The 57481-nt window shown below is 75.0% G+C and carries 59 protein-coding genes and 1 riboswitch (2 of these 60 only partly in view); of the genes, 25 read left to right on the top strand and 34 right to left on the bottom strand.

Features of this window, described 5'->3' with window-relative positions; translation table 11 throughout:
* The 4 genes in view from BJ968_RS13860 to BJ968_RS13845 are tightly spaced (at most 24 nt apart) and all read right to left on the bottom strand, a layout consistent with a single transcriptional unit that may run on beyond the window.
* Window positions 1-161: the beginning of a carbohydrate ABC transporter permease gene (locus tag BJ968_RS13860; RefSeq protein ID WP_179752757.1), read on the bottom strand. Its footprint begins 763 nt before the window's first position; 161 of the gene's 924 nt are visible here — the first part of the coding sequence; it begins with the start codon at window positions 159-161; the stop codon falls past the left edge of the window.
* A gap of 4 nt (window positions 162-165) precedes the next feature.
* Complete coding sequence (locus tag BJ968_RS13855; protein WP_179752755.1) at window positions 166-1080, bottom strand: ABC transporter permease subunit; 915 nt, start codon at window positions 1078-1080, stop codon at window positions 166-168.
* Complete coding sequence (locus tag BJ968_RS13850; RefSeq protein ID WP_179752753.1) at window positions 1077-2390, bottom strand: ABC transporter substrate-binding protein; 1314 nt, start codon at window positions 2388-2390, stop codon at window positions 1077-1079. The genes BJ968_RS13855 and BJ968_RS13850 overlap by 4 nt, the downstream gene beginning before the upstream one ends.
* Window positions 2391-2414: 24 nt before the next feature.
* Window positions 2415-4358: a glycoside hydrolase family 127 protein gene (locus tag BJ968_RS13845; protein ID WP_179752752.1), complete on the bottom strand. Its 1944-nt coding sequence runs from the start codon at window positions 4356-4358 to the stop codon at window positions 2415-2417.
* 133 nt (window positions 4359-4491) lie between these two features.
* Between BJ968_RS13845 and BJ968_RS13840 the strand changes: the two genes are divergently transcribed.
* Window positions 4492-5487: a LacI family DNA-binding transcriptional regulator gene (locus BJ968_RS13840; RefSeq protein WP_343078021.1), complete on the top strand. Its 996-nt coding sequence runs from the start codon at window positions 4492-4494 to the stop codon at window positions 5485-5487.
* Between the two features lie 79 nt (window positions 5488-5566).
* Here the strand turns inward: BJ968_RS13840 and BJ968_RS13835 are convergent, their stop codons facing one another.
* Window positions 5567-7246, bottom strand: coding sequence for a carboxylesterase family protein (locus BJ968_RS13835; RefSeq protein WP_179752748.1), 1680 nt, complete (start codon window positions 7244-7246; stop codon window positions 5567-5569).
* A 79-nt stretch (window positions 7247-7325) separates the two neighbouring features.
* Between BJ968_RS13835 and BJ968_RS13830 the strand changes: the two genes are divergently transcribed.
* Window positions 7326-8150, top strand: coding sequence for a PhzF family phenazine biosynthesis protein (locus tag BJ968_RS13830; RefSeq protein ID WP_343078020.1), 825 nt, complete (start codon window positions 7326-7328; stop codon window positions 8148-8150).
* 99 nt (window positions 8151-8249) lie between these two features.
* Here BJ968_RS13830 and BJ968_RS26695 read toward each other — a convergent pair whose 3' ends face one another.
* Both BJ968_RS26695 and dprE1 read right to left on the bottom strand, forming a co-directional pair.
* Window positions 8250-9818, bottom strand: coding sequence for a diguanylate cyclase (locus BJ968_RS26695; protein ID WP_179752746.1), 1569 nt, complete (start codon window positions 9816-9818; stop codon window positions 8250-8252).
* An 83-nt stretch (window positions 9819-9901) separates the two neighbouring features.
* Window positions 9902-11296, bottom strand: a complete 1395-nt coding sequence (dprE1, locus tag BJ968_RS13820) for a decaprenylphosphoryl-beta-D-ribose oxidase (RefSeq protein WP_179756689.1) — start codon at window positions 11294-11296, stop codon at window positions 9902-9904.
* A 141-nt stretch (window positions 11297-11437) separates the two neighbouring features.
* On the opposite strand from dprE1, the gene BJ968_RS26690 reads away from it, so the two are divergent.
* The 4 genes from BJ968_RS26690 (at window position 11438) to BJ968_RS13800 (ending at window position 16811) form a co-directional block, all read left to right on the top strand.
* Window positions 11438-12898: a diguanylate cyclase domain-containing protein gene (locus BJ968_RS26690; RefSeq protein ID WP_179752744.1), complete on the top strand. Its 1461-nt coding sequence runs from the start codon at window positions 11438-11440 to the stop codon at window positions 12896-12898.
* A 94-nt stretch (window positions 12899-12992) separates the two neighbouring features.
* Window positions 12993-15317 (top strand): EAL domain-containing protein, encoded by a 2325-nt coding sequence (locus BJ968_RS13810; protein WP_179752742.1) that lies wholly within the window; start codon window positions 12993-12995, stop codon window positions 15315-15317.
* Window positions 15318-15352: 35 nt separating this feature from the next.
* Window positions 15353-16015: a deoxyribose-phosphate aldolase gene (gene deoC, locus BJ968_RS13805; protein ID WP_179752739.1), complete on the top strand. Its 663-nt coding sequence runs from the start codon at window positions 15353-15355 to the stop codon at window positions 16013-16015.
* Window positions 16016-16031: 16 nt separating this feature from the next.
* Window positions 16032-16811, top strand: a complete 780-nt coding sequence (locus BJ968_RS13800) for an HAD-IIA family hydrolase (RefSeq protein ID WP_179752737.1) — start codon at window positions 16032-16034, stop codon at window positions 16809-16811.
* A 22-nt stretch (window positions 16812-16833) separates the two neighbouring features.
* Here the strand turns inward: BJ968_RS13800 and BJ968_RS13795 are convergent, their stop codons facing one another.
* The 6 genes from BJ968_RS13795 to BJ968_RS13770 all read right to left on the bottom strand — a co-directional run bounded on the left by BJ968_RS13795 (window position 16834) and on the right by BJ968_RS13770 (window position 21237).
* Window positions 16834-17151 carry a tetratricopeptide repeat protein gene (locus tag BJ968_RS13795; RefSeq protein WP_179752735.1) on the bottom strand — a complete coding sequence of 106 codons (318 nt, stop codon included), beginning with the start codon at window positions 17149-17151 and terminating at the stop codon, window positions 16834-16836.
* Window positions 17152-17273: 122 nt separating this feature from the next.
* The gene (locus tag BJ968_RS13790) at window positions 17274-17630 is read right to left on the bottom strand and encodes a metallopeptidase family protein (RefSeq protein ID WP_179752734.1); all 357 of its coding nucleotides are present in this window, start codon (window positions 17628-17630) and stop codon (window positions 17274-17276) included.
* A gap of 4 nt (window positions 17631-17634) precedes the next feature.
* Window positions 17635-17928 carry a hypothetical protein gene (locus tag BJ968_RS13785; protein WP_179752733.1) on the bottom strand — a complete coding sequence of 98 codons (294 nt, stop codon included), beginning with the start codon at window positions 17926-17928 and terminating at the stop codon, window positions 17635-17637.
* A 101-nt stretch (window positions 17929-18029) separates the two neighbouring features.
* Complete coding sequence (locus tag BJ968_RS13780; protein WP_179752732.1) at window positions 18030-18218, bottom strand: CstA-like transporter-associated (seleno)protein; 189 nt, start codon at window positions 18216-18218, stop codon at window positions 18030-18032.
* Window positions 18215-20380, bottom strand: coding sequence for a carbon starvation CstA family protein (locus BJ968_RS13775; protein WP_343078019.1), 2166 nt, complete (start codon window positions 20378-20380; stop codon window positions 18215-18217). The genes BJ968_RS13780 and BJ968_RS13775 overlap by 4 nt, the downstream gene beginning before the upstream one ends.
* Window positions 20381-20442: 62 nt before the next feature.
* Entirely contained in the window at window positions 20443-21237 is a 795-nt protein-coding gene (locus BJ968_RS13770; RefSeq protein WP_179752731.1) for a nitrilase-related carbon-nitrogen hydrolase, read from the bottom strand.
* A gap of 62 nt (window positions 21238-21299) precedes the next feature.
* Here BJ968_RS13770 and BJ968_RS13765 point away from each other — a divergent pair, with 62 nt between their 5' ends.
* From BJ968_RS13765 to BJ968_RS25740, 3 genes are all read left to right on the top strand, one after another.
* Window positions 21300-23591 carry an SDR family oxidoreductase gene (locus tag BJ968_RS13765; RefSeq protein ID WP_179752730.1) on the top strand — a complete coding sequence of 764 codons (2292 nt, stop codon included), beginning with the start codon at window positions 21300-21302 and terminating at the stop codon, window positions 23589-23591.
* A 140-nt stretch (window positions 23592-23731) separates the two neighbouring features.
* On the top strand, window positions 23732-24481 hold the full coding sequence (locus BJ968_RS13760; protein WP_179752729.1) for a lysophospholipid acyltransferase family protein: 750 nt from the start codon (window positions 23732-23734) through the stop codon (window positions 24479-24481).
* Between the two features lie 160 nt (window positions 24482-24641).
* Window positions 24642-24812, top strand: a riboswitch (cyclic di-AMP (ydaO/yuaA leader).
* Window positions 24810-25535 carry a LysM peptidoglycan-binding domain-containing protein gene (locus BJ968_RS25740; RefSeq protein ID WP_179752727.1) on the top strand — a complete coding sequence of 242 codons (726 nt, stop codon included), beginning with the start codon at window positions 24810-24812 and terminating at the stop codon, window positions 25533-25535. It overlaps the preceding riboswitch by 3 nt.
* A 187-nt stretch (window positions 25536-25722) precedes the next feature.
* On the opposite strand, the gene BJ968_RS13750 is transcribed toward BJ968_RS25740, so the two are convergent.
* From BJ968_RS13750 to BJ968_RS13715, 8 genes are all read right to left on the bottom strand, one after another.
* The gene (locus BJ968_RS13750) at window positions 25723-26349 is read right to left on the bottom strand and encodes a TrmH family RNA methyltransferase (RefSeq protein WP_179752725.1); all 627 of its coding nucleotides are present in this window, start codon (window positions 26347-26349) and stop codon (window positions 25723-25725) included.
* Window positions 26350-26368: 19 nt separating this feature from the next.
* Complete coding sequence (locus BJ968_RS13745) at window positions 26369-27544, bottom strand: ABC transporter permease (protein WP_179752723.1); 1176 nt, start codon at window positions 27542-27544, stop codon at window positions 26369-26371.
* Window positions 27541-28431: an ATP-binding cassette domain-containing protein gene (locus BJ968_RS26685; protein WP_179752721.1), complete on the bottom strand. Its 891-nt coding sequence runs from the start codon at window positions 28429-28431 to the stop codon at window positions 27541-27543. Before BJ968_RS26685 ends, BJ968_RS13745 begins: the two co-directional genes overlap by 4 nt.
* A gap of 64 nt (window positions 28432-28495) precedes the next feature.
* On the bottom strand, window positions 28496-29548 hold the full coding sequence (locus tag BJ968_RS13735) for a sulfate/molybdate ABC transporter ATP-binding protein (protein WP_179752719.1): 1053 nt from the start codon (window positions 29546-29548) through the stop codon (window positions 28496-28498).
* A complete protein-coding gene (locus BJ968_RS13730; protein WP_179752717.1) occupies window positions 29545-30345 on the bottom strand; it encodes an ABC transporter permease in 801 nt (266 codons plus the stop codon). Before BJ968_RS13730 ends, BJ968_RS13735 begins: the two co-directional genes overlap by 4 nt.
* Complete coding sequence (modA, locus tag BJ968_RS13725) at window positions 30342-31121, bottom strand: molybdate ABC transporter substrate-binding protein (RefSeq protein WP_343078016.1); 780 nt, start codon at window positions 31119-31121, stop codon at window positions 30342-30344. Before modA ends, BJ968_RS13730 begins: the two co-directional genes overlap by 4 nt.
* Window positions 31118-31528, bottom strand: a complete 411-nt coding sequence (locus BJ968_RS25725) for a TOBE domain-containing protein (RefSeq protein WP_179752716.1) — start codon at window positions 31526-31528, stop codon at window positions 31118-31120. The genes modA and BJ968_RS25725 overlap by 4 nt, the downstream gene beginning before the upstream one ends.
* 56 nt (window positions 31529-31584) lie before the next feature.
* The gene (locus BJ968_RS13715) at window positions 31585-31980 is read right to left on the bottom strand and encodes an ankyrin repeat domain-containing protein (protein WP_179752715.1); all 396 of its coding nucleotides are present in this window, start codon (window positions 31978-31980) and stop codon (window positions 31585-31587) included.
* A 214-nt stretch (window positions 31981-32194) separates the two neighbouring features.
* On the opposite strand from BJ968_RS13715, the gene BJ968_RS13710 reads away from it, so the two are divergent.
* The 4 genes from BJ968_RS13710 to BJ968_RS13695 are packed head-to-tail and all read left to right on the top strand — an operon-like array spanning window position 32195 to window position 34640.
* The gene (locus BJ968_RS13710) at window positions 32195-32926 is read left to right on the top strand and encodes a VTT domain-containing protein (RefSeq protein ID WP_179752714.1); all 732 of its coding nucleotides are present in this window, start codon (window positions 32195-32197) and stop codon (window positions 32924-32926) included.
* A gap of 23 nt (window positions 32927-32949) precedes the next feature.
* A complete protein-coding gene (locus BJ968_RS13705) occupies window positions 32950-33360 on the top strand; it encodes an acyl-CoA thioesterase (RefSeq protein ID WP_343078015.1) in 411 nt (136 codons plus the stop codon).
* Window positions 33361-33390: 30 nt separating this feature from the next.
* On the top strand, window positions 33391-34014 hold the full coding sequence (locus tag BJ968_RS13700) for a VTT domain-containing protein (protein ID WP_218885043.1): 624 nt from the start codon (window positions 33391-33393) through the stop codon (window positions 34012-34014).
* Window positions 34011-34640 (top strand): YigZ family protein, encoded by a 630-nt coding sequence (locus tag BJ968_RS13695; RefSeq protein ID WP_179752713.1) that lies wholly within the window; start codon window positions 34011-34013, stop codon window positions 34638-34640. Before BJ968_RS13700 ends, BJ968_RS13695 begins: the two co-directional genes overlap by 4 nt.
* 4 nt (window positions 34641-34644) lie before the next feature.
* Here BJ968_RS13695 and BJ968_RS13690 read toward each other — a convergent pair whose 3' ends face one another.
* From BJ968_RS13690 to pyrE, 3 genes are read right to left on the bottom strand one after another with little or no spacing between them, the layout of a single operon-like run.
* Window positions 34645-35421 carry a methyltransferase domain-containing protein gene (locus BJ968_RS13690; protein ID WP_218885042.1) on the bottom strand — a complete coding sequence of 259 codons (777 nt, stop codon included), beginning with the start codon at window positions 35419-35421 and terminating at the stop codon, window positions 34645-34647.
* Between the two features lie 38 nt (window positions 35422-35459).
* On the bottom strand, window positions 35460-35834 hold the full coding sequence (locus BJ968_RS13685; RefSeq protein WP_179752712.1) for a hypothetical protein: 375 nt from the start codon (window positions 35832-35834) through the stop codon (window positions 35460-35462).
* A complete protein-coding gene (pyrE, locus tag BJ968_RS13680; protein ID WP_179752711.1) occupies window positions 35834-36400 on the bottom strand; it encodes an orotate phosphoribosyltransferase in 567 nt (188 codons plus the stop codon). The genes BJ968_RS13685 and pyrE overlap by 1 nt, the downstream gene beginning before the upstream one ends.
* Before the next feature lie 59 nt (window positions 36401-36459).
* On the opposite strand from pyrE, the gene BJ968_RS13675 reads away from it, so the two are divergent.
* Together BJ968_RS13675 and BJ968_RS13670 are read left to right on the top strand one after the other, a co-directional pair.
* A complete protein-coding gene (locus BJ968_RS13675; protein WP_179752710.1) occupies window positions 36460-37260 on the top strand; it encodes an exodeoxyribonuclease III in 801 nt (266 codons plus the stop codon).
* Window positions 37261-37322: 62 nt separating this feature from the next.
* Complete coding sequence (locus tag BJ968_RS13670; RefSeq protein WP_179752708.1) at window positions 37323-37874, top strand: hypothetical protein; 552 nt, start codon at window positions 37323-37325, stop codon at window positions 37872-37874.
* 19 nt (window positions 37875-37893) lie between these two features.
* Here BJ968_RS13670 and BJ968_RS13665 read toward each other — a convergent pair whose 3' ends face one another.
* From BJ968_RS13665 to BJ968_RS13655, 3 genes are read right to left on the bottom strand one after another with little or no spacing between them, the layout of a single operon-like run.
* On the bottom strand, window positions 37894-38490 hold the full coding sequence (locus BJ968_RS13665) for a DUF1684 domain-containing protein (RefSeq protein WP_179752706.1): 597 nt from the start codon (window positions 38488-38490) through the stop codon (window positions 37894-37896).
* Entirely contained in the window at window positions 38487-38822 is a 336-nt protein-coding gene (locus BJ968_RS13660) for an STAS domain-containing protein (RefSeq protein ID WP_179752704.1), read from the bottom strand. Before BJ968_RS13660 ends, BJ968_RS13665 begins: the two co-directional genes overlap by 4 nt.
* Window positions 38823-38843: 21 nt before the next feature.
* The gene (locus tag BJ968_RS13655) at window positions 38844-39272 is read right to left on the bottom strand and encodes a DUF2000 family protein (RefSeq protein ID WP_425491572.1); all 429 of its coding nucleotides are present in this window, start codon (window positions 39270-39272) and stop codon (window positions 38844-38846) included.
* A 40-nt stretch (window positions 39273-39312) separates the two neighbouring features.
* On the opposite strand from BJ968_RS13655, the gene BJ968_RS13650 reads away from it, so the two are divergent.
* The 5 genes from BJ968_RS13650 (at window position 39313) to BJ968_RS13630 (ending at window position 44721) form a co-directional block, all read left to right on the top strand.
* Window positions 39313-40113, top strand: a complete 801-nt coding sequence (locus BJ968_RS13650; RefSeq protein ID WP_343078014.1) for a helix-turn-helix transcriptional regulator — start codon at window positions 39313-39315, stop codon at window positions 40111-40113.
* A gap of 174 nt (window positions 40114-40287) precedes the next feature.
* Entirely contained in the window at window positions 40288-41523 is a 1236-nt protein-coding gene (locus tag BJ968_RS26680; RefSeq protein WP_179752700.1) for a mannitol dehydrogenase family protein, read from the top strand.
* Window positions 41520-42497, top strand: coding sequence for an SDR family oxidoreductase (locus BJ968_RS13640; RefSeq protein WP_179752697.1), 978 nt, complete (start codon window positions 41520-41522; stop codon window positions 42495-42497). The genes BJ968_RS26680 and BJ968_RS13640 overlap by 4 nt, the downstream gene beginning before the upstream one ends.
* Window positions 42498-42502: 5 nt before the next feature.
* On the top strand, window positions 42503-43996 hold the full coding sequence (locus BJ968_RS13635) for a mannitol dehydrogenase family protein (protein ID WP_343078013.1): 1494 nt from the start codon (window positions 42503-42505) through the stop codon (window positions 43994-43996).
* Window positions 43993-44721: an HAD family hydrolase gene (locus tag BJ968_RS13630; protein ID WP_343078012.1), complete on the top strand. Its 729-nt coding sequence runs from the start codon at window positions 43993-43995 to the stop codon at window positions 44719-44721. The genes BJ968_RS13635 and BJ968_RS13630 overlap by 4 nt, the downstream gene beginning before the upstream one ends.
* A gap of 18 nt (window positions 44722-44739) precedes the next feature.
* On the opposite strand, the gene BJ968_RS13625 is transcribed toward BJ968_RS13630, so the two are convergent.
* Window positions 44740-46356 carry a peptide chain release factor 3 gene (locus tag BJ968_RS13625; RefSeq protein ID WP_179752693.1) on the bottom strand — a complete coding sequence of 539 codons (1617 nt, stop codon included), beginning with the start codon at window positions 46354-46356 and terminating at the stop codon, window positions 44740-44742.
* Between the two features lie 258 nt (window positions 46357-46614).
* Between BJ968_RS13625 and BJ968_RS13620 the strand changes: the two genes are divergently transcribed.
* A complete protein-coding gene (locus BJ968_RS13620) occupies window positions 46615-47346 on the top strand; it encodes an ANTAR domain-containing protein (protein ID WP_343078011.1) in 732 nt (243 codons plus the stop codon).
* Between the two features lie 28 nt (window positions 47347-47374).
* Window positions 47375-47821: an anthrone oxygenase family protein gene (locus BJ968_RS13615; RefSeq protein ID WP_179752691.1), complete on the top strand. Its 447-nt coding sequence runs from the start codon at window positions 47375-47377 to the stop codon at window positions 47819-47821.
* A 173-nt stretch (window positions 47822-47994) separates the two neighbouring features.
* Here the strand turns inward: BJ968_RS13615 and clpB are convergent, their stop codons facing one another.
* From clpB to BJ968_RS26675, 5 genes are all read right to left on the bottom strand, one after another.
* The gene (clpB, locus tag BJ968_RS13610; RefSeq protein WP_179752689.1) at window positions 47995-50631 is read right to left on the bottom strand and encodes an ATP-dependent chaperone ClpB; all 2637 of its coding nucleotides are present in this window, start codon (window positions 50629-50631) and stop codon (window positions 47995-47997) included.
* A 102-nt stretch (window positions 50632-50733) separates the two neighbouring features.
* Window positions 50734-51210, bottom strand: coding sequence for a hypothetical protein (locus tag BJ968_RS13605; RefSeq protein ID WP_179752687.1), 477 nt, complete (start codon window positions 51208-51210; stop codon window positions 50734-50736).
* Between the two features lie 230 nt (window positions 51211-51440).
* Entirely contained in the window at window positions 51441-52460 is a 1020-nt protein-coding gene (locus tag BJ968_RS13600; RefSeq protein WP_179752685.1) for a DUF2891 family protein, read from the bottom strand.
* Between the two features lies 1 nt (window position 52461).
* On the bottom strand, window positions 52462-53526 hold the full coding sequence (locus BJ968_RS13595; protein ID WP_179752683.1) for a 5-oxoproline transporter, DUF979 family subunit: 1065 nt from the start codon (window positions 53524-53526) through the stop codon (window positions 52462-52464).
* On the bottom strand, window positions 53523-54218 hold the full coding sequence (locus tag BJ968_RS26675) for a 5-oxoproline transporter, DUF969 family subunit (RefSeq protein WP_179752681.1): 696 nt from the start codon (window positions 54216-54218) through the stop codon (window positions 53523-53525). The genes BJ968_RS13595 and BJ968_RS26675 overlap by 4 nt, the downstream gene beginning before the upstream one ends.
* Window positions 54219-54357: 139 nt before the next feature.
* On the opposite strand from BJ968_RS26675, the gene BJ968_RS13585 reads away from it, so the two are divergent.
* Window positions 54358-55608, top strand: coding sequence for a hypothetical protein (locus BJ968_RS13585; RefSeq protein ID WP_179752679.1), 1251 nt, complete (start codon window positions 54358-54360; stop codon window positions 55606-55608).
* 38 nt (window positions 55609-55646) lie between these two features.
* Here the strand turns inward: BJ968_RS13585 and BJ968_RS13580 are convergent, their stop codons facing one another.
* Window positions 55647-56321, bottom strand: coding sequence for a GntR family transcriptional regulator (locus BJ968_RS13580; RefSeq protein ID WP_246314118.1), 675 nt, complete (start codon window positions 56319-56321; stop codon window positions 55647-55649).
* A gap of 96 nt (window positions 56322-56417) precedes the next feature.
* Between BJ968_RS13580 and BJ968_RS13575 the strand changes: the two genes are divergently transcribed.
* Together BJ968_RS13575 and BJ968_RS13570 are read left to right on the top strand one after the other, a co-directional pair.
* Complete coding sequence (locus BJ968_RS13575) at window positions 56418-57194, top strand: 5-oxoprolinase subunit PxpA (protein WP_179752676.1); 777 nt, start codon at window positions 56418-56420, stop codon at window positions 57192-57194.
* A protein-coding gene (locus tag BJ968_RS13570) for a 5-oxoprolinase subunit B/C family protein (RefSeq protein WP_343078010.1) crosses the window boundary here: on the top strand, window positions 57191-57481 show its 5' end (the start). The gene runs 1305 nt beyond the window's last position; the window shows 291 of its 1596 coding nt (coding positions 1-291); the start codon lies at window positions 57191-57193; its stop codon lies beyond the right edge, outside the window. The genes BJ968_RS13575 and BJ968_RS13570 overlap by 4 nt, the downstream gene beginning before the upstream one ends.

Here is a 57481-nt window from a genome sequence, read left to right as displayed (position 1 = left end):
GCCAGCGGCACCAGGAACACCAGCGCGGCGAGCGTGCCGCCGAGCCAGTACAGCGTCAGCTTCGTGCGGGTCTCGGCCCGGCCCGCGGCCGGTGCGCCGCCCGTCCCCGTCCGCCGCACCCGCAGGTCCTGCGGGCGGCCCGCCCTCGTCAACGTGGCCATCGGGTCACTCCTTCTCGCGCAGCAGCCGGAACTGGGCCGCGGTCACCAGGCCGATGACGACGACCAGGACGATGGACAGGGCGGACGCGGCGCCGAGCTGCAGCTGCACGAAACCGCGCTGGTAGACGTACATGACGACGGTCTGGGTGTCCGTGCCCGGGCCGCCGCGGGTGAGGACGTAGAACTGGGTGAAGGCCAGCAGGGATCCGATGACGGAGATGACCAGGCTCATCGCGATCGTGCGGCGCAGCATGGGGATCGTGATGCTGCGCTCGCGCTGCCACCACGAGGCCCCGTCCATCTCGGCGGACTCGTAGACGTCGCGCGGGATGCCCTGCATGCCGCCCATGAGCAGGACCATCGTCAGGCCCGAGACGGCCCACACGATCATCACGCAGATCAGGCCGGTGGCCAGCGGCCCGTCGGCCAGCCAGGCCGTCGTCCCGTCGGTGATCCCCAGCGTCTCCAGCACGACGTTGACCATGCCGGAGCCCGGCTGCGCCTCCAGCACCATGAGGAAGCTCAGCGTCGTCAGGCCCACGACGTAGGGGACGAAGAAGATCGTCCGGAACACCGTGGAGAAGCGCCGGTTGCTGCGCACGACCACGGCCAGGACGTACCCCAGGACGAGGATGGGCAGCGTGACGACCGCGGTGTAGACGAGCGTGTAGCCCACCGACTTCCAGAAGACCGGGTCGGAGGCGATGGCGGCGTAGTTGCCCAGGCCGATGAAGTCGTAGGAACCGATGAGCGGCCAGTTCGTCAGCGACATGTAGACCGCGAAGGCCAGCGGCACCAGGACGAAGACCGTGACGAACGCCAGCGCCGGCAGGGTCAGCAGGAGCCCGGTGCGGGCGGGGTGGGTGAGGGACCTGGGGTTGCGGTCGAGGGACGCCGGGTCACGGGTGAGGGTGCTCACAGTTGCGCCTGTTCCAGGATGCGGTCGAAGTCCTTCTGGCCCTGGGCCAGCGCCCCGTCCAGGTCCCCGTCGAAGACGGCCCGGCGGAACGCCGCGATCCACGGCGAGTCCTGCTGGTTGAACAGCAGGTTGTAGGCGAGCGTCGTGGGGGCGTAGGCCCCCGCGATCCCGTCCAGCGGCGCGACGGCCAGCGGGAACTCCTGCCGGTACTGCGGGGTCGCGGCGTCGGAGCGGACGGGGATGTACCCGCCGGCGGGCAGCTTCGTCTGCTGCGGCAGGTCGAGGGCGAACTTGGCGAACTGCCACGCGCCCGAGGCGTTCGCCGCCCCGCGCGGGATGCAGAGGTTGTCCCCGCCGGCGAAGGTCGCCCGGCCGCCGTCGGGGCCGGGCAGCAGCACGACCCCGGTCTTGGCCTGCATCTCCGGCGCGGCGTTGAGCACCGCGACGGAGAAGTTCGCCGGGATCATCCCGACCGTGCCGTCCCGGAAGTCCGCGCCCCAGCGCGAGCCGTCGCCGGCGAAGTTGTTCTTCGGCATCAGCTCCTCGGTCCACAGCGTCCGGTAGAACTCGAACGTGCGGCGCACGGCGTCGTTGCCGGCCATCGCCCCGCGCTGCTCCCCGACGTCGCCGACGATGTTCGGGGCCTTCGCCGCCCAGATGTGCGGCTGGACGACGAACCCGAGGATGCCCGCGGCGTTCGCGTCGACCGACCAGCCGTAGGTGCCGTCCCCGAGGGCGCCGATCGCCCGCGCGGCCTCCAGCAGCCCGTCGAGGTCCTGGGTCTGCTCCAGCGGGTCCAGACCGGCCCGCTCGAACAGCTCGGTGTTGTAGAACAGCGCCGAGTTGTCCGCGATGTAGGGGACGCCGTAGTGCTTGCCGTCCCGCGTCGCCAGGCCGAGCTGGCCGGGGTTGAGCTGCGCGGCGAAGTCGAGCTGCTGCACCAGCGGCGTCAGGTCGGTGAAGGAGTCGCGGTAGATGAACAGCATCGAGTTGATGTCGTCGATGTCGACGATGTCGGGCACGTTCCCGCCCCGGATCGCGGTGGCGAGCTTGGTGACGTACTGCCCGTCCAGGACGGGGGTGACCTCGACGGTCACCGCGTCCTGGGAGGCGTTGAACGCGTCGACGACCTGCCGGACCCCGACGACCGTCGCGGCCCGGCACCACAGCCGCACGGTCCCGGTGGCGTCCTGACCGAAACCGGCGGCGCTGACGTCCGCCTCGGGCAGGGCGGACGCGCACCCCGGCAGCAGCGCTGCCAGGGCGGCGAGCCCGCCCAGCCCGAGGACGTCCCTGCGGTGGAGCTCCATCGCACCTCCTCCAGAACCCGGGCCTCAGGCCCGCGGCAACCAGACGCGCATGGCCCCGAGGTCCCGGTTGGCCCACGCGTAGTAGGGGATGGCCGGGACGACCTGCGTCTCGGCCGCCGCCTGCGGAGCCGGGTCGTCCCCGGCCGGGCGGTACAGCGGGGTGGTGCCCGCCGCGAGCGCGGCGTGCACCGGCAGGTGCAGGACGGTGACGCCCTCGAGCAGGTCGGGGCGGTGCTCGGCCTGCGCGGTGCGCACCTCGGCGACCCGGACGCGCACGTCGTCGGCGGGCAGGCCGTCGGGCAGGTCGGCCTGCTCGACGGCGTACACCAGCGGGCCGCGCTCGACGACGACGCTGCCGCGGACGGCGTCGACGCGGGGGTCGGCCTCCACGACGCGCACGGTCATCGGCAGGACCAGTTCCACGACGTCGCCGGCGGCGAACTCCCGGCGCACCCGCAGGTACTCCCCCGGGGTCACGTCGAGCGCGGTCCCGGCCACGGTGGCCGAGGCGCCCTGCGCCCAGGCCGGCACGCGCAGGGCCAGCTCGAACTCCCCGGGGCTGCGCTCGACCTCGACGCGGACGGTCCCGTCCCACGGGTAGTCGGTGGTGACCCGCAGGCTCGCCCCGGCCGCCTCGATCGTGCCCGTCGTGTACTGGTGGACCTGCACGCCGGGCACCCCGCCGGTCTCCGAGCGCGTGGCGACGTAGGCGTCCAGCGAGGACAGCGTGCGCATGATGTTCGGCGGGCAGCAGGCGCAGTCGAACCACGGCCGCCGGCCGTTCGCGACGCTGCGCTCCTCCTCGGCGTGGGCGCCGTGGCGCAGCTGCAGGGCGTTGACGTAGAAGTACTCCGTCCCGGCCAGGGAGACCCCGGGCAGGAACGCGTTGTAGAGGGTGCGCTCGACGAGGTCGGCGTACCGGGCCTCCCCGGTGGCCAGCAGCAGCCGCCAGGTCCACTGGACGCTGCCGATGGCGGCGCACGTCTCGGCGTAGGCGCGGTCCGGCGGGAGTTCGTGGTGGTCGCCGAACTGCTCCCAGTCCCAGCGCGAGCCGATGCCGCCGGTGACGTACGTCTTGGAGGCGAGCATCCCCTCCCACTGCCGCACGAGGGCGTCGCGCAGCTCGGTGTCGCCGGTCTCGGCGGCCACGTCGGCGGCGCCGGCGGTGAAGTACACCGCCCGCACCGAGTGGCCCTCGGGGCTGGTCGCCTCGCGCACGGGGACGCGGTCGGAGAAGTACGTGGGGTCGGCGCCGTGCTCGGCCTGGATGCTGGCGTGGCCGCGGGCGTCGACGAACCAGCGGGCCAGGTCCAGGTACTCCTGCTTCCCGGTCTCGCGGTACAGCTCGACCAGGCCCATCTCGACGACGGGGTGCCCGTCGACCTCCTCGTTGCGGCCGGGCCCGAAGGTGGCGACGAGGTGGTCGGCCAGGCGCACGGCCACGTCGAGCAGCCCGGTCTCGCCGGTGCTGCGGTGGACCGCGACGGCGGCCTGGAACAGGTGCCCGGCGCAGTAGTGCTCGTGGCTCCAGTGCAGGCCGGTGTAGCGCTCGCCCTTCCCGCGGACCTGCTGCACGGAGTCGAGGTAGCCGTCGGGGGCCTGGGCGGCGGCGACGACGTCGGTGATCTCGCGGATCCAGCCGAGGACCTCCTCGTCGGCCTCGCGCCCGTACTCCCACCCGGCGGCCTCGAGCCACTTGTAGACGTCGGAGTCCATGAAGATCGGGCCCTTGACCTCGCCCTGCTCCCGGCCCGCGGCGATGCGCAGGTTGCGCAGGTTCCCGGCCGTCTCGAGCTTCTCGTAGCCGGTGCGCAGGGCCTGGCGGCGGTTGGCCTGCATGCGGTCGAACCAGAACCCGGCGGTGCTGCGCGAGGCGCCGAGGGGGACGGGGTGCAGCGCGACGGCGGCCGCGGCGGTCGGCGCGGCGGGGGCGTTGGTCACGGCGGGTCCAGCGGTCGTGCTGGTCATCAGCTCTCCATCGAGGTCGGGAAGCGGTGCCCGGAAAAGTCGGAACACGTTTTCTGCGATGACCGTAGGACTCGCTCCCGCCGCCGTCAAGACGCGGTAACCTGCTGCGAATCCCCGGACTTGGAGGTCGATGGTGACGGAAAGCGTCGTTCCGGCACGGATCGTGGACGTCGCGGCGCTGGCGGGCGTCTCGGCCGGCACCGCCTCCAAGGCCCTCAACGGCACCGGCCAGCTGCGCGCCGAGACGCGCGAGCGGGTGCGCCGCGCCGCCGAGCAGCTCGGCTTCACCCCCGACCCCCTCGGGCGCGGGCTGTCCTCCGGCCGCAGCTACACCGTCGGGCTCATCACCACCGACAGCTTCGGCCGCTTCTCCATCCCCGTCATGCTCGGCGCCGAGAACGCCCTCGGCGCCGGGGAGATGAGCGTCCTGCTGTGCGACAGCCGCGACGACCCGCTGCGCGAGCAGCACTACCTGCGCACCCTCCTGGCCCGGCGCGTGGACGGCATCATCGTCACCGGCCGCCGCACCGACCCCCGCCCCCGGCTGGCCGCGCCCGTCCCCGTCGTCTACGCCTTCACCCCCTCCCAGGACCCGCGCGACACCTCCCTCGTCGCCGACCAGGCCGGCGGGGCCACCGCCGCCGTCCAGCACGTCCTCGACCTCGGCCGGCGCCGCGTCGCCCACGTCACCGGCCCGGCCGACCACCACGCCACCCAGGTCCGGCGCGCCGCGGTGGAGCGGACCGCGGGCGGGGCGCTCGTGGGCCCGGTGCTGCACGGGGACTGGAGCGAGCGGTGGGGACGGCTGGCCGCGGACCTGCTGCTGCGCCGGCACCCCGACGTCGACGCCGTCACCTGCGGCAGCGACCAGATCGCCCGCGGGGTCTGCGACGGGCTGCGCGACGCCGGGCGCCGGGTGCCGCAGGACGTCGCCGTCGTCGGGTTCGACGACTGGGACGTCATCGCCCTGGCCTCCCGCCCACCGCTGACGACCGTGAACCTGGGCCTGGAGGCCCTGGGCCGGCGCGCCGGGGAACTGCTGCTGGAAGCCGTGGCCGGCGACCCCTCCCCCGGCACCACGACCATGCCGACCCGCCTCGTCGTCCGCGAGTCCACCGTCGCGGTCTGACCCCCACCCCCTCCCGGTGATCGATCACCGGGCGGGGCTCGGGTCCGGTGGGGGTGGGCGGCCGCGCGTCAGGCCGGGGTCAGCTGAACCGGTCCCGCACCCACGCGACGAAGTTCTCCGTGTGGTCGCCCGTCTCCTCCGCCTCCGTGTGGCCGACACCCCACACGGTCGCGAAGTCGACGTCCACCCCCCGCCCCCGCAGGGCCGCGGCCAGGTTCAGCTCCACGGTGCTCGCGGTGTCCCCCTGGGTGAGCCCCGTCCGGATCCGCCAGTGCGGGGCGAGCGAGGCGCCGGGGTGGTCGTCGGCGAGGAAGTGCAACGGGTCGTACGCGGCGACCCGGGATGCGGCGTCCTGACCGGCGCTGTCGGTCTGCTCCAGGTCCGAGGCGTAGGCCGACGCGGAGAAACCCTCCTCCCAGCCCCCCAGCGCGGCGTACTCCTGCTCACCGGCCTCGACGACGTCGTGCGCGAGCTGCGAGAAGTGCAGGTTCCGCGTGCCGCGGCCGAACACGGCGTTCTCGGTCGCACCCCGGTCCACCCCGTCGAAGGCCCCGACGTCCTTCGTCGGAGGTTTCTGGCTGCGCACGAACCCGCCGAGGTCGCGCACGGTGGCCCGCTGCGCCGCCGGGTCGTAGCTCACCCACCCGGTGCCGCCGTCGAGGCCCGCGACGTAGTCCGCCGCGGTCGCGTACGCCGTCGACGACCCCGCCGGGGTGTGCGGGAACGGCGTCGTCGCCAGGAACCGGGTGAGCGACGTGCCCAGCGCCGCCAGGACGAAGTCGTGGTAGCTGCCGGCCAGGTCCACCCCCTGCGCCGAGGCGGTCAGCGTCAGCGCGTTCCCCGCCTCGTCGGTCAGCCCCAGGCCGTTGACGTACCCGGCGTAGCGCGCGGCCAGGTCCCGGGAGTACCGGGCGGTCCACGTCCCCGGCGCGCGGGTCCCGTCGGTGGAGAACTGCCCCATGTTCCACTCGTACGCGGCGTTCGCCGACCCCAGGCTCGTGATGGGGCACCAGCACACCGCGGCCGCCACGGCGTCCGACGTCGCCGCCGCCCCCAGCGCCCGCAGGTACGGCTCGAACTCCGCCGCGTCCCCCGACGCCCCCGCCACGGCCGTCTGCGCCCCGCCGCCGCTGTGCCCGTACAGGACGACGCGGTCGGTGCTGCCCGGGACCGCGCCCGCGTTGGCCCGCACGTACCGGACCGCGGCCTTCAGGTCGGCCACCCCCCACGGCGCGTTGCCGTCGTAGCCGTCGGCGTTCGTGTCGGTGCCGCGCAGCCCCGCGACGACGTGCACGAGACCGGCCGACACCGTCGCCGCGACGTCCTCGTACCGGTACTCCCCCGGGGCCGCCTGCCCCGTGTACCCCGGCGTGTCCACCGGGAACACGATCGGCGCCGTCGCAGCCGTCCAGCCGCCCACGGTGCCCGCCGGGTCGACCTGCACCGTGAAGGTGCCGTCGCCGTTGTCGCGGCCGGAGAAGTACGGGCCCGGGACGTGGACGGCCAGGCGCTCGCGGTCGGGGGCCTGCGGCGTCGCGACGTAGGTCAGCCCGACCTGGTGGTAGACGTCGTGCTCGGCGTCGTAGCGCCACGCCCCGGCGTCCAGGACCAGCGAGGCCGCCGACGCGGCCGGGGAGGCCGTGGTGGGTGCCCCGCCGGACGCCTCGCCGGACGCCTCGCCGGGCTCCTCGGGCCCGCAGGCGGACAACGCCAGGACCCCCACCGCGCCACCGAGGACCGCTCGCCTGCTCGTGCTCACCCACCGACCGTACGAGCCGGCGCGGCGCGTGCGCGAGAGAGGTCACGAGGACGGCCCTGCGGGCGGTACCGTCCGGCGGGTGGACGTCCTGCGCTACGCCGCCTTCACCACCGACCCCGCCGGCGGGAACCCGGCGGGCATCGTGCTCGACGCCGCGGACGTCCCCGCCGCGCGGATGCTCGCCGCGGCGGCCGAGGTCGGGTACGCCGAGACGGCGTTCGTCGTCGCCACCACCGGCGAGCGCCGGTTCGCCCTGCGCTACTTCTCCCCGCACGCCGAGGTGCCGTTCTGCGGGCACGCCACGGTCGCGACGGCGGTCGTCCTCGCCGGGCGGCACGGGCCGGGGGCCTTCACCTTCGACACCCCGGTCGGGACGGTGGAGCTGCAGGCGTCCGGGGGGCGCGCGTCGTTCACCAGCGTCGAACCCCGCGTCACCGCGTTGCCGGAGGAGGACGTCGACGAGCTCCTCGACCTCGTCGGCCTGGGCCGGGACGACCTCGACGCCTCCCACCCCCCACGCCTGGCGTCGGCGGGCAACCCGCACCCGGTCGTCGTCGTGCGCGAGGCGGACCGCTTCGACGGTTTCACCTTCGACCCGCAGCGGGCGCGCCGGGTCCTGGACGCGCACGGCTGGCCCGCGACCCTCACGTTCGTCCACCGCCGCGAGCCCCTCGTCTACGAGGCGCGCAACGTGTTCCCCGTCGGGTCGATCACCGAGGACCCGGCGACGGGGTCGGCGGCGGCGGCGTTCGGGGGGTACCTGCGCGCCCTGGGCCTGGTCGAGGTCCCCGCGCGGGTCACGGTCCACCAGGGCCGGCACGTGGGGCGGCCCGGGGTCCTGCTCGTCGACGTCCCGGCCGAGGGCGGGATCGTGGTGACGGGCGCGGCGGTACCCATCACCTGAGGGTGCCCGACCCCGCGAGTGCTCGATCACAGGAGTGCTCGATCACGACAGGACGAACCTCGGTGATCGGGCACCCTCGAGCGCCGGGAGCGGGGCGGGTCAGCCCGCGCAGACCCGGTTCCGGCCCGCCGCCTTCGCGGCGTACAGCCGCTCGTCGGCGACGGCCAGCAGCGAGGACTTGTCCCCGTCGGTCGCCAGGGTCGCGACGCCCGCGCTCACGGTGATGCCCCGGCCGGGGGTGACGGCGGACCAGTCGGCCTGCTCGACGGTGCGCCGCACGCGCTCGGCGAGCTCCGCCGCGCAGCCGTCGTGGCCGCCGGTCACGACGAGCAGGAACTCCTCCCCGCCCAGGCGCGCCGCGAACGACTCCGGACCGGGGCGGCCGTCCACGGCGTCGGTAAGGATGCGGGCGAGGCGGCGCAGCACCTCGTCACCGGCCTCGTGCGAGTAGGTGTCGTTCACGGCCTTGAAGTGGTCGAGGTCGAGCAGGACCGCGCCCGCGACCCGCCCTCCGCGGCGGGACTCGGCGAGCAGCTCGGGCAGGCGCTCATCGACGAACAACCGGTTGCGCAGACCCGTCAGCGGGTCCCGGCGGGCCTCCTCCCGGTACCGGGCGGCCTCCTGGCGCGCGACGTCGATCTCGAACACGGCCTGCCGCGCCCGGGCCTGCGCCTCGCGCTGCTCCGACAGCAGCTCGCGGTCGGCGGCGTGGAACGCCTTGTGGGTCTCGAAGGCGGCCCGGTAGTCGCCCAGGGCCGCGAACACCTCGGCCTGCTCGGCGAGGATCTGAGACCGGACGGTGCCGAAGCCCTCCTGGGCGCACGCCGCGCGCGCCTCGTCCAGGACGCGCGCCGCGGCCTCGGCCTCCCCCCGGACCCGCAGCACCACGGCGAGGGTGAGCAGGCAGACGGGCCCGTCGTCGGCGTTCTTGGCGTCCATCGCCGCGCTCGTCTCCACGGCGGCCCGCGCGGCCGCCTCGGCGGGCACCAGCTCCCCGCACAGCAGGTGGATGCGCGCGACGGTGTCGAGGCTGTTGGCGTTCAGCGGCCGGTCGTAGCGGTCGCTGAGCTCCAGCAGCAGGGCCATCTCCCGGCGGGCCGCCTCGACGTCCCCGCGCTCCAGCTCGCAGTACGCGCGGTTGTTCACCACGAGCAGGTGCAGCTGCCCGTCGCCCACGGCGAGCTGCTCGGCCCGGCCGTACCAGGCGCGGGAGTCCTCGTGAGCGCCGAGCTCGTCGAGCAGGTCGGCGACCTTGACGAAGACGCGCGTGCGCAGCCGGCGGGGGAGGTCGTCGCCGCAGCCCCCCGCGGCGTCCAGGGCGTGCTCGAGGGCGGTGGGCCGGTCCCCCAGGTCGGTGAAGACGCGGGCCAGGGTCCAGGCGACGCGGACCGCGGCCTCGGGACCCAGCTCGTCGTGCTGCGCGCGCAGCTGCGTCAGCAGGTGCGCCGCCCCGGCGGAGTCCCCGCCGCGCTGCACCGCCTCGGCCTGCCCGACGCGGGCCAGGACGGCGGCGTCGGCGTCCCCGAGCGCGACGGCCCGCTCGGCCAGGGCGAGGGCGGACTCGGCGGCGCGCTGCGGGTCGGCCCCGATCAGCTCGTCGAGCGCGGCGAGGTCGCGGCGCAGCAGCTCACGGGCGGGGTCGAGCACGACGCGCCCCGCCACGCTCACCACCGCCGTCCGTCGTCCACCCCGTGGGGTCCTGCCGCTCCTGTCGACGCCGCGGCCGTGCGCCTTGACCCCACCTCCCCCGTTCAGCCGGTGACGAGCTGCAGCCGGCGGGACTGGTCGGAGGCGAACTTGCGCTCGGGGTCGACCTCGTCGCGCACCTTCCGCCAGGCCGGCAGCTCGGGGTACATGCGCGCGAAGCGGTCGGCCGTCGTGCGGGAGTCCTTGGCCAGGTAGAGCCGGCCCCCGGCGTCGAGGACCATCTCGTCGAGCAGGTCGCAGAGCTGGCCCAGCCCCTTCTTCACGGGCAGGTCCACCGCCAGCGTCCAGCCGCGCGTGGGGAACGACAGGGGGGCGTCGTTGGCGTCGCCGAAGCGCTTGAGGACGTTCAGCGCCGAGATGTGCCCGGACTCCACGATGGCCTCCATGCTCGACTTCAGCAGGTCGGTCCGGTCGAAGGGCACGACGAACTGGTACTGCAGGAAGCCGTCGGGACCGTAGGCCCGGTTCCAGTCCGCGAACAGGTCCAGCAGGTGGTAGAACTGCGTGATGTTCTGCACCACACCGGATTTCGTCTTGGACTTCCGGTAGTAGAACTCGTTCAGCGCCTTGGCCGACAGCCGGTTCAGCATGCCGGAGGGGAACAGGTCGGGGAAGCGCGCCAGCTGGGGGGCGTCGAACTTCAGCGGGTCCTTGCGCAGCTCCGGCGGCAGGTCGGACAGCTTCGCCGACGAGCCGCGCAGCAGGAAGCCGCGGCCCATGTGCTCGCCCTTGGTCACCGAGTCGAACCACGTCTTGGAGTACGTGTAGTTCTCGTCGTTCTTCTGCAGCCGCTCGAGCATGTCGTCGAAGTCGGGCGTCTGCTCGACGTCGGCGATGAAGTAGGACGTCTCGACGCGGTCCAGGCGGATCCTCGCGCGCAGCACGACGCCGGTCAGCCCCATGCCGCCCGTGGTGGCCAGGAACAGCTCGCGGTCCGGGCCGTCGGGGGTGATCGTGCGGATCTGCCCGTCGGCGGTCAGCAGGTCCAGCGACAGCACGTGCCGGGTGAAGGTGCCCTGGGTGTGGTGGTTGCCGCCGTGGATGTCCGCGCCGATGGCGCCGCCCACGGTCACCTGGCGGGTGCCGGGCAGGACCGGCACCCACAGGCCGTGCGGCACGACCGCGCGCAGCAGCTTGTCCAGGGAGCAGCCGGCGTCGACGTCGGCCACGGCCGCGTCGACGTCGATGTCGTGGATGCGGTCCAGGGCCGTCATGTCGACGACGAGCCCGCCGGCGTTCTGGGCCGGGTCCCCGTAGGAGCGCCCCAGGCCGCGGGCGATGACGCCGCGCGGGCCGGCGGTGCGGACGGCCTCGGCGATGACGTCGAGGTCGGCGGTGTGCAGCACCGTCGCCGTCGTCGGCGCGGTGCGGCCCCAGCCGGTGAGCCGCTGGGGCGTGCGGGTGGTCCCGTCGGTGTCGGGGACCGGACGGGGCTTCAGACCAGGGATGCTCACCACGGTCGAAGCCTAACCGGCGCCCCCGACACCGCCCGGGCGACACCGTCCCGGGCCCCGCGCCCCACGGTCGCGTCCCACGGTCGGCGGCATCAGGACGGCGCCCGACGTGCCGATGGTTCCCCCGTGACCTGCGACCGCGTGCCGCTGCGGCCGACGGTCCTCACGGCCGCGGCCGGTCTCCTGTGCACAGCGCTCGCCTCCCTCCCGGCCTCCGGCACCGCGGCGGCGACCCTGCTCTACCTGCTGCCCGTCGTGGTCTGCGTCGTCGTCACGGCGGTCGCCGTGCCGCGCGTGCCGGCCCGTTCCCGCGGCCCGTGGTGGTGGCTGCTGGCCGGCCAGTGCCTCTACCTGGCCGGTGAGCTCGTCTTCGCGGTGGGCGACCTGCGCGGCCAGGAGCGCTGGCCCACCCCCGGTGACGCCTTCTACCTGCTGGCCTACGTCCCGGTGACGGTCGGGCTGCTGTCGCTGAACCGGCAGCGCTCCAGCAGCCGCTACCGCGGCAGCCTCCTGGACGCGGCGATCCTGTCGCTGTCGGCGGCGACCCTGTTCGGGGTCTTCGTCGTCCTGCCCGTGGCCTCGGACACCGCCCAGCCGCCGCTGGCCCGGGTCGTCAGCTCCGCCTACCCCGTGGCCGACGTCCTGCTCTTCTTCCTCGTCGCCCGCCTCGTCACCGGGCCGGGCGCGCGGCCCCCCGCGTTCTGGCTGCTCGTGCTCAGCACCACCAGCACGATCGTCGCCGACGTGGTCTGGAACCTGCAGCAGCTCACCGTGGGCGGCACCACCTCCGGGCCCGTGCTGAACGCCCTGTGGCTGCTCTACTACGTGGGCCTGGCCACCGCCGCCGCCAGCGCGCGCGCGCCCTGGCGCCCCGAGCCGGCGTCCCCGTCCACCGGCGGGCTGACGGCCCCCCGGCTGTTCCTGCTGGCGGTCGCCGCGTCGCTGCCGTCGGCCGTGCTCGTGGTGATGGCCCTGCTGGACCGGCCCGTCGCCGTGGGGTGGCTGGCCGCCGGGTCCCTCGCGCTCATCGCCCTCGTCGTGGCCCGGGTGTGGGACCTGCTGCAGCGCCTGCGGTCGCAGTCCGCGCAGCTGGAGGCCCTCGCGCGGACCGACCCCCTGACGGGCCTGCCCAACCGGCGCACCCTGGAGCACGAGCTGGCCCGCCTGTGCCGGCCCGGCCGCGCCGACGGCGTGTTCGTGGCGCTCGTCGACCTCGACCACTTCAAGCGCTACAACGACACGCGCGGGCACCAGGCCGGCGACCACCTCCTGCGGTCCGCGGCGGCCGCGTGGGTGGAGGACCTGGGCCCCGACGGCTTCCTCGCCCGCTGGGGCGGGGAGGAGTTCGTGGCCGTCGTCACCGGCCCGGCCGCGCAGGCCGAGCGCCGGCTCGACGGGCTGCGCGCCGTCGTCCCCGACGGCCAGACCTGCTCCATCGGGGTCTCGCGGTGGGTCGAGGGCGAGAGCGCGGACGCGACGCTGCAGCGGGCGGACGCGGCGCTGTACGCCGCGAAGGCCGCCGGCCGGGACCGGTGCGAGGTGGCGGGGCGGGCCTCGGGCGACCCCGCCACCGGGCGTGCCCGGTAGGCGGCGCGGTGGGCCCGGGGACGGCGGGCCCGGGACGGGGAGCGCAACCCGTTCGGCCCCTCACCCGCCCGCCGCACCGACCGATCCTCTAGGGGTGAGCAGACGCGCGGAACGCCGGAGCCCGGGGGCCGGTGACGACACCTGGGTCGTCCCCGCACCCGTGCGGGTGCTCCTGGTGCTGCTGACCGCCGGGGTGGCCCTCTACCTGTTCAGCCTGCTGCCCCCCTTCCGGCCGAACGGCCGGACGATCCCGGTGTTCGACCTCTACCTCAAGAACGCGATGTGGCCGCTGTTCGCGCTCGTCGCGCTCTGGCGCGCGGTGGCGGTCCGCGCCGAGCGCCTCGCCTGGTCGTTCCTGGCCGCCGCCGTGGTGGCCGGCGCCACGGGGTCGTTCACCTACTACACGGTGCTCCAGTTCCGCCCCGTCGTCCCGTTCCCCTCGGTGTCCGACGCCTCCTGGCTGCTGCTGTACCCCCTGGCCTACGTGGGGGTGGTGCTGCTGCTGCGCGCCCGGGCGGGTCAGCTCCTGCGCACGGTGTGGCTGGACGCGCTGCTGGCCGCCTTCGCCGGCGGCGCCGTGGCGGCCCTGCTGCTCATCGGCCGGCTGGTGCGGATGAGCCCCGGCGAGCTGCTGCCCGCCCTGGCCGGTCTGGCCTACCCGATCAGCGACCTGCTGCTGCTCATGATGATGACGTCCGTCGTCGCCGTCTTCGGCTGGCGGCCGGGCCGGGTGTGGACGCTGCTGGGCGCCGGGTTCGCCGTGCAGGCCGTCTCCGACTCCGCGTACGCGATGGCGCTGGCCGAGGGGACCTGGCGGCCGAACACCCTCCTCGACGCCGGGTGGCCCATCCCGCTGCTGCTCATCGCGGCGGCGGCCTGGCAGCCGCCGCAGCGGCACCTGACCCGGCCCGTCGGCCTGGCCGACCTCGTGGTGCCCGCCGGGTTCGCGGTCGTGTCGGTGGCCGTGCTCTTCGTCGCGACCCTGCGGCCCGTGCCGCTCCTCGTGAGCCTGCTGGCCCTCGGGGGCGTCCTGACCAGCATCGCCCGCACCGCCGTGACGTTCCGCCAGGTGCGCGACCTGACGGTGTTCCGCAACCAGGCGCGCACCGACGAGCTGACGGGCCTGGCCAACCGGCGCCGGTTCACCGAGACCCTCACCGCCCTCCTGGAGCCCGGCGGGCCCGGGCCCTCCGTCCTGCTCGTCGACCTCGACCGCTTCAAGGAGGTCAACGACAGCCTCGGGCACGCCGCCGGCGACGAGCTCCTCGTCGGGGTGGGGGCCCGGTTCGCGGCCGTGCTGCGCGCCGGGGACCTGCTGGCCCGCCTCGGCGGGGACGAGTTCGCCGTCCTCGTGCGCGCGGGCGCCGACGGCGGGGGCCGGGAGGTGGCGGCCCGCCTGTCGGCGTCCCTGGCCGAGCCCTTCGTCCTGTCCGGCGTGCGCGTCCACGTCGGGGCGAGCATCGGCGTGGCGAGCGCTGGCCCGGGGACCGCGAGCGCCGCCGAGCTGCTGCGCCGTGCGGACGTGGCGATGTACCGCGCCAAGGCGGACGGCGGCCGGACGCACCAGTACGCCGAGGCCCTCGACGAGGGCAGCCGGGACCGGTTGCGGCTGGTGGACGAGCTGCGGACCGGCATCGCCCAGGGGCAGCTGGTGGTGCACCACCAGCCCAAGATCGCCCTGTCCACGGGGCGGGTGACGGGCGTGGAGGCCCTCGTGCGCTGGCAGCACCCCGAGCGGGGGCTGCTGGCCCCGGACGCGTTCCTGCCGCTGGTCCAGGACGCCGGCCTGTCCGCCGACCTCAGCGCGCAGGTCCTGCGGGTGGCGCTGCGCGACTGCGCGACCTGGCGGGAGGGCGGGCTCGACCTCAGCGTGGCCGTGAACCTGTCGACCTCGGAGCTGCTCGACGTCGGCCTGCCGCGGACGGTGGCCGCCCTCCTGGAGGAGGTGGGGCTGCCCGGGTCGGCGCTGGTCGTCGAGATCACCGAGGGCGTGTTCATGGTCGACAAGGACACGTCGGTGGCGGTGCTGACGGCGCTGCGGGAACTGGGGGTCCGCATCTCGATCGACGACTACGGCACGGGGTACTCCTCGCTGGCGTACCTGCGCGAACTGCCGCTGGACGAGCTGAAGCTGGACCGCTCGTTCACGCGGAACCTCGCCACCGACCCGCGGACCGCGGCCATCGTGGAGTCGACCGTCGCGCTGGCGCACTCCCTGGGGCTGGCCATGGTCGCCGAGGGCGTCGAGGACGACGCGGTGCTGCGCCGGCTGCGCGCCGCGGGCTGCGACCTGGCCCAGGGGTACCACGTGAGCCGGCCGCTGCCGGCCGCCGCGCTGTCGGCGTGGTTCGCCGCGCTGGACGCGGACGGCTGCTGGTCGGCCCCGCGGGCGGGCCGGGAGGTCACCGCGGGCGCCTGAGCCCGCCGCGGGCCCCGGGTGGCAGACTCGCCGGTGTGAGCCCCCGCACCCGTCCCGAGGTCGCCCGCCTGGTCGACCACACGCTGCTCAAGCCCGAGGCCACGACCGCGGACGTCGCGGCCCTGGTCGCCGACGCCCGAGAGCTCGGCGTCCTGGCGGTCTGCGTGTCCCCCAACATGCTTCCCCTGACCGACGCGGGCGACCTCGTCGTCGCGACCGTCGCCGGGTTCCCCTCCGGCAAGCACACCAGCGCCGTGAAGGCCGCCGAGGCCGCGGCCGCGGTGCAGGCCGGCGCCCACGAGGTCGACATGGTCATCGACGTCGGCGCAGCGCTCGCGGGCGACGTCGACGCCGTGCGCGACGACATCGCCGCGGTCCGCACGGCCGCGCCGTCCCCGACGGTCCTGAAGGTCATCGTGGAGTCGGCGGCCCTGCCGGACGAGGTGCTGGTGGCCGTGTGCCGGGCCGCCGAGGACGCGGGGGCCGACTTCGTGAAGACGTCGACGGGTTTCCACCCGGCCGGCGGGGCGACGGTCCACGCGGTGGAGGTCATGCACGCCACCGTCGGCGGGCGCCTCGGCATCAAGGCCAGCGGCGGGATCCGGACCACCGAGGTCGCCCTCGCCCTGCTGGACGCGGGCGCGACGCGGCTGGGGCTGTCGGGTTCGGCGGCCGTCCTGGGCGGTTTGACCGACTGAGGTGGAGGGCAACGAGATGAGCACCCCGCACGGCATCGAGTGCTGGCTGACCGACATGGACGGCGTCCTCGTGCACGAGGAGCACGCCCTGCCGGGCGCCGCGGAGTTCCTGCAGCGGCTGGCCGACTCCAGCCGCCGCTTCCTGGTGCTGACCAACAACTCGATCTTCACCCCGCGCGACCTCGCCGCGCGCCTGTCGCGCAGCGGGATCGAGGTCCCGGAGGAGAACATCTGGACGTCGGCGCTGGCGACGGCGGACTTCCTGTCCCGTCAGCTCCCGGGCGGTTCGGCGTACGTCATCGGGGAGTCGGGGCTGACAACGGCGCTGTACGAGGCCGGGTACACGACGACCGACACCGACCCCGACTACGTGGTCCTGGGTGAGACCCGGACGTACTCGTTCGAGGCCATCACCAAGGCCATCCGGCTCGTGGAGGCCGGGGCCCGGTTCATCGCGACGAACCCCGACGCGACCGGCCCCTCCAAGGAGGGGTCGCTGCCGGCGACGGGGTCCGTGGCGGCCCTCATCACGCGGGCCACGGGCGCCGAACCGTACTTCGTCGGCAAACCGAACCCGATGATGTTCCGGTCGGCGATGAACCGGATCGAGGCGCACTCGGAGACGACCGCCATGATCGGGGACCGGATGGACACCGACGTCGTGGCGGGCATCGAGGCGGGGCTGCGGACGTTCCTCGTCCTCACCGGTTCCACCCGGCGCGACCAGGTGCGGCGGTTCCCGTTCCAGCCGCACCAGGTCGTCGACGGCATCGGGGACCTGATCGACCTCGTCTGAGGCCGTCAGGTGTCCCGCGGGCTCAGACCTCCGCGCCGAGGACGTGCGCCATCACGCGGTGCCCGCGGGCCTCGGAGTGACGGCTCTGCCGCTCCAGGGCGCGGGACAGGAGCAGGTGCGCGAACGCGTCGGAAGGGCTGCGGCGCACCAGGTCCCGCGCCTGCTCCTCGGCCTTGCCGAGCATGGCGGCACCGAAGTAGCTGCGGGCGAGCAGTTCCCGCAGGGAACGGTCGTCGGGGTGCCGGCGCACCAGGGGTTCCAGCGACCGGACGGCGTCGGTGAACCGGCGCTCGTCGAAGGCGTCGCGGGCCATCTCGAAGCTGAGCAGGTCGATGTTCACACGGTCTCCAACCCTGCCCCGGCCGCGCTGATTCCGGGCGGCGTGCGGGCCGCGCCCGGGACGGGTTCCCCTCGGGGACCGGCGCCGCTCGGTCGAGTTCGCCGGAGCCGAGGAGGAGCAGGTCAGCCCCAGCCCAGCTCGTGCAGGCGGGCGTCGCCGATCCCGAAGTGGTGGGCGATCTCGTGCACCACGGTGACCCGCACCTGCGCGACGACGTCGTCGCGGTCGCGGGCGATGGCCAGGGTGGGGCGGCGGAAGACGGTGATGCGGTCCGGCAGGGCACCGGAGGCCCACCACGACCCGCGCTCGGTCAGCGGCGTCCCCTCGTACAGGCCCAGCAGGTCCGGCCCGAACTCCTCCGGCGGGTCGTCCTCGACGAGGACGACGACGTTGTCCATGGCCCGCGCCAGGTCGGCGGGGACGGTGTCGAGGGCGTCGGCGACGGCCTCCTCGAACTCCTCGCGCGAGAGCTGGACCACCGCCTCAGCGGACCACGGCGACCCGGCGGCTGTCGAGCTCGCGCACCGGGGGCCGGCCCCAGCGCAGCCGCTCCACGAGCACCGCGTCCACCCCGACGCGCACGTCGGCGACCAGCGCGGACTCGGCGTGCACGTGGACCAGGGCCAGGTCGCGGGCCAGGGCCGGGTCCGGGGCCCGCAGGGTCCGCACGTGGACGATCCCGGACTCGGCGCGCGCCGGCGCGGCCGGCAGGTGGCTCACCGGCGCGCGCCGGTGGGCGATGACGGTCACCCGGTAGCGGTGGAGCTCAGGTCGCATGCGTCGATGGTCACCGCGTCGTCGCCGGCTGTCGAACATCTGGTCTCAGCTCCGTCTCAGGTCGGTCCCCGGCGGCACCACGGCGCAGCGGCCCCGGCGGTTCAGCAGCACCGGGCCCCCGGCGCGGCGGCCTTCGCGTCGGCGCGCCGCCGCTCGAACGCCGCCCGGTCCAGGGGCGGGTGCCCGTGGGCGGCGCAGCGCTCCAGGTAGGCCTCCCAGCGGTCCTGGCCGTCGATCTGGCGACGGGCCCAGCGCAGCGCCTCCAGGCCCGTCCGCAGGGCGCCCCTCACGACCGCCCCCGCGACCGTTCCAGCGCGCGGCGCTCGGCGGGCAGGACGACGATCCCGGCCGGTTCGGCCAGCCGGGACTCCACCGCCGGTTCCTCCGTGGTCGGCAGGCCCCCGGCGCGCAGGGCGCGGACGACCACGACGGCCGCGTTGACGGCGACGACCAGCACCAGCAGGGCGAACAGGGCCTGCAGCACGCCGTTGACGGTGGAGTTCGTCACGACCTGCTGCATCTGCGCGGCGTCCTTCGCGGGGGCCAGCACGTCCCCCGCGGCGAGGGCGTCGGCGTACCTGGCGCGCTGGGCGAAGTAGCCGATCGCGGGGTTGTCGGAGAACACCTTCTGGTAACCCGCGGTCATCGTCGTGACGAGGTCCCAGCCGAGCGGCACCGCGGTGACCCAGGCGTACCGGACCCGGCCGTGCTTGACGAGCAGGGTCGTCACGAGGGTCAGGGCGATGGCGGCGAGCAACTGGTTGGCGATGCCGAAGAGCGGGAACAGCTGGTTGACGCCGCCCAGGGGGTCGGTGACGCCGGTGTAGAGGAAGTAGCCCCAGGCACCGACGACGACGGCGCTGGCGAGGACGTTGCCCGGGCGCCAGGACAGGTCGCCGAACCTCTTCCACACGTTGCCCAGGGTGTCCTGGAGCATGAACCGGCCGACGCGGGTGCCGGCGTCGACGGCCGTGAGGATGAACAGGGCCTCGAACATGATCGCGAAGTGGTACCAGAACGCCTGCAGACCACCGCCGAACGCCTCGTGGAACACCTGCGAGATGCCCAGGGCCAGGGCGGGCGCCCCGCCCGTGCGGGACACGACGCTCTCCTCCCCCACGGCCCGCGCCGCGGCGGCCAGGGCCTCGGGGGACGTCGTGAACCCGAGCCCGGAGACGAAGCCCGCCGCCGACGCGGCGGTCCCGCCCGTCGCCCCGGCCGGGGAGTTCACGGCGTAGTAGAGCCCCTGGTCGATGACGGAGGCGGCGATGAGGGCGCTGATGGCGACGAAGCTCTCCGTGAGCATCCCGCCGTAGCCGATGAGCCGGACCTGCCGCTCCTTGGCGACCATCTTCGGCGTCGTGCCGGAGGAGATGAGGGCGTGGAACCCGGACAGCGCGCCGCAGGCGATGGTGATGAAGACGAACGGGAACAGCGACCCGGCGAAGACGGGGCCGTTCCCCTCGCGGGCGAAGGACGTGACGGCGTCGTTGGCCAGGACGGGGCGGGCCACGACGAGGCTGAGGGCCAGCAGGGCGATGACGCCGACCTTCATGAACGTCGAGAGGTAGTCGCGCGGGGTCAGCAGCAGCCACACGGGCAGGACCGAGGCCACGAACCCGTAGACGACGAGCGCGACGACGAGCGTCTCGGGCGACAGGGTCAGCGACTCCGCCAGCCCCCAGCGCTCGACGTAGCCGCCGCCGACGACGGCGAGCAGCAGCAGCACGACCCCGATCCCGGTCGCCTCCAGCACGCGACCGGGCCGCAGGAACCGCAGGTAGACGCCCATGAAGAGGGCGATGGGCACGGTCAGCGCGATGGAGAAGACGCCCCAGGGCGACTCGGCGAGGGCGTTGACGACGATGAGCGCCAGCACGGCCAGGATGATGACCATGATGGCGAAGACCGCGATCAGCGCGGCGACGCCGCCGACGAGGCCGATCTCCTCGCGCACCATCTGCCCCAGGCTCTTGCCGCCGCGGCGCATGGAGAAGAACAGGACGGTCAGGTCCTGCACGGCCCCGGCGAAGATCACGCCGACGACGATCCAGATCGTCCCGGGCAGGTAGCCCATCTGGGCGGCCAGGACGGGGCCCACGAGCGGTCCGGCACCGGCGATGGCGGCGAAGTGGTGCCCGAAGAGCACCCGCCGGTCGGTCACCTCGAAGTCGACGCCGTTCTCGTACCGCTCGGCCGGGGTCGCGCGGCGGTCGTCGGCCCGCAGCACCCGGTCGGTGATGAAGCGGGAGTAGAAGCGGTACGCGATGGCGTACGACGCCAGGGCCGCGAAGAGGACCCACAGCGCGTTGACGTCCTCGCCCCGGGCCAGGGCGAGGACCGTCCAGCAGGCGGCGCCCACGACGGCCACGGCCGTCCACACCACCACGGAACGGACCGAGGGGCGCCGGCGCGGCGCCACCTCGAGCTGATCGGACTCGGACCGGGCCACGTCCCGCCTCCTCGCGGTTCGACTGCGCGTGCGCTGAGCAGACTCGCACAGTCACCACGCGACTACCCGTCGGTGAGGGGCCCGTACAGCTCCGCGCGCCGGTCGGCCAGGTACGGGTTCTCCCGCTGGGCCCGCTCCACCGCCCCGGGGTCGACCCGCGCCACCAGCAGCGCCTCCCCGTGCTCGACCGAGGCCAGGACCGACCCGTCCGGGCCGACGACGCTGCTGCGGCCCACGTAGTCGAACGCCCCCTCCCGGCCGTCGTGGTCGACGTAGGCGACGTGCACCTGGTTCTCCCACGCCCGGGCCCGGACCAGCTGCTCGGCGACCCACTCGAAGGGGTGCATCTGCGCCGTCGGGACGGCCACGAGGTGGGCTCCGGCGAGCGCCGCCGCCCGGACCGCCTCGGGGAACTCCACGTCGTAGCAGATGAGCACCGCGATGCGCAGCCCGCCGAAGTCGACGGTCGTCACGAGCCGGTCACCAGCGGTGAACGCCGCGCGGTCGATCTCGCCGAACAGGTGGACCTTGCGGTGGCGGCCGAGGACCTCGCCGTCGGGGGCGACGAAGACGGCCGTGTTGAAGCAGGCGTCCCCCTCGACCTCCGGCATCCCCACCAGGAGGGCCACGGAGCGCTCCCGGGCGATCGCCACGACCCCTTCGAGCAGGCCGGGGGCCAGCGCGCGGACGCGGGCGGGGGTGTCGGGCCCCAGGTCGTAGCCGGTGAGGAACATCTCGGGGGTGATGAGCAGCCCGGCGCCGCGGGAGACGGCCTCGGCGGCGGCCCGGTCGAGCGCGGCGAGGTTGGCCGCGGGGTCGCCGGTGGTCCCGGCGGTCTGGAGGCAGGCGATGTCCACGCGGGCGACCCTAGGGGTCGAGGCGCGCGGAGCGGGTGCCCATCCGTGGCAGGATCCTCCGCGTGCGATTGGCTGAGCAGCTCGACGGCAAGCGTTTCCTCCTGACCGGGGTGACGGGCTTCATCGGTGAGGCGTTGCTGCAGCGTCTGCTGGTCGACCTCCCCGGGACGACGGCCGTGGCCCTGGTGCGGCCCAAGCCCGGCCAGAGCGGTGAGGACCGGCTGCGGTCGCTGCTGCGCAAGCCGATCTTCCGCGCCGCCGGCGAGGTCGACGACCTGCTCAAGACGCGCGTGGAGGCCCTCGAGGGCGACCTGTCGAACGTGCCGGAGCTGCCCTCCGACATCGACGTCGTCGTGCACTGCGCGGGCGACGTGTCGTTCGACCCGCTGATCCAGGACGCCTTCACCACCAACGTCGTCGGCACCCGGGCGCTGGTCGAGCGCACCCTGGAGGCCAGCGGGCGCGGCCACGGGGCCGTGCACTACGTGCACGTGTCCACCGCCTACGTCGGCGGCCGCCGCCGCGGCGCGGTCCCCGAGCGGGCCGTCGAGCACGACGTCGACTGGCGCAGCGAGACCGAGGCCGGGCTGCGGCTGGCCGCGCGCATCGAGGAGGACTCCCGCCTGGAGGAGCGCCTGAAGGGGTTCCTGCGCGCCGCCGAGCGCGACCACGGCCGCGCCGGGCCGCTGTCGGTGGCCGCCGGCGCCGAGGAGCGCCGCGTGAAGTGGGTCGTCGCCCAGCAGAAGGCCGCGGGCCTGGAGCGGGCGCGCACGCTGGGCTGGACGGACTGCTACACGTTCACCAAGGCCATGGGCGAGCGGCTGGTCGAGGAGATCGCGGCCCCCGTGATCCCGACGACCGTGCTGCGCCCGAGCATCGTCGAGTCGGCCGTGAAGCACCCCAGCCCCGGCTGGATCGAGGGCTTCAAGATGGCCGAGCCGATCATCCTGGCCTACGGGCGCGGGGAGCTGACCGAGTTCCCGGCCGCCCCCGACTCGGTGATGGACGTCGTGCCGATCGACCACGTCGTCAACGCCATCCTCAAGGCGTCGGCGACCCCGCCGCCGCTGTCGCAGCCGGCGTACTACCACGTGTCCTCCGGGGCCCGGAACCCGCTGACGTTCCGGGAGATCTACGAGTACATCCGCGAGTACTTCACCGCGCACCCGTTCGACTCCTCCCCCGCGGTCATGCCGACGTGGGACTTCCCCGGGGGCCGCGCCGTCGAGCGCAAGATCCGCGCCGGGGAGCTGCTGACGGGTGCGGGCGACCGGCTGCTGGCCTTCGCCCCGCGCTCGCGCAAGGTGCGCGAGGCGTCCCGCAAGCTGGACGGGGCGCGCCGCCAGATCGACTTCGCCCGCCGCTACATGGACCTGTACAAGGCGTACACCGAGGCCGAGCTGCGGTTCGTCGACGACAACACCCTGGCCCTGCACCGGGCGCTGGACCCGGCCGACGTGGAGCTGTTCGGCTTCGACACCTCCCAGGTCGACTGGCGGCACTACTGGCTGGAGTCGCACTGCCCCAGCGTCACGGCCCAGATGCGCAAGTACGAGGAGATCCGCCGCCGCCGCAAGCAGGCCGAGGCCTCCGGGCCCCGCGCGCTGCAGCCGGTCGCCGCGGGCGACGCCCCCGTCCTGGCGGTCTTCGACCTCGCCGGGACCCTGCTGCCGGGCACGGTCGTCGACACCTACCTCACGCTGCGACTGTCCTCGCTGGACGCCCCCGCGCGCATCGCGGAGTTCGGCCGGGTCATGCGCCACCTGCCGGGCTGGATCGCCGCCGAGCGCCGCGACCGCGGCAGCTTCCTGCGCTCGCTGTTCCGCGGGTACGCCGGCGTCGACCTCGACGCGCTGGAGCAGTACGTCGACGACGTCTTCGCCCCGGGCTTCCTGGCCTCGATCTCCTCCGACGCGCTGCGCCGCATCCAGGCCCACCGCGACGCCGGGCACCGCACGGTCCTCATGACCGGCGACGTCCGCCAGGTCACCCGGCCGCTGGCGGGGCTGTTCGACGAGGTCGTGTGCACCGAGCTCGACGAGGCCGTCGTGGACGGCACCCGCCGCGCCAGCGGGTTCCTCACCTCCCCGCCGCTGGTGGGTGAGGCGCGCGCGGCCTGGGTGCGCCGCTACGCCGAGGTCGAGGGCGCGAACCTGTCCGCCAGCTACGCCTACGCCGACTCCCACGTGGACCTGCCGCTGCTGAAGTCGGTGGGCAACCCCACCGCCGTCTCGCCGGACGTGCCGCTGTTCCGGGTGGCGCGCGGCTCCCGCTGGCCCGTCGCGGACTGGGCCGCGTCGTCGCCGGCGCGGCGACTGCGGGTGCCGCAGCAGGTGCTGGCGGGCACCGACTGACGCACGGGCCGACAGGGCGCCGCGGACCCCGCCGGGGACCCGCGTGGCAGGATGCGCGGTGTGAACTCCGCACCGTCGAGCAGTCCCCGTCCCGGTCGCAGCGGACCGCGGGTGCTGGGGACCGAAGGATGGCGAGTCTGATGGGGATCCCGCGACCGACCCGGATCGTGCGGGCACTGCCGTTGCTGCGCAAGCACTCCGGCGGCGCTCCCGGCAACGGGGGCGGCGGCCGCTCGGTGCACCGCAACGACTGGGTGCGCTCGGCCCCGGCGACGCTGGTGCGCTCGACGCTGCAGCGCGTCCTGATGACCCCGGTGCTGCGCTCGCAGCTGTCGATCCACGTCCACAACGTCGAGGCCCTGGACCGGCTGGGGACGGCGGCCGTGCTGGTCGCCAACCACTCCTCGCACCTGGACGCCCCGGTGATCCTGGAGGCCCTGGGCGCGCGCCGGCGCCGGCGGGTGGCGATCGCGGCCGCGGCCGACTACTTCTTCGACGTCTGGTGGCGGGCGGCCCCCTCGGGCCTGGTCATCGGGACGTACCCGCTGGAGCGGCGCGGCGGCCGGGGGTCGAACCCGTCGGCGCAGCTGCTCGCGGACGGCTGGAGCCTGGTGATCTTCGCCGAGGGCGGCCGCAGCTACACGGGCGAGATGCGCCCGTTCAAGAAGGGGGCCGCGTACCTGGCCCTGGAGGCCGGCGTGCCGGTCGTCCCGATCGCGCTGCGCGGCACGTTCGAGGCCATGCCGCCGCGGCGGAACTGGCCGGTGCCGGGCCGCCCGGCCGTGCACGTGACGTTCGGCGAGCCGCTGCACGGGCGCGAGGGCGAGAGGGCCGGGGACTTCACCCCGCGCATCGAGGAAGCGGTCGCCAAGCTCCTGGCGAACTCCTGACCCGTGTGATCTGCACCACTCCGGTGGGGGTCCGCCCCGCCCGGTGGCGGGGTTCAGGTCACGACCGGGTCTCTCGACGGTGTACGGGGAGCTTCTGAGGCGTTACCGTCGGAACGTCCCCGGGGCCACTCGGGGACGCGGCCGCGGAACGCCGAGTCCTGCCCACCGCGCGCCGGAACAGAGCCCGTGGGCAGGAGCGGGGGACCCACACGTTCCTCGGACGACCTCCCCGGAGGGAGTCCTCGGGGTGAAGCCGCGCCCGCGCGGCCGGGTCAACCAACCTTCGACCCGAACCCGACAGCTGACCTCGCAGGCGTTGGAGGTCAGCATGCCTGCGATCCGTCGCGCCCCCGCGCACCCGCGCGCGTCCGTCCCGTCCAGCACGACCCTGCGTCGCGGGCTCCTCGCGGCGGTCGCCGCGGGCGCCGCCGGTGCCGCGGTCCTCGGGCCCGTCTCCAGCGCCTCCGCCGCGCCGGTCTCCGAGTGGGACCGCCTCGCCCGGTGCGAGTCCGGCGGCAACTGGCACATCAACACCGGCAACGGCTACTACGGCGGGATCCAGTTCAGCCCCCGCACGTGGACCGGCTTCGGCGGCGGCCAGTACGCCCCCCGCGCCGACCTCGCCTCCCGTGAGCAGCAGATCGTCGTCGCCGAGCGCGTCCTGGCCGTGCAGGGCTGGCGGGCCTGGCCCTCCTGCTCGCGCCGTCTCGGCCTGAGCGGTGCGGCCGACCCCGTCGGCCAGGAGGCGGCCCTGCTGCACCCCGCCCCGGCCCCTGCGCCCGCCCCGGCCCCTGCGCCCGCTCCGGCCGCCGCGCCCGCCCCGGCTCCCGCGCCTGCCCCAGCTCCGGCGCCCGCCCCGGCCCCGGTCCCGGTCGTGGAGGCCGCTCCCGCCGCCCAGCGCACCTACACGGTCGCCCCCGGCGACACCCTGTACCGGATCGCCGTGAACAACCGCGTCCCCGGCGGCTACGTGGCCGTGTGGAACGTCAACCGCGGCGCCATCGGCGACAACCCGGCCCACATCCGCGTCGGCCAGGTGCTCGTCCTGCCCTGACCCGGGCGCGCTCGACCCCCGGCGCCGCGCGCCGGCCCCGCACGTGCTCGATCACGGGAGTGCTCGATCACGAGAGTGCTTGATCACCACCGGGAGGCATCCCCCCTCGTGGTGATCAAGCACGACGGTGATCAAGCACGACGGTGGTCGAGCACGACGGTGGTCGAGCACCGCGGGGCGGTGCGGGTCAGGGCCGCTGGCCGAACACGTGCCGCCGCACCCACGCGTGCATGGCGACCGCGGCGGCGGCTCCCACGTTGATCGAGCGGGTGGAGCCGAACTGGGCGATGGCCAGGACGTCGACGCAGTGGCCGACGGCCTCGCCGGTCAGCCCCGGCCCCTCCTGCCCGAAGAGCATCACGCACTCGCGGGGCAGGTCGTAGGTCTCCAGCGGGACCGACCCCTCGACGTTGTCGATGCCCACGATCGGCAGGCCCCGCTCGGCGGCCCACGCCGCCAGCGCCGCCACGTCGGCGTGGTGGTGGGTGCTGAGGTACCGGTCGGTGACCATGGCCCCGCGGCGGTTCCACCGGCGGTTCCCCACGACGTGGGCGCCGGCGGCGTTCACCGCGTTGGCCGTCCGCACGACCGAGCCGATGTTCGCGTCGTGCTGCCAGTTCTCCACCGCGACGTGCAGCGGGTTCCGGCGGGTGTCGAGGTCGGCGACGATGGCGGCGTTCGACCAGTAGCGGTACCCGTCGAGCACGTTGCGCCGGTCCCCCTCGCGCAGCAGCTCCGGGTCGTAGCGCGGGTCGTCGGGCCAGTCCCCTTCCCAGGGCCCGACGCCGACGACCCGCTGCTCCGCCTCGCTCACCCCAGGATCATCCCAGGGTTCAGGCCGCCTTCCGCCACGCCGACCGCAGCCCCAGCGACCGCCCCGTCTGCAGCAGGCTGTTCTCGTACAGGCGGCGCGCGACGCTGACGAACAGGACCGCCGTCAGGGCGATGACGCCCAGCGACACCAACGGTTCCCACAGCGCGACGTCGCCCTGCACGACCCGCTTCGGCATCACCATCGGCGACGTCAGCGGGACGTAGCTCAGGACGGTCTGCAGCGTCCCCGGGTCGTTGGTGAAGAACGTCGCGAAGAACGGCAGCATGACGAACATCTGCACGGGCGTCGCGGTCGACTGCAGGTCCTCCAGCCGGCTGGCCATCGCACCGGCCGCCGCCCACAGGCAGGACAGCATCGCGAACCCGAAGAGGAAGAACACCAGGAACCAGACCGCCGCGGTCGGGATGCCCGGGATGGAGGACAGCAGGTCCGGCTGGGCGACCGCCAGCGCCCCCACGCCCGCGGCGACGAGGAGGACCACCTGCCCGAACGCGAGGATCCCGTTGCCCAGGATCTTGCCGATGAGCAGCTGGCGCACCGGGACCGTCGTCACGAGCAGTTCAATGACGCGGGTCTGCTTCTCCTGCACCACGCTCTGGGCGATGGAGTACCCGAAGATGATGACGATCTGGAAGAAGATGATCGCGAACGCCAGCCCCAGCAGGTAGACCGTCAGCGGGTCCACCGCGTCGGGGGCCAGCAGCCGCGTCGTCGGCGGCGGCAGCGACAGGACCCGCTCGACGTCGGCGCGGTCGACGCCGAAGGCCTCGAACCCGGCGACGGTCCGGGCCGCGGTGACCCGGCCGGTGAGGATCGAGGTGAGGGTGTCGGGGACGGTGCGGTCCCCCACGATCGAGACCGCGTCCGGCCCCACGAGGACGGCGGCGTCGACGTCACCGGCGCGCACGGCGGCCTCGGCCGCGGCGACGTCGGCGGCCTCGCGCAGGTGGACCCGGTCGTCGCGGTCCTCGGCCGGCAGCGCCGTCGCGACGAGGGGCCGGGACTCCGCCGTGACGGCCACGTCGTAGTCGTTCGTCCCGCCGGAGAACACCCCCGGCAGGACCGCCGCGGCGGCGACGATGAGGAAGAGGAGCAGCGTCGAGAAGATGAACCCCTTGTCCCGCAACCGCTCGGTCATCTCGCGCTGCGCGACGATCCACCACTGGCCCCTCACCGGGACACCTCCTGGAACAGTTCGGACAAGGTGGGCAGCAGCGGCGCGAAGGAGCGCACCGGGCCGCGGCGGACGGCCTCGGCCAGGACCTGCTGGTCCAGGTCGGGGCGGCCGTCGAGGAGTTCGAGGACCACGCCCCGCGGGCGGCGCTCGACCAGGCGCACGCCGGGGACGTCGCGGACCCAGTCCAGGTCGGCGTCGGAGACGAGCTCGTAGCGGGACCCGCCGCGCTCGCGGCGCAGCTTCTCCGGTTCCCCCGACGCCACGACGCGGCCGCGGTGCAGGATGACGAGGTCGTCGCAGAGGCGGTCGACGAGGTCGAGCTGGTGGCTGGAGAACAGCACCCCCACCCCGGCCGCGGTCTTCTCCCGCAGCAGGTCCGCCATGGCGTCGACCGCGAGCGGGTCCAGGCCGGAGAACGGTTCGTCGAGGACGAGGAGCTCGGGGTCGTGGACGAGGGAGGCCGCGACCTGCACGCGCTGCTGGTTCCCCAGCGACAGCGACTCCAGCTTGTCGTCCGCGCGGTCCCCCAGCCCGAGGCGGTTCAGGAGTTCCCGGCCGCGCCGGGCCGCGACACCGCGGTCGACGCCGTGCAGGCGGGCGAGGAAGACGAGCTGCTCCAGCAACCGGCCCTTGGGGTAGAGGCCGCGTTCCTCGGGCATGTACCCGAAGCGGCGGCGCAGGGCCAGGTCCGGCACCTGCCCGCGGAAGGTGACCGTCCCGGAGTCGGCGGCCAGGACACCCAGGGCGATCCGCATCGTCGTGGTCTTCCCGGCACCGTTCGCGCCGACGAAACCGACCATGCGCCCGTCGGGGACGCTGAGGCTGACGTCGTCGAGGGCGAGGCGGTCACCGAACCTGCGGGTGATGTTGTCGAGGACGAGCACGCACCGAACCTATGCACCGGCTGGGAGGGGCCGCGTCCACCGAACGTCTAAGTCCACCGCACGGCTAGGGGGTGGCGTGGACCCGCACCGCGGTGGCCTTGACGGCCAGGTGCACGACCGTCCCGGGGACCAGGTCGAGCTCGGCGGCCGCGGCGACGGTGAGGTCGGCCAGGACGTCGTGCCCGCCCAGGGCGGCGCGCAGCCGCACCACCTCCCCGCGGGGCGTGACGTCCAGGACGGTCGCGCTCCAGCGGTTGCGCGGGCTGCCACCGGGGTCGGTGGCGTGGACCGAGACGGCGGTGGGGCTGAACAGGGCGACCCCGCGCTCGCCCGCCTCCCCCGTCACCGCCCCGGCGACGACGGTCCCGTCGTCGGTGCGCAGGCCCCCGGCGGTGAGGGTCCCGGGCAGCAGCACGAGCCCGGCCAGCTGGGCGCCGAACGCGCTGCGCGGGCGGGACAGGACGTCCTGCACGGGGCCGCGCTCGGCGACGCGGCCGTCCTCGACGACGACGACCCGGTCGGCGAGGGCGAGGGCGTCCAGCGGGTCGTGCGTGACGAGCACCGCCGAGCGGCCCGGTGCGCGCAGCACGCGGCGCAGCACCTGCCGGACCTGCGGGGCGGCCGTGACGTCGAGGGCGGCCAGCGGCTCGTCGAGCAGCAGCAGCCGGGGCCCGGTGGCCAGGGCGCGGGCGAGCGCGGCGCGCTGGGCCTGGCCGCCGGACAGCTCCCGGGGGCGGCGGCGGGCCAGGTCGGCCAGCCCGACGTCGGCGAGCAGCTCGCGGGCCCGGGCCAGCGCCTGCGCCCGGGGCGTCCCGGTGCTGCGCGGTCCGAAGGCGACGTTGGCCTCGACGCTCAGGTGGGGGAACAGCAGGGCGTCCTGGGCGAGCAGGGCGGTGCCGCGCCGGTGCGGGGGGACGAAGACGCCGTCCCCGGCGAGGACGCGGCCGTCGAGGACGACGCGCCCGGCGGTGGGCCGCAGCAGCCCGGCGAGCAGCCCCAGCAGCGTCGACTTCCCGGCGCCGTTCGGGCCGAGGACGGCCAGGACCTCCCCCGCCGGGACGTCGAGGTCCAGGGCCACCCCGCGGGGGGCGAACTCGACGTGGACGTCCAGGCTCACAGCGCGCCCCGCCGCCCCCGCACGGCGACGACCACGACGACCGCGACGACGACGAGGACCAGGGACAGCGCGGCCGCGGCGTCGGGGTCGGTCTCGCGCTGCAGGTAGACCTCCAGCGGCAGGGTGCGGGTGACGCCCTGCAGGCTGCCCGCGAAGGTGAGGGTCGCGCCGAACTCCCCCAGCGCACGCGCGAAGGCCAGGACCGCGCCGGACAGGACACCGGGCGCGACGAGCGGCAGGGTGATGCGGAACAGCACCCGGCTGGGTGAGGCGCCCAGGGTCGCGGCGACCGACTCGTAGCGCCGGCCGGCGGTGCGCAGGGTCCCCTCCAGGCTCAGGACGAGGAACGGCAGCGACACGAACGTCTGCGCGACGACGACGGCGAGCGTCGTGAACGGCACCGTGACCCCGAACGCCGACAGCGCGGGACCGAGCAACCCGTTGCGGCCCAGGGCGGAGAGCAGGGCGAACCCGCCGACGACGGGTGGCAGTACGAGGGGCAGCAGGACGACCGAGCGCAGCGCGCGCAGCCCGGGGAAGCTGCCGCGGGCCAGGACGAGGGCCATCGGGACCCCCAGCAGCAGGCACAGCAGGGTGCTGGCGGTGGCGGTCCGCAGGCTCAGGGCCAGGGCCGCGCGCGAGGAGTCGGAGGTGACGAGCGGGACGAAGCGGGCCCAGTCCACGCGCGAGACCACCCCGAGCAGCGGGAGGGCGAACAGCAGCAGGCCCAGGGCGGCGGGCGCGAGCACCCAGCGCGGCAGCGCGCTGCCCTCCGCCGCACCGCCGCGGCGGGTCACGGCGCGGGGGTGCCGAACCCGGCGGCGCTCAGGACCGGGCGCCCCTGCGGCCCGGTGACGAAGGCGACGAACTCCGCCGCGAGGCCGGCGTCGCCGCTGTCGCGCAGCGCCGCGATCGGGTAGGTGTTCACGGCCCCGGCGGCCTCGGGGAACGCCACCCCGGTGACGGCGTCGCCCGCGGCGGCGACGTCGGTGACGTACACCAGGCCCGCGTCGGCCTCCCCGGAGGTGACCTTGCCGAGGACGTCGGTGACCGAGGACTCCTCGCTGACGGGCGCGAGCGTGACGCCGGTCTCGTCCTGGAGGGTCTGCGCGGCGGCCCCGCAGGGGACCTGCGCCGCGCAGACGACGACCTTCAGCCCCGGCCGCGCCAGGTCGGCGAACCCCGTGACGCCCGCGGGGTTGCCCGGCGCGGTGGCGATCTCCAGGACGTTGGTCGCGAAGTCGACGGGGTCCCCGGCGGTCAGGGAGGCGGCGGTGACCTTCGCCATGTTCCGCTCGTCGGCCGAGGCGAACACGTCCGCGGGGGCGCCCTCGGTGAGCTGGGCGGCGAGGTCGGAGGAACCGGCGAAGGAGAACCGCACCCGCGCGCCGGGGTGGGCCTGCTCGAACCGCGCGCCGATGCGCGTGAAGCTGGCCTGCAGGGAGGCGGCGGCGAAGACCGTCAGCGTCCCCGCCCCCGTTCCCGCCGCGCCGGGGGCGCCGTCGGCGGGGGTCCCGCAGGAGGTGAGCAGGGCCCCGGCGGCGACCAGGGCGAGCAGCGGGCGCGGCCTCACGAGGTGCCCCCGTCGGGGGTCTCGACGATGACGGTGGTGGCCTTGACGACGGCGGTCGCCCGGCTGCCCGGTGCGAGCCCGAGCTCCTCGGCGGCCTCGCGGCTCATGAGGGAGACGACGCGGTGCGGACCGCACTGCATCTCGACCTGGGCCATGACGCCGTCGAGGACGACGCGCGTGACGAGCCCGGCGAAGCGGTTGCGGGCCGAGCGGGCGACGCCCGTGGTGTCGGGGGCGGCGGCCGCGGCGTGCTCGGTGGCGAACCGGGCCAGGTCGGCGCCCCCGACGACGGTGCGCCCGGCGTCGTCCTTGCTGCTGGGCAGCGTCCCGGAGTCGGTCCAGCGGCGGGCGGTGTCGTCGGAGACGCCGAGGAGGTCGGCGACGTCGCGGATCCGGTACTGGGCCACGACCCGATGCTAGCCGCAGGTGCGGTTCGGCGCGGCGCCCACAGCCGCAGGTGCGGTCAGCGGGGGGTGGTGAGCAGCTCGGTCATCTCCGGCAGGTCGAAGACCTGCGCCACGGCGAGCCCGGACTGCCGGCCCAGCGCCGGGTCGGCCCCGGCGTCCAGGAGGGTCTCCACGACGGGCCGGGCCTGCCGGAACACCGCCGCCCCCAGCGCGGTCTGGCCCTTGTCGTTGACCCGGGAGTGGTCCGCGCCCCGCTTGACGAGGGCCCGCACCGTCTCGGCGTGCGCGTGGTAGGCCGCCAGGATCAGCAGCGTGTCCCCGACCGAGTTGGTGAGGTTCACCGGCACCCCCGCGTCGACGCGCTCGGCCAGGGCCGCGGTCTCGCCCTCGCGGGCCAGGTCGAACGTCTCCTGCAGGAAGCGCAGCTCGTCCTCGCTCAAAGCCTCGGTCACCGACGGATCGTAACCGGGCCGCCGAGGGGGCGCGGTGGCGATCGTCGTGACCACGCTGCCGGTGATCGGCAGCGTGGTCACAGCGATCGCAACCCCACGCCCGGTGCGCAGCGGTCCGCCGACCGGCTGATCCCAGCCGCCTCCGGTCATCCTCTGGGCTGATCTCCAGCCCGGGGCCGTCCTGGGCCGCCGGATCGGGACTTACCCTGGGGTCGTGTCCTTCCTCGCCGAGTTCTCGGCCGCGCTGACGTCCTCCGCACCGTCCGCCGTCCCCGCGCTCCTGCCGGACTGGGCCAGCCCCGAGCACTTCCTCGACTCCCTCGGCCCCGCGGCGCTGTGGGTGGCGATCGCGATCGTGTTCGTCGAGTGCGGGCTGTTCATGTTCTTCCTGCCCGGCGACTCCCTGCTGTTCACCGTGGGCCTGTTCACCCACTCGGGGATCCTCAAGGACCCGCTGTGGCTGTCGTGCCTGCTGCTGTCGGTCGCGGCGTTCCTCGGCAACGTCGCCGGCTACGAGATCGGCCGCAAGGCCGGGCCGGCGCTCTTCGACCGGCCGGGCTCGAAGATCCTCACCCCCAAGCGCATCGCCCAGACGCGTGAGTTCTTCGAGAAGTACGGCGCTCGCGCGATCATCCTGGCCCGCTTCGTGCCCGTCGTGCGCACCTTCATCACCCTCGCCGCGGGCGCCGGGGCCATGTCCCGCAGGGTGTTCCTGACGTTCTCGGCCATCGGCGCGGTCGCCTGGGCCACCGGCATCACCCTGCTCGGCTACGCCCTGGGCAGCGTGTCCCTCATCCGCAACAACCTCGAGGTCGGCCTCCTGCTGCTCGTGGTGCTCTCCCTCATCCCCGTCGGCATCGAGTACCTGCGCGGCCGCGCCAAGGACCGCCGCCAGGCCGGGGCCGAGGCCGGGACCGGGCCGAGGACCCCCGAGAACCAGCACTGACCCGCCCGGGGCAGGATGCTCCCGTGGCCCGTCGACGCTTGCTCCTGTCCCTGCGCTGGGGGGACATGGACGCCTACCGCCACGTCAACAACGTCGAGGTCCTGCGGCTGCTGGAGGAGGCGCGCGTGCGCGCCTTCGGCGTCGCCGCCCCCGACGGCTCCGCGTCGATGCTCGCGACGGGCACGGTCGTGGCCAAGCACACCGTCGAGTACCTGCTGCCGCTGGACTACCGCCCCGAACCGGTCGCCGTGGACCTGTGGGTCGGGCGCACGGGCGGGGCCAGCTTCGAGGTGGACTACGAGATCCGCGAACCCGACGACTCCAGGACGTACGTGCGCGCCTCCACGGTGTGCGTCTCCTACGACTTCGACACCGGCCGCCCCCGGCGCCTCGCGGACGACGAGCGGGCCCGCCTGACGGCCCTCGCCGGCTGAGGGTCGCCTTCCCTCTGGGATGATCGGTCGGTGTCCGACTGGCTCGCCCACCTGGCCGACCCACAGCTCGACGAGCTCGGCGCGCTGGGGCTGTACGCCCTGGTCTTCGGCATCGTCTTCGCCGAGACGGGCACCCTCGTGGGCTTCTGGCTGCCCGGCAGCAGCGTCCTGTTCACGGCCGGGCTGCTCGCCGGGCGGGACGGCTCCCCCGTGTCGCTGCCGGTCCTGGTCGTCGGGGTGGTGCTCGCGGCGGTCCTCGGCGACACCGTCGGGTACTGGTCCGGGCGCCGGCTCGGCCGCCCCTGGCTGCTGCGCCGGGCCGGGAAGGCCGCCGCGCACCTGCCCAAGGCCGAGGCGTTCTACCTGAAGTGGGGCTGGTTCGCCGTCGTCGCGTGCCGCTTCATCCCCTGGCTGCGGGCCTTCACGCCGATCATCGCGGGAACGGCGGCCATGCCGTACGCGAAGTTCTTCGCCGCCAACGTCACCGGCGCGCTGTGCTGGGGCGCGCTGCTGGTCCTGGCCGGGTACGCGGCCGACTCGCTGCCGTGGGTGCGGACCGTCGCGTACTCCATCGCGGGGGTGGCGATCCTGGCCTCGATCGTGGCGCCGGTCGTGTCCTGGGTGCGCCGCCGCCGCCGGTCGGCGCGCGCGTGAGCGGACCCCTGCCCGTCCCGGCCCGCGCGGTCCGGACCGAGCTCGTCGTGGAGCGCTCGCGGTTCCTCACGACCCTCGAACCGGTGGGTGACGTCGCCGCGGCCGACGCCGTGGTGGCCCGCGTGCGCCGGGAGTTCCCCGACGCCCGCCACTACTGCACGGCCTGCGTGCTGGGGCAGGACGGGCAGCTGCAGCGCTCCGGCGACGACGGCGAACCCGCCGGGACGGCCGGCGCCCCGATGCTCGCGGCGCTGCGCGGGGCGGGGGTGACGGACGTGGTCGCCGTCGTGACCCGGTGGTTCGGGGGTGTGCTGCTGGGCACCGGCGGGCTGGTCCGCGCCTACGGCGGGTCCGTCGGCGCGGCCCTCGCCGAGGCCGGGGTGGTGCGGCGGCGGTGGGTCGACCTCGTGGAGGTGCGCGCGGCGCTGGCCGACGGGGGCCGGGTAGAGGCCGAGCTGCGCCGCGGCCGGGAGGTGGAGGACGTGCAGTGGGCCGCCGACGGGTGGCGGGCCGTCGTGGCCGTCCCCGCGGGCGCGCTGGGAGACCTGCGCGCCGGGCTCGCCGCGGCGGGCCTGCGGGCGGGCGCCGAACCCCTCGGCCGGGCCGTCCGGCCCCTGCCCGACTGAGCGGTCAGCGCGGGGCGCGGGCCACGGTGAGGCGGACGGCGACGGTGACGTCGACGGCCCCCGGGAGCGCGTCGAGCCGGGCGCGCAGCGCCTCCTCGTCGGTGTGGAAGGCGCTGGGACCCATGAGCACCAGGTCCTGCAAGTCCTCGTGCGCCAGGCGGCGGGTGAACCGCAGCTCGTCCTCGGACACGACCTCCAGACCCGCGAGGTCGGCGTGCAGCCGCTCGGCCTTGCCCTCCTCCACGCCCACCATGCCCAGGGGCCCGCGCACCTCCGCCAGGTGCTCGGGCAGGGGCGTGACGACGACCCACGACCCGCCGGGGCGCAGGACGCGGCGCACCTCGGCCGCGCCGCGGGGGGCGAAGACGGTCGTCACGAGGTCGGCGCAGGCGTCGGCGAACGGCAGGCCGCGCCACACGTCCCCGCCGACGGCCGCGACGCGCGGGTGGGCGCGCGCGGCCCGGCGCAGCGCCGGGGTGGACGGCTCCAGGACCACGCCCGTCCCGCCCGTGCGCTCCACGACGGCGGCCAGGTAGTACCCGGTGCCACCCCCGACGTCGACGGCGAACCCCGGCCCGGCGCGGTCGGCGAGCGCCGCCGCGACGGGCGCGTAGTGGCCGGCGCCGAGGAACCGCTCGCGGGCGGCGACCATGCCGGCCGTGTCACCGGTGGTCCGGCTGCCCACGGCGAGGTTGACGTACCCCTGCCGGGCGAGGTCGAAGCGGTGGCCGTCGGCGCAGCCCAGGGTGCGCCCGGCCAGGGTCAGCCCCCCGCCGCCCACGGGGCAGCGCAGGGCGGGGACGACGGCGGCGAGCGCGCTCAGTTCTCCGCCGCGGCGCCGAGGGGGTGCAGCCCGGACAGGGCCCCCACCCAGGAGGCCGGGACGCGGTGCAGGCGGGCGTCGTAGGCGCGCACGGCCGCGGAGTGGAAAGCCACGTCCCCGGCCAGGCGGTGCTCGGCGTCGGCGAGGGCCTTGACGGTCTGCGGGTCCGGTTCGGCGTCGGCGGCCTGCTGGGCGGCGACGTGCGAGGACAGGTCGGCCAGGCGGCTGCGGCGCTGCTCGGCCAGGGCGCCCGCCTCGACGGCCAGGTCGCGCAGCCGCACGAGCGCGGCGCGGGTGCTCACGGCGTAGAGGGCGACGACGAGGACGAGCAGGACGACGAGGACCAGCACGACGGTGCCGGCGGCGCCCATCAGGCGAGCCCGATGTCGGCCAGGCCGAAGGCGTAGCGGTAGGGCAGGCCCTGCGCCTCGACCTTCTCCCGGGCGCCGGTGTCGCGGTCGACGATCACGGCGACGCCCACGACGTCGGCGCCGGCGGCGCGCAGGGCCTCGACGGCGGTGAGCACGGACCCGCCGGTGGTGGAGGTGTCCTCCACGGCCAGGACCTTGCGGCCGGCGACGTCGGGGCCCTCGATGCGGCGCTGCAGGCCGTGGGTCTTCTCGGCCTTGCGGACGACGAAGGCGTCGAGGGGGCGGCCGCCGTGGGCGTCGGCCCAGCCGCGGGCGTTGGCGGCGTGGACCATGGCGAGGGCGACGGGGTCGGCGCCCATCGTCAGGCCGCCGACGGCCTCGAAGTCCCAGTCGGCGACGAGGTCGAGCAGCACCGGGCCGACGAGCGCGGACGCCTCACCGTCGAGGCTGATGCGGCGCAGGTCGACGTAGTGGTCGGCCTCCTTGCCGCTGGACAGCGTCACCTTGCCGCGGACGACGGCCTTGGCGGTGACGAGGTCGGCGAGGCGTTCTCGATCGGTGCTCACGGGGCCCGATCCTAGGTGCTGCCGGGCCCGGGGCCGGGCACGCGGGTAGCGTCCCCCGCGTGCGCCTCGCGACCTGGAACGTGAACTCCGTCCGTGCCCGCCTGGACCGGGTCCTGGCCTGGATCGACCGCAGCGACGTCGACGTCCTGGCGCTGCAGGAGACGAAGTGCAAGGACGAGCAGTTCCCCGAGCAGGCGTTCCGCGACGCCGGGTACGAGGTCGCCCACCACGGGCTGTCGCAGTGGAACGGGGTGGCCCTGCTCTCGCGGGTGGGGCTGGAGGACGTCTCGACGCGCTTCTCCCCCGACGTGCCGGCGTTCGGGGACCCGGCCGTGGTGGAGGCCCGGGCCGTCGGGGCGCTGTGCGGCGGGGTGCGGGTGTGGAGCCTGTACGTGCCGAACGGCCGCGGCCTGGACGACCCGCACTACGCCTACAAGCTGCTGTGGCTGGAGGAGCTGCGCCGGGCCGGGGCGTCGTGGCTGGCGCAGGACCCCGGCGCGCAGGTGGCGCTGGTGGGCGACTTCAACATCGCCCCGCAGGACGAGGACGTGTGGGACGTGGACGTCTTCGCGGGGGCCACCCACGTGTCCGAGCCCGAGCGCGCGGCCTTCCGGGGGCTGCTGGAGGCGGGGTACGCCGACACGGTCCGCCCCTTCGCGCCGGGGCCGGGCACGTACACGTACTGGGACTACACGCAGCTGCGCTTCCCGAAGCGGCAGGGCATGCGGATCGACTTCGTCCTGGGGTCCCCGGCCCTGCAGGCCCGGGTGACCGGGGCGACGATCGACCGCGAGGAGCGCAAGGGCAAGGGCGCCTCCGACCACGCGCCCGTCGTCGTGGAGCTTGACCCGAACGCGTGAACCCTGCCCGAACGGGCTCCGGGGGGGAGACGGGGACGCTCACCCTCACTAGATTCCGAGAGGTGCGAGCACCTGTCACCTGCGACGACCTGGAACGGGTCGAACTGAGCGCAGCCAACGACGTCCGGGGGCAACGCGCCGTGGCCGACCTCCTGCACTCCTGGGCCCGCCGCGCGGTGCCGGGGGACTCGGTGTCGCGCGGCCGGTTGTTCGTCGCCGCCAGCGAGCACGCGGCGTTCGCCGGGGACGCGCGCCGGGCCCTGCGGCTGGCGCGGGAGGCCCTGGCGACCGGCGACCACGTCGCGCCGGACACGCGCTGCTACGTGGTGTCGGCGCTGCTGGTGTGCGGTCACCTGCGCGAGGCGGTGGCCCTGGCCGACGAGGTCCTCGACAGCCGCCGCGGCGACGTCGAGGTGCACCTGCAGCTGGGTGAGGAGTTCTCCTGGCACGGGCTGGCGGAGGAGGCCTCGCGGATCTACACGCTGGGCATGTTCCGCTGCGCGGGCGACGAGGACGCCGTCGAGCAGCTGCTGGGGGCGTGGCGGCGCGGGCGCGGTCCCCGCACCGTCGACCTGCGCGAGCGGGTGCCCGCCCCCAGCGCCCCCCGGGACTGACCCCGGACCGGGGTCCGGCTCAGCCCGCGGACCAGGGACCGGCGACCTCGCCGGCGTGGACGGGGACGTCGACGACGTTGCCCGGCGGCGGCAGCGGGCAGGCCCACTCGGGGTCGTACGCGCAGCTGGGCGGGTAGGCGAAGTTGAGGTCGACGACGAGCCCGGCCGCGGTGCCGCCGAGGTCGGCGCCCTTGACGGTGTCGAGCAGGTAGCGCCCGCCGCCGTACCCGGGCCCGGGGTCCTTCAGCGGCAGGAACAGGCCGCCGCCGTACTGGTCGAGCCACCACACGTCGAGGGTCCCGACGCCGGGCAGCGCGACGGTCCCAACCCGTTCGAAGGTGACGGTGCCGTCGGTACCGGTGACGGCCTCGCGGGTCAGCGGCTCGGCGGGCTCGACGGGGACCTCGAAGCGCAGCGCCGGGTCGTACGGGGCGACGGGCAGGCCCGTGAAGGAGGCGCGGTCGGCCGGCAGGAGCGGGCTGGCGGGGTGGCCGGCGAACAGCTCGTCGCGGCCGGCGACCCACAGGGCGTGCCCGTCGGCCGGGGTGGACGCGCGCACGGCGGCGTACAGGGCACCGACGCGGCGGCGCCAGTCCAGGACGTCGAGGCGGTTCACGGGGCGGGGGTGAAGTCGATCATGCCGTCCAGCCTGGCCCGGTGGACGAGGTGGCGCACGACGTCGGGCGCCCCGTCGAGGGTGATGCGGCGCTCGCCGCTGCGGGAGGCCAGCCGGGCCAGGAAGCCCAGCCCCGTCGAGTCCATGAACGTCACGCGCGCGGCCTCGACGACGACGGGCAGGCGCGCCGCGAGCGCCTGGTCGACGCAGCGGACCAGGTCGGGGCCGAGGTAGGCGTCGACCTCACCGGCCAGGCAGACCACGACGTGGTCGCCGGTGAGCCGCACGTCCACCGACCCGGGGGGCCCGGAGAACGCGTCGTTCGAGGTCACCGGGCGAATGTAACGCCAGAGTCAGGGGTGCGCGCGGGCCCCCTTGAGCACCTTGTCGACGGGGTTGCGCGGCCCGTGCACGGCCAGCCCCACGACGTCGAGGTCGTCGGCGGCGACGGCCGCGACCGCGGCCCGGTTCGCGCCGTCGTGCCCGGTGCTGAACATCTCTGCCGTGAACAGCGCCGTGTCGAGCCCGCGGCCCACCGCCCTGCCCCGCGCCGCCCGCAACGTGGCCGCGTCGGCCTCCAGCACGACCACCGGCTGACCCAGCAGCGGCAGGTAGCCGTTGGCGTCGGCGTCGGCGTAGGGCTGCCCGACCAGCTCGGGGTGCGCGGCGGCGATGCCGCTGACGAGGAAGGCGGTGACGTTGAGGCGCTGCCAGGGCTGCAGGTCGTCGCGGACGGCGACGGCGATCTTCGTGTCGAAGCGGGTGTCGTTCACGCCCACCACAGTGCCCGGGGCCACCGGGCCGGTCTTGTACGTTCGTGACGTGGGCGAGGTGGTGCGCAGCTGGCGGCCCGGGCTCCCCGGGGTCGCCGAGGTCCTGCACGCCCGCTTCGTGGAGCACGCCTACCCCCTGCACACCCACGACACGTGGACGCTGCTGCTCGTGGAGGACGGCGCCGTCCACTACGACCTCGGCCGCCGCGGCCACGACACGGGCGCGCTGCTGACGCTGCTGCCCCCGCACGTCCCGCACGACGGGCGGGCCGCGACGGCCACGGGGTTCCGCAAGAAGGTGCTGTACCTCGACGAGGACGCCCTGCCGCCGGGGTTCGCGGGCCGGGCCGTCGACGCGCCCGAGCTGCCGGACCCGCGGCTGGTGACGGCCGTCCGGGACCTGCACGCCCGGCTGGCCACCGGACCCGGCGGCCCCGGTGGCCCCGGTCCCGACGCCCTCGACGTCGAGTCCCGCGCGGCCGTGCTCCTCGACACCGTCGGTGCGCACCTGCGCCGGGCCCCGGCGCGGGCCGTCCGCGACGTCCCGCTGGCCCGCCGCCTGCGCGCGCTGCTGGACGGGCACGTCGTGGAGGGAGTGCGGCTCACCGACGCCTCGGCGCAGCTGGGGGTGTCGGCGGCGCACCTGGTGCGGACCTTCACCCGCGAGGTCGGGATGCCCCCGCACGCCTACCTCACGGCCCGGCGCGTCGACCTCGCCCGCCGGCTGCTGCTGGCGGGGCACCGGCCGGCCGAGGCGGCGGTCCTGGCGGGTTTCCACGACCAGCCGCACCTGAACCGGCACTTCCGCCGCGTCCTGGGGACCACCCCCGGCGCGTTCGCCGCGGGCTGAGCGGCCCGGCCGGGTTGCCGCCCCGCACGGGCGGTGGTGGAGTGACGGGGTCGGTCCGCGGTGCGGACCGACCCCGGCGCCGCCCCAGGTCGCGCCCCACGGTCCAAGCTGCGGCCGCTCCTCCGAGGTTCCGGTCCAGCAGCGGCCAGGCCCGCCCTGTCCGCGAGGTCCACCGTGATCGACCCTTCCCGCACGTCCCACCCCTCCCCTCCGGCCGGCACGGCGACCCTGCCGCCGGACGTGCCCCTCGACCCCGACCTGCTCACCCCCGCCGTCGTCCACCTCGGCGTGCGGGGCCTGCAGCACGCCTACCACGCCGTCCACGTCGACGACCTCGCCCAGCGGCGCGTCAGCACCGACTGGGGCCTGGTCCGCGTCGAGCTGCTGCCCCCCGGCACCGCGCTGGACCTGGACCTGCTGCGCCGGCGCGAGGTGCTGACCGACCCTCCCCGCGAGGTGACGGTGCTGACCGACCACGTCTGCCTGACGGGCGGCTCGGAGGAGCAGCTGGCCCTGCTGGCCGCCCCCTCGACCCGGCTGGTGCTGGTGGACGTGGACGTGGACGGGGAGGTGGACGACCCGCTGGCCCGGGTCGCCGTGGGGTACCTCGTCGGGGCCCTGGCCCGCCGGCGCGCGGCCGGGCACCGGCCCTTCACGGCCCTCAGCTGCGCCGCCGCGCCGCGCAACGGTTCCCGGCTGCGGGAGGCGGTGCTCGCCCTGGCCGGCGACGTCGACGACGGGCTGGCCGCGTGGATCGGGGAGCACGGCGCCTTCCCGAACAGCGTCTGCGACCCCTGCCTGCCCGGGGAGTCCGGCTGCCCGCGCTGGGTCGTCGAGGACGACTTCGCCGACGGCCGCCCACCGCTGGACCGGGTCGGCGTCCGGTTCGTCCCCAGCACCGTCCCGCACGAACTCCTGCGCACCCGCCTGCACGACGGCGCCCACGACGCGCTGGCCGTCGCGGCCGCCGCCGCCGGGGCCCGGACCGCGGGGGCGGCGCTGGCGGTCCCCGGGGTCCGCGAGTTCCTGGAGGGTTTCCTGGCCGAGGCCGCGCAGCAGGTCCTCGGGGTTCCCGCCGACGAGCTCGACGAGTACCGCGCCGCCGTGCTCGCCCGGCTGGCGGCCGACCCCGGGCGGGAACCCCACGTTCCCGGGCCGGAACGGTTCCGGGCCGACGTCCTGCCGTCGCTGCGGCAGGCGGTCGACCACGACGGGCCCCGGGAACGGCTGGTCCAGGCGCTGGCCGGCTGGCTCCTGGCGACCGGCGGCCCGGGTGGGGCCGCCGACCTGCTGCGACGGCACCACGACGTCCTGGGGACCCTCGCCGACGAACCGCACCTGCCCGCCGAGCTGCAGCGGGCCCTGCACGTGCTGACCCCCTCCTCCCCCACCCCTGCGGAGTTCTCGTGACCAGACCCCTGACCGACCAGGTCGTCGTCGTCCTCGGCGCCTCCAGCGGCATCGGCCGCGCCACGGCCCTGAGGTTCGCCCGCGCCGGCGCCACCGTCCTGTGCGCCTCCCGCGGCGTCGACGCCCTGAACACCCTCGTGGACCAGATCACCGCCGCCGGTGGCCGCGCGCACGCCGTGCGGACCGACATCACCCGGCCCGACGACCTGCAGGCGCTGGTCGCCGAGGCCGAGATCACCCACGGCCACCTCGACACCTGGGTCACGATGGCCGGGGTGAGCGTCTACGGGACGATCGCGCAGATCCCGCTCGAGGAGTTCCGCCGCGTCAGCGAGGTGAACTACCTCGGGCACGTCGCGGCCGCGCAGGTCGCCGTCCCGGCGCTGGAACGCTCCGGCGGCGGGGTCCTCGTCGGCATGGCCTCGGTCGAGGGCGTCCGCTCCCTGCCCCTGCACGCCCCGTACACGGCGTCGAAGTTCGCGGTCCGCTCGTTCTACGACGCGCTGCGCGTGGAACTGGCCGCGGACGGTGCGCGGACGAAGGTGAGCACGATCCTGCCCGCGGGCATCGGCACCCCGTTCTGGGAGCACTCGCGCAACCGCACCGGCAGCCTCACGAAACCCCCGCCGCCGGTGTACGCGCCCGAACTGGTCGCCGCCGTCGTCGCGCGGATGGCGACGCACCCGCGCCGGCAGGCCGTGGTCGGCGGCGCCTCCCTGGGGTTCCTGCTCGGGGAGAAGCTGAACCCGGGGCTGACCGACGCCGTGCTGAGCGTGCTGGGGCGCAGGATGCAGACCAGCGACCGGCCCGACACCGGGACGGACATCCTGGACACGCCCACCCCCGGCCCCGGGCAGGTGCACGGTGACCACGTGAGCCACCTGGTGCGCCGGGACCTGTTCACGACCGTCAGCGAACGCCTCCCCCGCCCCGGTGAGGCCCTGCTGGCGCTGCGGGCCCGGTGGGCGAGGTGAACGCGGTGACCGGCACCCCCGTCCCGCTGCGGGACGACACCCTCGCCGACCTGCCCGACGGGGTGGACGCCCCCCGCTACGACCGGGCGGCGCTGCAGCCGTCCGTGGTCCACATCGGGGTGGGCGGTTTCCACCGCGCCCACCAGGCGGTGTACCTGGACGACCTGGCCCGCACCGGCGAGACCGGCTGGGGGCTGGTGGGCGTCGGCCTGCGCAGCCCGCAGATGGGTCAGGTCCTCGCCGACCAGGACGACCTGTTCCTCGTCGTCGAACGCGGCGGTGAGGAGGAACGGGCCCGCGTCGTCGGCGTGCTGACGCACTACCTGTTCGCCCCCGACGACCCCGGCGCCGTGCTGGATGCGCTGGCCGCGGCGACGACGCGGGTCGTGACGCTCACCATCACGGGCACGGGCTACCGCATCGACCCGCACACGGGCGAGTTCGACGCCGACGACGACGACCTGCGCGCGGACCTGGCCGACCCGGCCACGCCGCGGACGGTGTTCGGTTTCCTCGTCGAGGCCCTGGACCGGCGGCGCCGCGACGGGCTGCCGCCGTTCACCGTCCTGTCGTGCGACAACATGCCCGACAACGGGACGGCCGCCCGCACCGCGGTCACCTCGTTCGCGCGGTTGCGCGACGGGGAGCTGGCCGACTGGATCGAGGCCGAGGGCGCGTTCCCCAGCAGCATGGTCGACCGCATCACCCCGACCACGACACCGGGCGAGCGCGAGGCGGTGGTCGGGCGGTTCGGGGTCGACGACCGGTGGCCGGTCGTCACTGAACCGTTCCGCCAGTGGATCGTCGAGGACACCTTCGCCTGCGGCCGTCCCCCGCTGGACCGCGTCGGGGTGCAGTTCGTCGACGACGTCGCCCCCTACGAGGCGATGAAGACGCGGATGCTCAACGCCGGCCACTGCGCCCTGGCCTACCTGGGGATCCTCGCCGGGTACTCCACGATCGACGAGGTGCTGGGCGACTGGGTGTTCCGCGCCTACTTCGAGCACCTGCTGGCCGACGAGATCGCCCCGCTGCTGCCGCCGGTGCCGGGCATCGACCTGGACCGGTACCAGCAGACCCTCGTGCAGCGGTTCTCCAACCCGCAGATGGGTGACCAGCTGACCCGGCTGGGCCGGCGCGGGTCCACGAAGATGCCGAACTACGTGTTCCCCTCCATCACGGCGGCCGTGGACGCGGGCCGTCCGCACCAGTTGCTGCTGCTCGCGGTGGCGGGGTGGATGAGGTTCCTGCGAGGGTACGACTACGCCGGGCAGCAGATCCCGGTCGAGGGCCCGCTGGCCGACCGGCTCGTGGAGCTGGCCCGGCAGGGGCAGGAGGAACCGGAGCCGTTGATGAGCGAGAAGACCGTGTTCGGCGACCTGCGCGACGACCCCGGGTTCGTGTCCGGCGTCGAGGTGGCGCTGCGGGCGCTGGAGGAGCAGGGGCCGCGGGAGGTCATCGGGTTGTACCTGGACCTGGCGACGGGGGCGGGCTGGTGAGCCCGGCCGCCCCGCTGGAGCGGGTCACCACGGTCCTGTGCGACGCCGACGGGACCCTGTTCCCCTCCGAGGAACCCGCCTACGCGGCCTCGGCGGGGGTGACGAACAGGTTCCTCACCGAGCTGGGCGCCGAGCGGGAGTTCGCCCCCGAGGAGCTGCAGGCCATGACGAACGGGAAGAACTTCCGGGCGGCCGCGCAGGAACTGGCCCGCGGGTACGGGCGGGACCTGGCCGGCCCGGAGCTGGACGGGTGGGTCGCGCAGGAGAAGGACGTCGTCACGGCGCACCTGCGCACCGTGCTGGTCCCGGACCCGTCGGTCCAGGGCCCCCTGCGGGCCCTGTCCGGGCGGTTCGTCCTGGCCGCGGTGACCTCCAGCGCCTCCTCCCGCCTGGACGCCTGCCTGGAGGTCGCGGGGCTGGCCGACCTGTTCGACCCCGACCGCCGGTTCAGCGCCGAGGACTCCCTGCCGGTGCCGACCTCGAAGCCGGACCCGGCCGTCTACGCCCTGGCCGGGCGACGGCTCGGGGTGAGCCCGGACACGGCCGTCGCCGTGGAGGACTCGATCAACGGGGCGCTGTCCGCGGTGGCCGCGGGGTTCCCCACGATCGGGACGGTGCAGTTCGTCCCCGAGGGCGAGCGCCCCGCCCGGGAGGCCGCGCTGCGCGAGGCCGGGGCGTTCGCGGTGGTGCGCTCGTGGGCCGAGGTCGCGCGCCTGCTCGACTGAGGCTCGACCGAGGGGTCGTCAGTCGCTGGTCGCGACGAGCTGCTCCAGCCGGACGTCGGGGTTGTCCCGCTCGAAGCTGCGGACCCGCCACTCGTCGGTGAACAGGGCGAACACCCGGCCGTCGGCGTGCTGGACGACCTCGGCCCCGCGGTGGGCGCGCAGCAGCGGGGCGTCCTTGGCGTCGATGATGCGGGCGGTGGTGAAGGGCAGCTCGGTGAACAGCACGGGCGAGCGGAACTCGTGCGTCATGCGGTACTGCACGACGTCGAACTGCAGCGCCCCGACGGCGGACAGGACCGGTTCGCCGTCGCCGCGGGAGTCGGAGGTGAGGACGCGCACGACCCCCTCGGCGTCCAGTTCCCGCAGCCCCTGGCGGAACTGCTTGCCGGCGCCGAGGTCCTTGGGGCGGACGGTGCGGAAGTGCTCGGGGGCGAACACCGGCAGCGGCGGGTAGGCGATCCGGCCGTTCTCCGACAGGGTGTCCCCCACGTTGACGTGCCGGGCGTTGACGAGGCCGATGACGTCCCCGGGCCAGGCCACGTCGACGGTGGAGCGGTCCGAGCCGAACACCGTCTGCACGTGCTTGAGGACCATCGGGCGCCCGCTGCGGTCGTCGCGCACGGTCATGCCGCGGTGGAACACCCCGGAGTGGATGCGGGCGAACGCGAGCCGGTCGCGGTGGGCGGGGTTCATCCCGGTCTGGGTCTTGAAGACCTGGGCGCTGAAACCGCCCGTCACGGCGCGGACCTCGCCCTTGACGTCGGGCTGGTCGTGCGGGGCGGGGGCGATGTCGACGATGGCGTCGAGGACCTGCCCGACCCCGGTGTTGGCGACGGCCGCGGTGAAGAACACCGGGGTCGTCTCGAACGCCAGGAAGGAGGCCTCGTCGTGGTCGGCGCCGGTGGCGGCCAGGAGCTCGTGCTCCTCGACGGCGCTCCGCCAGGCGGCCCCCTCGACCTCGGCCGCGCCGGCGGCGTCGAAGTGCTGCTCGACGGCGAGCGTCGCCCCGCCGGGGGCCTTGGTGTACTTCGTGTAGGCGCCGGTGGTGCGGTCGAGCAGGCCGCGGAAGTCCCCGGCGATGCCGACGGGCCACGTCACGGGCGTGGGCCGCAGCCCCGTCACCGTCTCCACCTCGTCGAGCAGGGCGAGGGCCTCCTGGCCGGGGCGGTCCCACTTGTTGACCACGGTGATGACGGGCAGGCCGCGCTGCTTGCAGACGCCGAACAGCTTGCGGGTCTGGACCTCCATGCCGCGGGCCGCGTCCACCAGCATGATCACCGCGTCGACGGCCGTCAGCGCGCGGTAGGTGTCCTCGGAGAAGTCGGCGTGCCCGGGGGTGTCGACGACGTTGACGACCGTGTCGCGGTGGTCCAGCTGCAGCACGGCGGAGCTGATGGAGATCCCGCGCTGCTTCTCCATGTCCTGCCAGTCGGTGACGACACCCGCCCGGCCCGCCTTGCCGTGGACGTGCCCGGCCTCGCGCAGCGCCCGGGCGTGCAGGGCCAGGGCCTCGGTGAGGGTGGACTTGCCGGCGTCGGGGTGGGAGATGACGGCGATGGTGCGGCGACGGCGCGCCTCGGCCACGACCTGCTCGGCCGGGGTGTCGATCGGGGTCACGGTGTCGGCGGCGCTCACCCCCCCATCATCCCCGCCCCGCGGGGGTGCCCCGTGCCGTCGGTGCGTGCCGCCGGTGCGTGCCGTCCGTGCGGGCCGTCGGTGCGGTGGCCGTCGGTGGGGCGGGGACCTAGCCTGGCGGTACTGCGTCACCGTGGCGCCGCCCCCGGGGGGCGCGACGGCGGGTTGAACCCACAGCTCCCGCAGGTGCCGGGCCCGCGGGCCCGGCGTCCACTGCGGAGCGTGCCCGCGCGTCGCGCCGACCACGGAGGAGATCCCGTGCCCGAGACCCCCCAGCCGTCCCCGTCCGCCGGGCAGCTGCTGGACCCCGCCGACGCCTTCACCGAGCTGAGCCGGCTCGTCGTGGGCCAGACCCCGCTGTCCGAGGTCCTGGGCCGGGTCGCCGAGCTGACGCAGCGGTGCGTGCCCGGCGCCGACGAGGTGTCGGTGACGCTGCTGGAGGGCGAGAAGGGCCACAGCGCCGCCTTCACCGGTTCGCTGGCCGCCGCCCTGGACGAGCGGCAGTACGAGCGCGGCTTCGGCCCCTGCGTCGACGCCGCCCAGGGCGGGGTGCTGATCCGGGTCGACGACACCGCCACCGACGAGGTGTACCCGGACTTCGCCCGCGCGGCCGCCCGCCAGGGAGTCCGCAACTCCCTGTCCCTGGGCCTGCCGATGCCGCAGCCGGTCCTCGGCGGGATCAACGTCTACCGCTTCGAGGACGGCCCCCTGGACGACGAGGCGGTGCAGCTGCTGCAGGTGTTCGCCGGGTACGCGGCGGTCGCCCTGGCCAACCACGCTCTGTACGCCTCGGCGGTGGCGCTGAGCGAGAACCTGCAGCTGGCCATGCGGTCGCGGGCGACCATCGAGCAGGCCAAGGGCGTGCTGGTGGCCAGCCTGCACTGCACCCCCGAGGAGGCGTTCGCGCACCTGGCCAAGCAGTCCCAGAACACCAACCGCAAGCTGCGCGACCTCGCCGCCGAGATCGTCGAGCGCGCCGCGCGCGGCTGAACGGACCCCGCTGCGGGAGGATCGGGGCGTGGACCTCCCGACCCGCGCGGCCCTCGCCCACGACGTCTGCACCGCCGCCCTGGTGCTGGCGGTCGTCCCCGAGCCCTTCGGCCGGCGACGCCGGGCCATGGGTTTCGACGACTACGTCCGGCACCAGCAGCGCGCCGACGCGGTCATGCGCCGGCTGGCCCCCGCGCTGTCGGTGGCCGCCGCGACGACCGGCGTGCTCGCGGCCGCGGCCCGGCCCCGGTCCGCGCCGTGGCGGGCGGCGTCGGTGGCCGCGGTCGCGGGCGCGGTCGTGCTGACCGTCCGGGTGCACGTGCCGGTCAACGAGCGGCTGCGCACCTGGCGGCCGGGGCACGAGGCCCCGGGCTGGCGGGAGGCGCGGGCGCGGTGGGAGCGGGCGCACGTCGTGCGCCGCGCGCTGGTGGTCGTGGCCGCGGCCACCGCCCTCGCGGCCCGCAGGAGTGCTTGATCACCGAAGTGCTTGATCACGGGAGTGCTTGATCACCGAAGGCTGGTGGTCGACCCACCTCCCGGTGATCAAGCACAGCGGTGATCAAGCACAGCGGTGATCAAGCACAGCGGTGGTCGAGCACAGCGGGGCGGGGGTTCCAGGGAACCCCCGCCCCGCTGCCTGCGGTCGGGTCAGACCGTCATCGGCGTCTCGGCGCGCCGGACGACGAGCCCGGCCGGCTCGGCCGAGGCGGGGTCGTCGAGGTCGAAGCTGCCGCGGGCGACGTCCACCTCGACGGTGTCGCCGTCGCGGACCTCGCCGGACAGGATCGCCCGGGCGAGCCGGTCGCCGATCTCGCGCTGCACGAGGCGGCGCAGCGGCCGGGCGCCGTAGGCGGGGTCGTAGCCGGTGAGGGCCAGCCAGTCCTTCGCGGCGTCGGTGACGTCGAGCGTGAGGCGGCGGTCGGCGAGCCGGTTCGCCATGGTCTGCACCTGGATCTCGACGATCCGGGACAGCTCCGTCGTGGACAGCGGGTCGAACACCACGACGTCGTCGAGCCGGTTGAGGAACTCGGGCTTGAAGTTCCCCCGGACGGCCGTCATGACGGCGTCGTGCTTGGTGGCCCGGGACAGTTCCGGGTCGACGAGGAACTGCGAACCCAGGTTCGAGGTCAGCACGAGGATGACGTTGCGGAAGTCGACCGTGCGGCCCTGGCCGTCGGTGAGGCGACCGTCGTCGAGGACCTGCAGGAGGATGTCGAACACCTCCGGGTGGGCCTTCTCGACCTCGTCGAGCAGGACGACCGAGTAGGGCCGGCGCCGGACGGCCTCGGTGAGCTGACCGCCCTCCTCGTAGCCGACGTACCCCGGAGGGGCCCCGACGAGACGGGCGACGGCGTGCTTCTCGGAGTACTCGCTCATGTCGATGCGGACCATGGCGCGCTCGTCGTCGAAGAGGAAGTCGGCCAGGGCCTTGGCCAGCTCGGTCTTCCCGACCCCGGTAGGCCCGAGGAACAGGAACGAACCCGTCGGGCGGTCGGGGTCGTTGACCCCGGCCCGCGAGCGCCGGACGGCGTCGGAGACGGCCCGCACCGCGGTGGTCTGGCCGATGAGCCGGGCGCCGAGGAACTCCTCCATGCGCAGCAGCTTCTCGGTCTCGCCCTCCAGCAGGCGGCCGGCGGGGATGCCGGTCCAGCCGGCGATGACCTCGGCGATGTCGTCGGGGCCGACCTCGTCGGCGACCATGGGCGCGGACGCGGCGACGTCCTGCTCGGCCTCCTGCGCCGTGGCGAGTTCGCGTTCGAGGGCGGGGATGCGCCCGTAGAGGATCTCGCTGGCGCCGCCGAGGTCGCCCTCGCGCTGGAGGCGTTCGGCCTGCGAGCGCAGTTCGTCGACCTGGTGCTTGAGGTCGCCGACGCGGTTGAGGCCGGCCTTCTCCTGCTCCCACCGGGCGGTGAGGGCGGTGAGCTGCTCCTGCCGGTCGGCGAGGTTGTGGCGCAGCGCGTCGAGGCGTTCGCGGCTGGCGGCGTCGTCCTCCTTGGAGAGGGCGAGCTCCTCCATCTTCATGCGGTCGACGGCGCGGCGGAGCTCGTCGATCTCGACGGGCGAGGAGTCGATCTCCATGCGCAGCCGGGACGCGGCCTCGTCGATGAGGTCGATGGCCTTGTCCGGGAGCTGGCGCGCGGTGATGTACCGGTCGGACAGCGTGGCGGCGGCGACGAGGGCGGCGTCGGAGATGGCGACCTTGTGGTGCGCCTCGTACCGTTCGCGCAGCCCGCGCAGGATGCCGATGGTGTCCGGCACGGAGGGTTCGCCGACGAAGACCTGCTGGAAGCGGCGTTCGAGGGCGGGGTCCTTCTCGATGCGCTCGCGGTACTCGTCGAGGGTGGTGGCCCCGACGAGGCGGAGCTGGCCGCGGGCGAGCATGGGCTTGAGCATGTTGCCCGCGTCCATGGCGCCCTCGCCGGCGCCCGCGCCGACGACGGTGTGCAGCTCGTCGATGAAGGTGACGACCTGCCCGTCGGAGTCCTGGATCTCCTTCAGGACGGCCTTGAGGCGTTCCTCGAACTCGCCGCGGTACTTCGCGCCGGCGACCATGGAGGCGAGGTCGAGGGAGATGAGCCGCTTGCCGCGCAGCGACTCGGGGACGTCGCCGGCGACGATGCGCTGGGCGAGGCCCTCGACGACGGCGGTCTTGCCGACGCCGGGTTCGCCGATGAGCACGGGGTTGTTCTTGGTGCGGCGGGACAGGACCTGCACGACGCGGCGGATCTCGGCGTCGCGGCCGATGACGGGGTCGAGGCGGCCCTGGCGGGCCTGCTCGGTGAGGTCGACGCCGTACTTCTCGAGGGACTTGTAGGTGCCCTCGGGGTCGGGCGAGGTGACCTTCTGCCCGCCGCGGACGGAGGGCAGGGCGTCGAGCAGGGTGTCGCGGGTGGCGCCGACGGCGCGCAGGGCCTCCCCGGCGGCCGAGGTGGACGCGGCGGCGCCGAGCAGCAGGTGCTCGGTGGAGACGTAGGCGTCGTCGAGGGCGCGCGCCTCGTCGCCGGCGGCCTGCATGAGGGCCAGGGCGGGGCGGGACAGCTGCGGCTGGCTCACGGAGGAGCCGGACGCGCTGGGCAGCGAGGCGAGGGCCCCGGAGACGCGGCGGGCGACGGTGCCCTGGTCGGCGCCGACGGCCTGCAGCAGGTGCCCGGCGACGCCGTTCTCCTGGTCGAGCAGGGCGGCGAGGACGTGCAGGGGCTCGACCTGGGCGTGCCCGGCGGTGGTGGCGCGGCCGACGGCGTCAGCCAGCGCCTCCTGGGCGCGGGTGGTGAGCTTGAGGTCCACTGGCTACCTCCAGACGTGAGTGGACGACTGCGTTCGCTGGAGACAACTCTGCCAGAGTTGAGCTTGTTCCGCTCAACTCTGGTGCGTCGTCCGGGCGACGGGTCAGAGGAGCGGGTCCTGCTCCCAGCCGTCGGCCAGGGGAGGGGGACCGTGGGGAGCGCGGGGGGTCTCGCGCGGTCGTGCGGCAGCCCGGGGGGCGGAGGTGTCGCGGGGAGCCGCCGGGGCCGCGGCGGTCGGCGACCCGTCCCCGCGCGCCGGGTGGCGCCTGCTGCTCCAGCCCCTGCGGTGCCTGACGAGGTGACCGGTGTCGCTGAGGTGCGCGAGGGTCGCGCTGACGTTGCCCCCGACCACCAGCACCAGCCAGGAGCTGCGCAGGTCCTCGGGCAGGCGCAGCCACACCTCCCGCCGGACCGCGTCCAGGGTCAGGAGCTCGTCGGAGTCCGCGAAGACGTCGAGGACGATCTCCTGCAGTTGCGCCATCAGCCCCGGCGGGCGCGGCGGCAGCGTCGAGGCGGCACCGGCGGCCGTGAAGTCGGCGGGGAGCTCCGGGACGCCGACGTCCAGTTCGAAGCGGTCCATCCAGCGGCTCCTCGGCGGACCGGGCGATCTGCACGACCTGAGCGAGGTCGTCGGGACTGGCCGTGGCCTCCCGGGGTCCGTCGGGCTGCCAGGGACACCGTGCACGGGTGGGACCGGTGGTGAGCAGCGTAGTCAGCGGTGTCCGCGGCCGCTCCCCGGCGGGAGCCGGGGGCCGGGGCCGGAGGCCCGGTGGCACCACCCGCGCGGTCCGCCCGCCGGCGCTCCGCGGGTCAGTCCTGCAGGGCCAGGACCGCGAACGTGCCCAGCCAGTGGGTGCTGAGGTAGCCGTCGGCGGCCAGCGCCTCCAGCCCGCGGGCCCGGTGCGCCGCGGCGGACCCGCGCAGGACGGCGCCGCGGGGGTCGTCGGCGCCGAGGGCGGCGGCGAGGGCGCGCAGGGCCGCGGCCCGGGACAGGTTGAGCCCGTCGAGGTGGCCGAGGTGGCCGTCGGTCCGGTCGGCGACCGTGACCGGTTCCAGCACGCTGCGGGGTGCGCCCGCGGCGAGGCCGGGCCAGAAGCCGTCCAGCCAGCGGCCGAACTCCGGCGCGGGCAGCACCCGGCGCACCAGGTCGGCCTCGGCCAGCCCGGGTGAGAGGAAGTCCTCCCCCGAGGGTTCCCAGTGCAGCGGTGCGTCGCGGTCGGGCCCGAACCAGGTGGTGGTCGTCGTGCGCACCGCCTCGGCGAGGTCGGCCCGGCCCAGCCGGGGCGCGGCGTCCAGGAGCAGGCCGAGGGCGAACGCGGTGTTGGCGTGGGTGCCGGCCCGCACGGGCCGTCCCGCCCGCGGCAGCCAGTCGAGCACCAGGTCGGCGACCGCGTCGGCCGCCGGGGCCAGCGCCGCGGCCCAGTCCCGGACCTCGGCGGGGCTGCCGGCCTCGTCGGACCAGCCGCGGCACTCGGCCGCGAGCGCCGCGAGCCACGCCCAGCCGTAGGGGCGCTCGAACCCCGGCGACGCGCGCAGGGTCGTGGTCTCGGTGGCCAGGTGCTCTACGGTCAGGTGGGCGGTGAGGACGGCGCGCACGGCCGCCGCGTCCAGGGCCGAGGGGTAGCGGCGCAGCAGGTGCACGAGCAGCCAGTGCGTGTGCACGGCGGAGTGCCAGTCGTAGCAGCCGTGGAAGGCGGGGTGCGCGACGCGGGGCAGCACGAGGTCCTCCGGGCCGCGCAGCACCGTGCCGGGGGCGTAGGGGAACTCCCGGGTCGCGTTGGCGACCGCGGTCGCGGCGAGCGTCCCGGCGAGTTCCCCGAGGTCCGTCACCTCAGAACGCCAGGACGTACATGAGGACGACGTTCGCGACGAGCAGCGGCACGGCGGTCGGGATCTGCGCCCTGATGACCGCGTAGTTGCTCTTGAGCTCCAGCAGCGCGACGGGCACCACGTTGAAGTTCGCGGCCATCGGGGTGCACAGGGTCCCGCAGTACCCCGAGAGCATGCCGATGGCGAACACGGCCGGCGGGTTCCCGCCCATCGCCTGCACCAGCACCGGGTAGCCGATGGCCGCGGTCAGCACCGGGAACGCGGCGAACGCGTTGCCCATGATGACCGTGAACACGGCCATGCCGACGCAGTAGAGGACCACCGCCGGCAGCAGCGCCCCGTCGGGCAGGACCGCGGAGACGGTGCTCCCGATGGCGTCGCCGACACCGGCGGTCGCGAAGACGAGCCCCAGCACCGACAGCAGCTGCGGCAGCACGAGCGCCCAGCCGAGGTCCTCGGTGAGCCGGCGGCCCTCGGTCAGCGCGAGCGCGGGGGTGCGCTGGCGGAACAGCCACATGCCGACGGGGATCGCGACGATGCCCGCCGCGGCCAGGCCGATGACGGTCTCGTTCCCGCTCTGCAGCAGCGGCTGCCCGCCGACGGAGATGTCCTTGCCCACCGTGGCGCACAGCGCGGTGACGACCGGGATGATGAGGACCGGCACGAACAACCGGTTCCCGAAGCGCGCGGCCAGCGCCTCGCGCGAGGCCAGGACCGCCGTGCCGGCCGCGCGCAGCGGCGCGGCGGCGCGCGCGGCGCCCTCACCCCCGCGGTCGGCCTCCAGCCCGTCCACGTCCCCGGCCGCACCGGCCGCCACGGCGGACCCGCTGCGGGCCAGGCGCCCGGTGCCGGCGATCGCGGCGATGACGACGAGACCCAGGCCGAGCACCCACGCGGGTGCGGTGCCGGTCACGACGAAGGAGCTGTAGGGGAAGCAGAGCCCCACCAGGGCCCAGAACGCGCCGCTGGAGGTCCGGCGGGGGTTCGTCCGGTCACGGGCGACGAGCACGCCGACCGCGACGAAGAACAACCCCGTGAGCCAGTAGAACCACTCGACCTGGATCACCGGGCCACCTCCGTCGGCTGGAACTCCGCGATCGCCTTGGTCAGGGCCCGGTCGGTGTGCAGGCTGCGCGCCCCGTGGATCAGCAGCGCGACCACGGCGGTGGGGATGGCCCACAACGCCACCTGCAGCGGTTCGAGGGTGTAGCCGTACGTCGTGTCGACGAAGGAGGTGATGAGCAGCACCGCGCCGACGGCGACGAAGATGTCCTCGCCGAAGAACGCCCCGACGTTGTCGGTGCTGGCCGCGAACGCGCGGATGCGCTGGGAGACCGCGTCGGGCAGCGTGCCGAAGCGCCGGACCGCGGCGGCCTCGGCCATCGGCGCGACCAGGGGGCGCACCGTCTGGGCGTGCCCGCCGATGCTCATCAGCCCGATGGCCGCGGTGACCTGCCGCAGGACGAAGTACCCCGCGAGGATCCCACCGGTGGTCAGCCGGGACATCCGCGAGACCAGGCGCCGCGCCTGCTCCTGCAGGCCGTTGCGTTCCACCAGGCCGATCACGGGCAGGACCAGCAGGAAGATGCTGACCGAGCGGCTGCCGGCGAAACCGGTGCCGAAGGCGTCGAGCACCTCCACGGGCGACATGCCGCCGAGGAAACCGGTCACCAGACCGGCCACCGTGACCACGAGCATGGGGTTCAGCCGCAGGGCGAAGCCCGCGACCACCACCAGGATTCCGAGGAGAACGAGCACTTCCGCGCCTTTCGCCAGGACGGACGGGAGGTCGAGCGTTTCCGGTGACGGTAGGGATCGTTGAACGATCGCACAAGGGGTACGGTCGGAGCAGTTTCCCGGAGCAACTCCGCTCCCCTCCCCCGCACCCGAGGTGACCGTGACCGCACCGCACCCCGCCCCGCCCCGTCCCGCCCCCCTGACGGTCGAGGAGTCCCGCCTGGCGACGCCCGCCGTCCCCGGCGGCGCGCCGGTGGCGCAGCAGGTCCTCAGCGCCTCCGGGTTCGACCGGTTCCCCGCCGCGTTCGAGGCCGCGCTGCGGGCGGCGACCTCGCTGCCCGGACTCCTCGCCGTGGTCCGCGAGCACGGCGCCGGGCTCTGGGACGCCGCGGTGACCCGCGCCCGGGGACCGGAACCCACCGGTCCCCTCGACCGCGTCCTCGACCGGGTGGACGACCGGCCCCTGTACTGGGCGCGGACCGCGATGAGCGCCGCCCTGCGCACCCTGGACAGCGAGCACCTCACGGTGCAGCACCAGCGGTTCGCCCTGCTGCACGTGCTGGACCGCACCTCCCGCGGCATCGACCGGCCGCTGTGGCCCACGGCCGCCCCCGGTGACCTGCGGGTGGCCGTCAGCGGGTTCGACGTCTACCAGCTCGACGCCGACGTGCGGCACTCCAACCCCTCCGGCGCCGCGGCGCTGCAGCTCGACGGCGCCCGGTTCGAGTTCGCGCAGGGGACCGCCGTGGTGCGGGCCGTCGTGCTCCCGGTGAACTACGGCGACTTCGACCAGGGCGTCGTCGAGGACGCCTTCGGGCCGGTCCTGCGGCCCGGGCCGGAGCGGGCCGACCTCATCACCACGATCAGCATGACCGCGCGGGGGCGCATGGACGTCGAGAAGTGGGCCGCCGACGCCCGCGGCGGCGCCCCGGACAACAACCGCGACCAGCACTTCGGCCCCGTCGCGCGCGCCGCGCGGTGGCCGCAGCCGGACCCGTCGCCGGAGTGGATCGAGACGACGCTGCCCCACGAGGCGATGGTCGCGGCCGGCACCGGGCCCTGGCCGGTCGTGCTGCGCGACGGGGTCCGGGAGTGGCCGGCCGGGACCTTCCCCGACCCCGCGGCGCTGCGCTCGGGCGACGACCCCACCCCGGGCAGCACCCCGGCCGCCGGGACCGGCGGGGACTACCTGAGCAACGAGAGCATGTACCGCTCGAACCGGCTGCGGCAGGCGTTCGGCGCGGACGACGTCCCCGGCGGGCACCTGCACGTCTCGGCCCTGCTCGACCCCGCCGATCCCGCGGCCCTGACCGACGAGGCGTTCGCGGCCGACCGCCGCGCGGTCGTCGAGCAGACGGTCGCGCTCGTGCGCGCCGCCGCGCAGGCCGTGCTCGCCCGCCGCGAGGCGTGATCACCGCCCGGCCGTGCGGCGCTCACCCCCGGGGGTGCTCACGCACGGCCGGCGGCGCGGGTCCGGTAGGCCCGCAGCACCCGCTGCTCGGCCTCGTCGAGGTAGGCGCGCAGCTCCTTGGCGGCGGCGGCCCCGCCGCGCTGCACGAGGGTGTCGAGGACCACGTGGTTGCGGGCGAGGTAGGTCCCGTGGAACTCGTCGGGCCGGCCCACGACGTGGAAGGCCAGCCGCATCTCGTTCCAGATGCTCTGCATGAGCGCCTCGACGCGGACGCTGCCCAGCGCCGTCAGCGCGCGGTGGAAGTCGATGTCGGCCGTCCCGACCCCGACCCAGTCGCCGGCGGCGGCCAGCCGCTTGGCGCGCTCGAGGGTCTCCGCCACCGCGGCCAGGCCCTCGGTGCGCCGGCCGTGGTCGCGCACGGCGGCGCACTCGACGAGGCGGCGCGCGTCGTACAGCTCGCGCACGTCCTGCTCGGTGGGGACCCGGACGAACACCCCGCGGTTCAGCTCGTGGACGACGAGGCGCTCCTCGCCGAGCACCCGGAAGCTCTCGCGCAGGGTGTTGCGCGAGACGTCGAAGGCCGCGCACAGCTCGGGTTCGGGCAGCCGGGCGCCGAGGCGGTAGGTGCCGTCGAGGATGGCGTCGCGGACCTGGTCGGCGACCGCGTGCGAGCGTCCGGAACGACTCAGTGCCGCTGTGCTGAACGCGGTCAAGGAACGCTCCTCGGGTGGGACGGCGCCCCGACGCTACCACCGGGGGACCACGCCCCGGCCCTTGCGGAATCGTTGAACGATCGGCAGGATCGGGTCGTGGCAGCCACCCTGGACCTCAACGCGGACGTCGGCGAGGGCTTCGGCCGCTGGGAGCTCGGCGACGACGACGCCGTGCTGGCCACGGTGACCAGCGCCAACGTCGCCTGCGGCTTCCACGCCGGGGACCCGGCCACCATGACCCGCACGGTGCGCACCGCGCACGCGCGCGGGGTCGGCATCGGCGCGCACGTCTCCTACCGCGACCTCGCCGGGTTCGGCCGCCGCTACGTCGACGCCACCGAGGCCGAGCTGACCGGCGACGTCGTCTACCAGATCGGGGCGCTGCAGGCCATCGCGCGCTCGGTCGGGGCGCACGTCGGCTACGTCAAACCCCACGGCGCCCTCTACAACACCATCGCCTCCGACGAGCGCCACGCCCGCGCCGTGATCACGGCCGTGCAGCTCGTCGACCCCGCGCTGCCGCTGGTGGGCCTGGCCGGTTCGCCGCTGCTGGAGACCGCCCGGGCCGCCGGCCTGACCGTCGTCGCCGAGGTGTTCGCCGACCGCGCCTACACCCCTGCGGGGACCCTGGTCCCGCGCCGGGAGCCCGGTGCGGTCCTGCACGACCCGCAGGAGGTGGCCGAGCGGGTGGTGCGGTGGGCGCGGACCGGCGCGATGACGGCCGTCGACGGTTCGCAGGTGCGCGTGCGGGGCGAGTCCGTCTGCGTGCACGGCGACTCCCCCGGCGCGGTCGAGATGGCCCGCGCCGTCCGCTCCGGGCTGGAGGACGCCGGGATCACGCTCCGGCCCTTCCGGGGAGCGGACCCGCGGTGAGCACCGGCGCGGCGGTGCGGTTCCTGCCCTGCGGCTCCGACGGCCTGCTCGTGGAGGTCGCCGGTCTCGAGGAGTCCCTGGCCCTGCACGCCTCGCTGCACGCCGACCCGCTGCCCGGCACCACCGAACTCGTGCCCGCGGCCCGCACCGTCCTGGTCCGGTTCCGCCCCGAGCTCACCGACGCCGCCGAACTCGCCGCGCGGATCCGCGAGCGGCCGCTGACGGCCGCGCCCGCCGGACCCGGCGCCCTGGTCGAGGTTCCCGTGCACTACGACGGGGCGGACCTC

It is taken from the genome of Kineococcus aurantiacus (assembly GCF_013409345.1).
GTDB lineage: Bacteria > Actinomycetota > Actinomycetes > Actinomycetales > Kineococcaceae > Kineococcus > Kineococcus aurantiacus.
This window is presented reverse-complemented; position numbering and strand designations above follow the sequence as displayed.

Coding starts and splice junctions, on each gene's coding strand:
- BJ968_RS13850 (WP_179752753.1), bottom strand. CDS start 2,390: ATGGAGCTCCACCGCAGGGACGTCCTCGGGCTGGGCGGGCTCGCCGCC.
- BJ968_RS13845 (WP_179752752.1), bottom strand. CDS start 4,358: ATGACCAGCACGACCGCTGGACCCGCCGTGACCAACGCCCCCGCCGCG.
- BJ968_RS13800 (WP_179752737.1), top strand. CDS start 16,032: ATGAGCACCCCGCACGGCATCGAGTGCTGGCTGACCGACATGGACGGC.
- BJ968_RS13785 (WP_179752733.1), bottom strand. CDS start 17,928: ATGCGACCTGAGCTCCACCGCTACCGGGTGACCGTCATCGCCCACCGG.
- BJ968_RS13760 (WP_179752729.1), top strand. CDS start 23,732: ATGGGGATCCCGCGACCGACCCGGATCGTGCGGGCACTGCCGTTGCTG.
- BJ968_RS25740 (WP_179752727.1), top strand. CDS start 24,810: ATGCCTGCGATCCGTCGCGCCCCCGCGCACCCGCGCGCGTCCGTCCCG.
- BJ968_RS13685 (WP_179752712.1), bottom strand. CDS start 35,834: ATGGGCGCCGCCGGCACCGTCGTGCTGGTCCTCGTCGTCCTGCTCGTC.
- BJ968_RS13605 (WP_179752687.1), bottom strand. CDS start 51,210: ATGGACCGCTTCGAACTGGACGTCGGCGTCCCGGAGCTCCCCGCCGAC.